This window comes from Aquitalea sp. S1-19 (assembly GCF_024343515.1).
The window spans coordinates 1-42,449 of sequence record NZ_RJTZ01000017.1 but is presented as its reverse complement, the minus strand read 5'-3'; the positions used below and the strand labels follow the sequence as shown (position 1 = coordinate 42,449).

The 42,449-nt window shown below is 58.7% G+C and carries 47 protein-coding genes and 1 tRNA gene; 35 read left to right on the top strand and 13 right to left on the bottom strand.

All coding sequences use genetic code 11. The features are described from left to right. The 3 genes from EGI20_RS04495 to serC form a co-directional block, all read left to right on the top strand. Nucleotides 1-386 (top strand): PaaI family thioesterase (locus tag EGI20_RS04495; protein WP_498629989.1); only part of this gene is annotated, 386 nt, incomplete at its 5' end. Next, the gene (locus tag EGI20_RS04490; RefSeq protein ID WP_124735838.1) at nt 383-826 is read left to right on the top strand and encodes a PaaI family thioesterase; all 444 of its coding nucleotides are present in this window, start codon (nt 383-385) and stop codon (nt 824-826) included. The genes EGI20_RS04495 and EGI20_RS04490, both read left to right, overlap by 4 nt. Before the next feature lie 25 nt (nt 827-851). Beyond that, a complete protein-coding gene (gene serC / locus EGI20_RS04485) occupies nt 852-1,937 on the top strand; it encodes a 3-phosphoserine/phosphohydroxythreonine transaminase (RefSeq protein ID WP_498629987.1) in 1,086 nt (361 codons plus the stop codon). A 143-nt stretch (nt 1,938-2,080) separates the two neighbouring features. Here the strand turns inward: serC and lgt are convergent, their stop codons facing one another. Next, nucleotides 2,081-2,932, bottom strand: coding sequence for a prolipoprotein diacylglyceryl transferase (gene lgt / locus EGI20_RS04480; RefSeq protein ID WP_498629985.1), 852 nt, complete (start codon nt 2,930-2,932; stop codon nt 2,081-2,083). Nucleotides 2,933-3,108: 176 nt separating this feature from the next. On the opposite strand from lgt, the gene ilvD reads away from it, so the two are divergent. From ilvD to rnhB, 20 genes are all read left to right on the top strand, one after another. Further along, nucleotides 3,109-4,965, top strand: coding sequence for a dihydroxy-acid dehydratase (gene ilvD, locus EGI20_RS04475; RefSeq protein WP_498629983.1), 1,857 nt, complete (start codon nt 3,109-3,111; stop codon nt 4,963-4,965). Nucleotides 4,966-5,141: 176 nt separating this feature from the next. After that, nucleotides 5,142-5,816, top strand: coding sequence for a substrate-binding periplasmic protein (locus EGI20_RS04470; RefSeq protein ID WP_498629981.1), 675 nt, complete (start codon nt 5,142-5,144; stop codon nt 5,814-5,816). Between the two features lie 450 nt (nt 5,817-6,266). Then, on the top strand, nt 6,267-7,358 hold the full coding sequence (locus EGI20_RS04465) for a hypothetical protein (RefSeq protein ID WP_498629979.1): 1,092 nt from the start codon (nt 6,267-6,269) through the stop codon (nt 7,356-7,358). Nucleotides 7,359-7,453: 95 nt separating this feature from the next. Beyond that, nucleotides 7,454-8,701: a serine hydroxymethyltransferase gene (gene glyA / locus EGI20_RS04460; RefSeq protein ID WP_498629978.1), complete on the top strand. Its 1,248-nt coding sequence runs from the start codon at nt 7,454-7,456 to the stop codon at nt 8,699-8,701. Between the two features lie 125 nt (nt 8,702-8,826). After that, a complete protein-coding gene (locus tag EGI20_RS04455; RefSeq protein ID WP_124735845.1) occupies nt 8,827-9,021 on the top strand; it encodes a hypothetical protein in 195 nt (64 codons plus the stop codon). A gap of 128 nt (nt 9,022-9,149) precedes the next feature. Continuing rightward, entirely contained in the window at nt 9,150-9,878 is a 729-nt protein-coding gene (gene rpsB, locus EGI20_RS04450; RefSeq protein ID WP_124735846.1) for a 30S ribosomal protein S2, read from the top strand. Nucleotides 9,879-9,954: 76 nt separating this feature from the next. Continuing rightward, entirely contained in the window at nt 9,955-10,821 is an 867-nt protein-coding gene (tsf, locus tag EGI20_RS04445; protein ID WP_124735847.1) for a translation elongation factor Ts, read from the top strand. Between the two features lie 88 nt (nt 10,822-10,909). Further along, complete coding sequence (pyrH, locus tag EGI20_RS04440; RefSeq protein ID WP_124735848.1) at nt 10,910-11,629, top strand: UMP kinase; 720 nt, start codon at nt 10,910-10,912, stop codon at nt 11,627-11,629. Between the two features lie 78 nt (nt 11,630-11,707). Next, the gene (gene frr / locus EGI20_RS04435; protein WP_124735849.1) at nt 11,708-12,265 is read left to right on the top strand and encodes a ribosome recycling factor; all 558 of its coding nucleotides are present in this window, start codon (nt 11,708-11,710) and stop codon (nt 12,263-12,265) included. A 10-nt stretch (nt 12,266-12,275) separates the two neighbouring features. Further along, complete coding sequence (gene uppS / locus EGI20_RS04430) at nt 12,276-13,025, top strand: polyprenyl diphosphate synthase (protein WP_498629974.1); 750 nt, start codon at nt 12,276-12,278, stop codon at nt 13,023-13,025. Between the two features lie 3 nt (nt 13,026-13,028). Further along, nucleotides 13,029-13,835 (top strand): phosphatidate cytidylyltransferase, encoded by an 807-nt coding sequence (locus EGI20_RS04425; RefSeq protein ID WP_498629972.1) that lies wholly within the window; start codon nt 13,029-13,031, stop codon nt 13,833-13,835. Between the two features lie 10 nt (nt 13,836-13,845). Continuing rightward, entirely contained in the window at nt 13,846-15,027 is a 1,182-nt protein-coding gene (ispC, locus tag EGI20_RS04420; RefSeq protein ID WP_498629970.1) for a 1-deoxy-D-xylulose-5-phosphate reductoisomerase, read from the top strand. Continuing rightward, nucleotides 15,027-16,367 carry an RIP metalloprotease RseP gene (gene rseP / locus EGI20_RS04415; RefSeq protein WP_498629968.1) on the top strand — a complete coding sequence of 447 codons (1,341 nt, stop codon included), beginning with the start codon at nt 15,027-15,029 and terminating at the stop codon, nt 16,365-16,367. The genes ispC and rseP overlap by 1 nt, the downstream gene beginning before the upstream one ends. 8 nt (nt 16,368-16,375) lie before the next feature. Beyond that, on the top strand, nt 16,376-18,673 hold the full coding sequence (bamA, locus tag EGI20_RS04410) for an outer membrane protein assembly factor BamA (protein WP_498629966.1): 2,298 nt from the start codon (nt 16,376-16,378) through the stop codon (nt 18,671-18,673). Nucleotides 18,674-18,683: 10 nt separating this feature from the next. Continuing rightward, nucleotides 18,684-19,169 carry an OmpH/Skp family outer membrane protein gene (locus EGI20_RS04405; protein ID WP_498629964.1) on the top strand — a complete coding sequence of 162 codons (486 nt, stop codon included), beginning with the start codon at nt 18,684-18,686 and terminating at the stop codon, nt 19,167-19,169. A gap of 86 nt (nt 19,170-19,255) precedes the next feature. Then, the gene (gene lpxD, locus EGI20_RS04400) at nt 19,256-20,299 is read left to right on the top strand and encodes a UDP-3-O-(3-hydroxymyristoyl)glucosamine N-acyltransferase (RefSeq protein ID WP_498629962.1); all 1,044 of its coding nucleotides are present in this window, start codon (nt 19,256-19,258) and stop codon (nt 20,297-20,299) included. Further along, entirely contained in the window at nt 20,296-20,745 is a 450-nt protein-coding gene (gene fabZ, locus EGI20_RS04395; protein WP_124735857.1) for a 3-hydroxyacyl-ACP dehydratase FabZ, read from the top strand. Before lpxD ends, fabZ begins: the two co-directional genes overlap by 4 nt. A gap of 1 nt (nt 20,746) precedes the next feature. Beyond that, on the top strand, nt 20,747-21,520 hold the full coding sequence (gene lpxA / locus EGI20_RS04390; RefSeq protein WP_498629960.1) for an acyl-ACP--UDP-N-acetylglucosamine O-acyltransferase: 774 nt from the start codon (nt 20,747-20,749) through the stop codon (nt 21,518-21,520). 2 nt (nt 21,521-21,522) lie between these two features. Beyond that, on the top strand, nt 21,523-22,704 hold the full coding sequence (gene lpxB / locus EGI20_RS04385) for a lipid-A-disaccharide synthase (protein ID WP_498629958.1): 1,182 nt from the start codon (nt 21,523-21,525) through the stop codon (nt 22,702-22,704). Next, nucleotides 22,686-23,282 (top strand): ribonuclease HII, encoded by a 597-nt coding sequence (rnhB, locus tag EGI20_RS04380; RefSeq protein ID WP_498629956.1) that lies wholly within the window; start codon nt 22,686-22,688, stop codon nt 23,280-23,282. The genes lpxB and rnhB overlap by 19 nt, the downstream gene beginning before the upstream one ends. Before the next feature lie 261 nt (nt 23,283-23,543). On the opposite strand, the gene arcD is transcribed toward rnhB, so the two are convergent. Further along, nucleotides 23,544-24,956, bottom strand: a complete 1,413-nt coding sequence (gene arcD / locus EGI20_RS04375) for an arginine-ornithine antiporter (RefSeq protein ID WP_498629954.1) — start codon at nt 24,954-24,956, stop codon at nt 23,544-23,546. Nucleotides 24,957-25,334: 378 nt separating this feature from the next. Here arcD and queC point away from each other — a divergent pair, with 378 nt between their 5' ends. The 4 genes from queC to queF are packed head-to-tail and all read left to right on the top strand — an operon-like array spanning nt 25,335 to nt 28,114. Next, a complete protein-coding gene (gene queC / locus EGI20_RS04370; protein ID WP_498629952.1) occupies nt 25,335-26,027 on the top strand; it encodes a 7-cyano-7-deazaguanine synthase QueC in 693 nt (230 codons plus the stop codon). Continuing rightward, nucleotides 26,027-27,010, top strand: coding sequence for a 6-pyruvoyl trahydropterin synthase family protein (locus EGI20_RS04365; RefSeq protein ID WP_498629950.1), 984 nt, complete (start codon nt 26,027-26,029; stop codon nt 27,008-27,010). Before queC ends, EGI20_RS04365 begins: the two co-directional genes overlap by 1 nt. Beyond that, complete coding sequence (gene queE / locus EGI20_RS04360) at nt 26,998-27,624, top strand: 7-carboxy-7-deazaguanine synthase (RefSeq protein ID WP_498629948.1); 627 nt, start codon at nt 26,998-27,000, stop codon at nt 27,622-27,624. The genes EGI20_RS04365 and queE overlap by 13 nt, the downstream gene beginning before the upstream one ends. Nucleotides 27,625-27,679: 55 nt before the next feature. Then, complete coding sequence (gene queF / locus EGI20_RS04355) at nt 27,680-28,114, top strand: preQ(1) synthase (protein ID WP_124735865.1); 435 nt, start codon at nt 27,680-27,682, stop codon at nt 28,112-28,114. Here the strand turns inward: queF and EGI20_RS04350 are convergent. From EGI20_RS04350 to EGI20_RS04335, 4 genes are all read right to left on the bottom strand, one after another. Then, entirely contained in the window at nt 28,111-28,359 is a 249-nt protein-coding gene (locus tag EGI20_RS04350) for a hypothetical protein (RefSeq protein ID WP_498629946.1), read from the bottom strand. The two genes, queF and EGI20_RS04350, sit on opposite strands and share 4 nt — an antisense overlap. Before the next feature lie 60 nt (nt 28,360-28,419). Then, nucleotides 28,420-28,878: a methyltransferase family protein gene (locus tag EGI20_RS04345; RefSeq protein WP_498629944.1), complete on the bottom strand. Its 459-nt coding sequence runs from the start codon at nt 28,876-28,878 to the stop codon at nt 28,420-28,422. A gap of 95 nt (nt 28,879-28,973) precedes the next feature. After that, on the bottom strand, nt 28,974-29,705 hold the full coding sequence (locus EGI20_RS04340; RefSeq protein WP_498629942.1) for a peptidylprolyl isomerase: 732 nt from the start codon (nt 29,703-29,705) through the stop codon (nt 28,974-28,976). 179 nt (nt 29,706-29,884) lie between these two features. After that, nucleotides 29,885-30,100: an alkylphosphonate utilization protein gene (locus EGI20_RS04335; RefSeq protein ID WP_160796273.1), complete on the bottom strand. Its 216-nt coding sequence runs from the start codon at nt 30,098-30,100 to the stop codon at nt 29,885-29,887. 242 nt (nt 30,101-30,342) lie between these two features. Here EGI20_RS04335 and EGI20_RS04330 point away from each other — a divergent pair, with 242 nt between their 5' ends. From EGI20_RS04330 to EGI20_RS04315, 4 genes are all read left to right on the top strand, one after another. Further along, nucleotides 30,343-30,984 (top strand): hypothetical protein, encoded by a 642-nt coding sequence (locus EGI20_RS04330; RefSeq protein WP_498629939.1) that lies wholly within the window; start codon nt 30,343-30,345, stop codon nt 30,982-30,984. After that, a complete protein-coding gene (gene arfB, locus EGI20_RS04325) occupies nt 30,984-31,388 on the top strand; it encodes an alternative ribosome rescue aminoacyl-tRNA hydrolase ArfB (RefSeq protein ID WP_498629937.1) in 405 nt (134 codons plus the stop codon). The genes EGI20_RS04330 and arfB overlap by 1 nt, the downstream gene beginning before the upstream one ends. Nucleotides 31,389-31,488: 100 nt before the next feature. Continuing rightward, a complete protein-coding gene (gene rarD, locus EGI20_RS04320; protein ID WP_498629935.1) occupies nt 31,489-32,409 on the top strand; it encodes an EamA family transporter RarD in 921 nt (306 codons plus the stop codon). 25 nt (nt 32,410-32,434) lie between these two features. Further along, complete coding sequence (locus EGI20_RS04315; RefSeq protein WP_498629933.1) at nt 32,435-33,061, top strand: phosphoribosyltransferase; 627 nt, start codon at nt 32,435-32,437, stop codon at nt 33,059-33,061. Here EGI20_RS04315 and EGI20_RS04310 read toward each other — a convergent pair. From EGI20_RS04310 to EGI20_RS04290, 5 genes are all read right to left on the bottom strand, one after another. Next, nucleotides 33,058-34,023, bottom strand: coding sequence for a YcjF family protein (locus tag EGI20_RS04310; protein WP_498629931.1), 966 nt, complete (start codon nt 34,021-34,023; stop codon nt 33,058-33,060). The two genes, EGI20_RS04315 and EGI20_RS04310, sit on opposite strands and share 4 nt — an antisense overlap. Before the next feature lie 74 nt (nt 34,024-34,097). Next, complete coding sequence (locus tag EGI20_RS04305; RefSeq protein WP_498629929.1) at nt 34,098-34,379, bottom strand: hypothetical protein; 282 nt, start codon at nt 34,377-34,379, stop codon at nt 34,098-34,100. Nucleotides 34,380-34,641: 262 nt separating this feature from the next. Then, nucleotides 34,642-36,420: an ABC transporter transmembrane domain-containing protein gene (locus EGI20_RS04300; RefSeq protein WP_498629928.1), complete on the bottom strand. Its 1,779-nt coding sequence runs from the start codon at nt 36,418-36,420 to the stop codon at nt 34,642-34,644. 99 nt (nt 36,421-36,519) lie between these two features. After that, nucleotides 36,520-36,604, bottom strand: a tRNA-Tyr gene (locus tag EGI20_RS04295). Between the two features lie 79 nt (nt 36,605-36,683). Beyond that, nucleotides 36,684-36,998, bottom strand: coding sequence for a hypothetical protein (locus tag EGI20_RS04290; protein WP_160796287.1), 315 nt, complete (start codon nt 36,996-36,998; stop codon nt 36,684-36,686). 207 nt (nt 36,999-37,205) lie between these two features. Between EGI20_RS04290 and EGI20_RS04285 the strand changes: the two genes are divergently transcribed. Then, on the top strand, nt 37,206-37,601 hold the full coding sequence (locus tag EGI20_RS04285) for a hypothetical protein (RefSeq protein ID WP_498629926.1): 396 nt from the start codon (nt 37,206-37,208) through the stop codon (nt 37,599-37,601). 20 nt (nt 37,602-37,621) lie between these two features. On the opposite strand, the gene EGI20_RS04280 is transcribed toward EGI20_RS04285, so the two are convergent. Then, nucleotides 37,622-38,875, bottom strand: coding sequence for an Hsp70 family protein (locus EGI20_RS04280; protein WP_498629924.1), 1,254 nt, complete (start codon nt 38,873-38,875; stop codon nt 37,622-37,624). 202 nt (nt 38,876-39,077) lie between these two features. On the opposite strand from EGI20_RS04280, the gene EGI20_RS04275 reads away from it, so the two are divergent. Further along, nucleotides 39,078-39,614: a Dps family protein gene (locus EGI20_RS04275; RefSeq protein ID WP_498629922.1), complete on the top strand. Its 537-nt coding sequence runs from the start codon at nt 39,078-39,080 to the stop codon at nt 39,612-39,614. Between the two features lie 65 nt (nt 39,615-39,679). On the opposite strand, the gene EGI20_RS04270 is transcribed toward EGI20_RS04275, so the two are convergent. Beyond that, nucleotides 39,680-40,177, bottom strand: a complete 498-nt coding sequence (locus tag EGI20_RS04270) for a hypothetical protein (RefSeq protein WP_498629920.1) — start codon at nt 40,175-40,177, stop codon at nt 39,680-39,682. Between the two features lie 89 nt (nt 40,178-40,266). On the opposite strand from EGI20_RS04270, the gene sbcD reads away from it, so the two are divergent. Together sbcD and EGI20_RS04260 are read left to right on the top strand one after the other, a co-directional pair. After that, a complete protein-coding gene (gene sbcD, locus EGI20_RS04265; protein WP_498629918.1) occupies nt 40,267-41,481 on the top strand; it encodes an exonuclease subunit SbcD in 1,215 nt (404 codons plus the stop codon). Beyond that, a partial coding sequence (locus EGI20_RS04260) for an AAA family ATPase (protein ID WP_498629916.1) occupies nt 41,478-42,449 on the top strand: 972 nt, incomplete at its 3' end. The genes sbcD and EGI20_RS04260, both read left to right, overlap by 4 nt.

Here is a 42,449-nt window from a genome sequence, read left to right as displayed (position 1 = left end):
TGGAGTGGGTGGGTGTCGAAGGGCGCAAACCCACACTCAGGATAGACTGGCGTGAAGATCTGGTCGGTAATCCGGCCAGTGGCGTGATCCACGGCGGGGTGATTACCTCGCTGGTGGACACCACCAGCGCGATGGCCGTGACCGCCAATCTGTCTGACTATGAAACCATCGCCACGCTGGATCTGCGTATCGACTATCTGACGGCTGCCAAACCTGGGCAGCCTATTTTTTGTTCGGCCGAGTGTTACCGCCTGGCCGGACAGATCGCCTTTACCCGCGCCATCTGTTATCAGGACAGTATCGATCTGCCTATCGCCCACGGTGTGGCGACTTTTATGCGAGGCTCCAGCCGGGTGCCGATGGTGGACGAGGGGGATAAGTCATGAGCGCGTTTATGCAGCGTTTTGCTGCTTTGCGTGATGCCGGCGATTGTGTTGGTGTGATTGATGCCATTCCCTATGCCCGGTTGATGGGGGTTGAGTTCAGCGAGTCTGGCGAAGATGGATTGCTGTTTTCCTTGCCTTTTCATGAACGCAATATCGGTAACACCATGTTGCCGGCCTTGCATGGCGGCTTGATTGGCGGCTTTCTGGAAAATGCGGCGTTGATCCATCTGATGTGGAATCGGGACTCGCTGGAGGCGCCGAAAATCGTCGACTTTTCGCTGGACTATCTGCGCTCGGGGCGGGCGCAGACGCTGTATGCCAGTTGTGAAATTACCAAGCAGGGCAAACGGGTTGCCCATGTACTGATTGAAGCCTGGCAGGAAGACCGGGCCCAACCTGTGGCCGTTGCGCGCGCGCACTTCTTGCTCGCGACCGGCTAAACCGACAAGACAAAGGAAGCGGTTCATGACAAAGCTGTTCAACTTTTCTGCAGGTCCTGCGGTGCTGCCGCATGCGGTACTGGCCGAGGCGCAGGCCGATATGCTGGACTGGCATGGCTCTGGCATGTCGGTGATGGAAATGAGCCATCGCGGACGCGAATTCATGGAAATCATCCATGATGCCGAGCAGGATCTCAGGCAGTTGATGGCGGTGCCGGCGGGTTATAAGGTGCTGTTTTTACAAGGCGGGGCCTCGCAGCAGTTTGCCATGGTGCCGATGAATCTGCTGGCGGGCAAAGCCTCGGCCGATTACGTGAATACCGGGCACTGGTCCAAGCTGGCTATCAAGGAAGCCTCACGTTTTGGTAAGGTCAATGTGGTGGCCAGCGCCGAAGATCGCGGTTTTAGCTATGTGCCGGATCAAAGCATCTGGCAGTGCGACCCCGAGGCGGCTTATCTGCATTACACCTCGAACGAGACCATCGGTGGCGTGCAATTCCCCTTTGTGCCGGATGCCGGCAAGGTGCCGCTGGTGTGTGATATGTCCAGCGATTTCCTGTCGCGCGAGATTGACGTGGCCAAATTCGGCCTGATCTATGCCGGTGCGCAAAAGAACATCGGCCCGTCCGGCCTGGTGGTGGTCATCGTGCGCGAAGACCTGCTGGGGCAGGCGATGCCGGGTACGCCGACCATGCTTGACTATCAGGTGCACGCCAACGCCGACTCGATGTACAACACGCCGCCGACTTATCCTATCTATATCGCGGGTCTGGTATTCAAGTGGCTGAAAGAGCAGGGCGGAGTAAAGGGTATGGCGGCGCGCAATAGCGAGAAGGCCGGGCTTTTGTATCATGCCATCGCGTCCAGCAACGGTTTTTATTCGACCCATGTGGCCGAGGCCGACCGCTCGCAGATGAATGTGGTGTTCCGCCTGAAAGACGAGGCGCTGGACGAGGTGTTTGTTGCCGAGGCTAAAAAACGTGGTCTGGTGCAGCTTAAAGGTCACCGCGTGGTGGGTGGGATGCGCGCCTCCATCTATAACGCCATGCCTATCGAAGGCGTGAAGGCGCTGGTTGGCTTTATGGGCGAATTCGCGCATCAGCATGGTTGAAATGCACTGCACTTGTGTCGGTGCTTTACTAACCCGCCCCGTTTGCGTCAGCAGCAGGGCGGGTTTTTTAATGCGTTCAGCGCGCCAACTGCAAGGTGCTGGTGAGGCTTGGGTTTCAGGGGCACGGCTTTGGGCTGTAAGCCTTAACTCGCTTTGTGCCTTCCTGCCCAGATGTAAACAAGGATGCCTATCGCTATCATCGGCAGGCTCAGCCACTGCCCCATGCTGATGGCGTAGGACTGGCCGAATATGCCGGCGTCCGGCGTGCGGAAAAATTCGGCACAGAAGCGGAATACGCCGTAGCCCATCAGAAAGACGGCCGAGACGCGGCCGCTGGCGCGCGGTTTGGCGGAGTAGAGCCAGAGAATAACAAACAGTGCGATGCCTTCCAGTGCAAACTGGTAAAGCTGCGACATATGGCGTGGCAGGCCACCCAAGGTCAGGTAGGTCTGCAAGAGCTCAGGATGTTGTTGAACCCAGTTCATGTCTTCAATTCGTGCCTGCGGAAACACCATCGCCCATGGCGCATCGGCGCGGGTCACGCGTCCCCACAGTTCGCCATTGATAAAATTGCCTACACGTCCGGCCGCGAGGCCAAGAGGTACCAGTGGTGCGATAAAGTCGGTGATCTGCCAGAAAGTCTGGCCATGGCGGCGGGCGAACAGCCACATGGCAAACAGCACGCCTAGAAAGCCACCGTGAAACGACATGCCGCCTTTCCATACCATCAGGATTTCGGCCGGATGGGCAAGGTAGTAGCCGGGCTGGTAGAACAGCACTTCACCCAGGCGCCCGCCGACGACGACACCGAGTACGCCGTACATTAGTAGGTCATCCAGTAGCTTGGGCGTCATGAAACTGTGGCCGGCTTTGATGCGGACATTGCCCAGCCAGATAAAACACATGAACCCCACTAAGTACATTAAACCGTACCAGTGGATGGCGAGTGGCCCCAGGTGGATAGCCACCGGGTCGAATTGCGGATGAATGAGCATTTGTCAGGTGGTGTGCGAATGGGGTAAAAGGAGAGTGACGAAATTATACGTAAAAGTGTTCCCCCGTGCCTCGCTTCCTACCCCGGAGTGGGCGCGATGCCTCAACGCAAGGTGGTGCCGGTGCACAATGCCGGCCGGAGGAATACCGGACTCAGATCGAACCTCAAGGAAAAAGCATGCCGCAATACCGTTCTCGCACCACCACGGCTGGCCGCAATATGGCCGGCGCCCGCGCCTTGTGGCGCGCCACCGGGATGAAGGATGATGACTTCGAAAAGCCCATCATCGCCATCGCCAACTCGTTTACCCAGTTTGTGCCGGGTCATGTGCATCTGCACAATATGGGCCAACTGGTGGCGCGTGAAATAGAACGCGCCGGCGGTGTGGCTAAAGAATTCAATACCATCGCCGTGGATGACGGCATTGCCATGGGCCATAGCGGCATGCTGTATAGCCTGCCTTCGCGCGAGCTGATTGCCGACTCGGTCGAGTATATGGTGAATGCGCACTGTGCCGATGCGCTGGTGTGTATCTCCAACTGCGACAAGATCACCCCGGGCATGCTGATGGCGGCCATGCGGCTGAATATTCCTGTGGTGTTTGTGTCCGGCGGGCCGATGGAAGCGGGCAAGGTGCAGTGGGGTAATGATATCCGTAAGCTGGATCTGGTGGACGCCATGGTCGAGGCGGCCGACAGCCGCATCTCGGACGAGGATGTGGCCAAGGTTGAACGCTCTGCCTGCCCGACCTGCGGTTCGTGCTCGGGCATGTTTACCGCCAATTCGATGAATTGCCTGACCGAGGCGCTGGGCCTGTCCTTGCCGGGCAACGGCTCGATGCTGGCCACGCATGCCGACCGTAAGGAGTTGTTCCTCAAGGCGGGGCGCACCATCGTTGATCTGGCGCGCCGTTATTATGAAGGCGACGATGCCTCGGTTTTGCCACGTAGCATAGGCTCCAAGCAGGCGTTCGAGAATGCAATGGCGCTGGATGTGGCCATGGGCGGCTCGACCAATACCGTGTTGCACTTGCTGGCGGCAGCCAGTGAAGCCGAGGTCGATTTCAAAATGGCCGATATCGACCGCATTTCGCGTTCGGTGCCGTGTCTGGCCAAGGTGGCGCCGGCAACGCAAAAATATCATATGGAAGACGTGCACCGCGCCGGTGGGGTGATGGCCATTCTGGCCGAGCTGGATCGTGCCGGCATTCTGCATCGCGACCTGCCGACCGTACACAGCCCTAGCATGGAGGAAGCGCTGGCTGCATGGGATGTCTGCGTCAATAGCCCGGACAGCGAGGCGCACCGTTTCTATCGTGCGGCACCCGGTGGCGTACCGACCACCATCGCTTTCTCGCAAAGCATGCGTTACCCCGAGCTGGATCTGGACCGTGCGGATGGTTGTATCCGCGATAAAGCCCATGCTTACTCGCAGGATGGGGGGTTGGCGGTGCTGTACGGCAATATTGCCGAGCGCGGCTGTATCGTGAAAACGGCAGGGGTGGATGACTCCATACTCAAGTTCACTGGTCGTGCGCGCCTGTTCGAGAGTCAGGATGATGCCGTGGCGGAGATTCTGGCCGATCGCATCGTCGAGGGCGATGTGGTGGTGATTCGCTATGAAGGCCCTAAGGGCGGGCCGGGCATGCAGGAAATGTTGTATCCGACCTCTTACCTTAAGTCTAAAGGGCTGGGAAAGGCGTGCGCACTGCTGACTGATGGCCGTTTCTCCGGCGGAACCTCGGGGCTGTCCATCGGTCATGTGTCGCCCGAGGCGGCTGAGGGCGGTGCAATCGGGCTGGTGGAGGAAGGAGACACCATTCTGATCGATATTCCGGCGCGCAGCATTGTCCTGCAAGTGACGGATGAAGAAATGGCGCAGCGTCGTAGTAAGATGGAAGCGCGTGGGGTGGCAGCATGGAAGCCATTGGATCGTAACCGCGTGGTCAGTCCGGCATTGCGTGCTTATGCCGCGATGACGACCAGTGCCGACACCGGTGCGGTACGTGATGTTTCTCAGGTTGAACGGCGCTGAGTGGTTTTGGCCTGTCGTTGTGAACGGGTCGCCATAGCGACCCGTTTTTATTGGTTAAATGGTAAAGGTCGGTTGTGGGTAATACAGAGCAAGGCATGGGACGGCGGGCTTTTTTGGCGAGTGTGCTCTCGGGCGTGTTGACTGCTTGCAATGATAGTCAGTCACCGCTTGCTAGCTTGTTTGGCCGGGTTGCGGTACAGCCTTTGCGTGTCGGCATCAACGCCGCTTATGCACCGTTCGAGTCGCTCAATGTGCGCGGTGAGCCGGTCGGTTTTGATATCGACTTGATGCGTTTGGTCGCTTCGCATATGGGTCGGGAGTTGGTATTTGTGAATCTGCCGTGGCGGCGTCTGTTGCAGTCGCTGGCGCAAAGGCGGCTGGATGTGGTGATTTCGGCGGTTGCTGTCACGCCGGCACGGGCGCGCAACTTTCTCTTTACCAGGCCGTACTACCGTGAGCGCCAGGGTTTGCTGCGCGCTCAGGCGCTGGTTGCGCTGCCGCTGCAGCAAATCCGGCGTATCGGTGTGCTGGAGTACAGTCGTGCCGATGATCATCTGGCGCGTCTTGGCGTTGAGTCGGGGCAAATCAAGGCTTATCCGGATGCTGCACTGATGCAGGCGGCTTATCATGCAGGCGAAGTCGATGTCTTATTCGGCGATGAGCATGTGCTGCGGGTACTGCATGTCGAGGCTACTGATACGCTTAGCTTTGATGCGGCATTCGGTCTGGACGAGTATGCGATTGTTTTGCCTATGGGGGCAGAGGATTTGCAGGCGCAGTTGAATCAGTCGTTACAGGTACTTGAGCATAGCGGGGCGCTGGCCGCATTGGTGCGTCAGCTGGATATGTGAGGCTGAATGTTCGGAATTGTTGTTTTTGCTGCTTCCGGGCTTGGGTCTGGGCTTTAGTGTGTGGTCGCCGGGCTTGCTATGCGCCGCTGTGGTGTGCGACAAGGTGTGTGGCTGAAATCGACTTTGGTAAAAGCCTTTTAAAATCAGCATCTTGTGCTTCTCTGTAAACGACAGGCAAAAAAATGCGCGGGATTTATGAGCCCGCGCCAAGTCTACAAAGGAGAAATAGAGGAGAAACTATCAAGAAGCATCACTGCATCTCAACAAGTTTGAATTATCGGTTTTTAGTGATGTACTGTCAATCAATGTATGTTCTTAAATCGTCAAAATGTAAGAAAACGTCGCAATTTATGACGTTGGGTGTCACTAAACGAAAGTCCTCATCTTGCTAGATACTGAATACGCGTTATATGCCACAATACCCGTTTTACATTGCCGTTTGATGACACCATGCCCAGTCAGCTTCCTGATCCGCGTCAATACCCCGCTTTGCTCGCTTCGAACCGCCTGATACACCACGCCGTTTCTGCGCTTGATGCCAAAACAGATGCCGATGCCGAATCTTGGCGCGAGGGTTTGCGCTTGGCGCTGGGCGATGTGCTTAAACGCGACGATATGCTGACCCTGTCGGTTGCGCTGGCGATGGCGCCATCTGCCGCTGCTTATCGTGAACTATGGCAGGCCTTGCGCGCTGCGGTCGAGCATGCCGAAGGCCGGCATGTGGTACTTTTTGCCATGCCGCTGGTGCTGGTGGCTGCCGCAGACGGTGAAGTTAGCTTGCCGGCTGAAATTGGCGATGCGGGCGGGCTCAATGCCTTGCTGCGCCAGCATGCGGTATTTTCTCCCGGTGCCGAAGTGTGGCTGGGTGGCGCTTTGCTGCATCCGGACTCACTGTCTGAGATTTCGGCTGGCCAGATCTATCGTGCGACGCATGAGGCGGCAAGCATGATGGATGCCTTGCCGGCTAATCTGGCCGGTCGTGCGGTGACCGTGCACAAGGATGGCGTCTTCCTGCGTTACCTCTTGGGGGTTGCCATTCAGGAAGAGGGGCGTCCGTCTGCGCTCAAGCTCGGTGGTGCCGTTGGTGCCTGGGGTTTGCCATTGATGAAATTTTTGGGCGAGCAGCTGAAAACCACAGGGCTTAATCTGTTTCCGATTGCCCGTCCGCCACAAATGCTGATGCAGGCCATGGTGGAAGGCGGCAAGGCGCGGCATGAAGTCGCGCTGCAGGCTTTTGCCAGTAGTCAGATTCGCCGTCTGCGCGATAAATCACTGACGCCGGTTGCGGTCTTGGCCGCCCATCGTGGTGGTGAGTTGCGTTTCACCTTGTCGGCGGTAAGCGGCGAGGGTGCGGATGAGGGATTTGTCTGGACGCTGTCGCCACTGGATTCGGTGCCGGCGATAGAAACCATGGTGCGCGAACTGATGGCCGAGTGTCAGGTCGAGGATGTGCGTGTCATTACGGGCTTGATGGTCGAAGAGCAGCAAGGTGAGCGTCTATTTCTGCATGCGGGCAATACTGCGCCGGCTGCCGCGCACTGATTTACCTGTATGAGCGGGGAAAGCCGCCGTGTATGTGCGGCAAATGATGTAAAATCACGCCTCGTTACTGAACCCTTGATTTGGAAGAGTTGAAGATGTTTGCTACTGACCAGTCGATTGCCCAGTTTGACCCCGAACTTTCCGCTGCCATTGAGGCAGAGTGCCAGCGCCAGGAAGACCATATCGAGCTGATTGCGTCGGAGAACTACACGAGTCCGGCCGTGATGGAGGCGCAAGGCTCCCAGCTGACCAATAAGTATGCCGAAGGCTATCCGGGTAAGCGCTTCTATGGCGGTTGCGAGCATGTGGATGTTGTCGAGCAACTGGCAATCGATCGCGTCAAGCAACTGTTCGGTGCCGAGTACGCCAACGTGCAGCCGCATTCCGGCTCCCAGGCCAACCAGGCAGTGTATTTCTCCATCCTCAAGCCGGGCGATACCGTGATGGGGATGAATCTTGGTCATGGCGGTCACCTGACGCATGGTAGCCCAGCCAACCTGTCGGGCAAGATGTTCAATATCGTTGCTTACGGTCTCAATGAAAATGAAGAGATCGATTACGACGATATGGAGCGCGTGGCCATGGAAACCCGCCCCAAGCTGATTATTGGCGGTGCTTCGGCCTTTGCCTTGCGTTTCGATTTCGAACGCATGGGTCAGATCGCCAAGAAGTGCGGCGCTTATTTTATGGTGGATATGGCGCACTACGCCGGTCTGATTGCCGCCGGTGTTTACCCTAACCCGGTGCCGCATGCCGACTTCGTGACCTCGACCACGCATAAGACCCTGCGCGGCCCGCGTGGCGGCATTATTCTGGCCAAAGCAGAGTACGAGAAGAGCCTGAATTCTTCGGTGTTCCCGACCTTGCAAGGCGGCCCGCTGATGCATGTCATCGCCGGTAAAGCCATCGCCTTCAAAGAAGCACTTAAGCCTGAATTCAAGGTGTATCAGGAACAAGTGCTGAAGAACGCTGATGCAATGGCACGTACCCTGACCGAACGCGGTCTGCGCATCGTGTCCGGGCGTACCGAAAGCCATGTCTTCCTGGTGGATCTGCGTGCCAAGGGCTTGACCGGCAAGGCCGCCGATGCGGCTTTGGGTAAGGCACATATTACCGTCAATAAGAATTCGATTCCGAATGACCCGGAGAGCCCGTTCATTACCTCCGGCATCCGTATCGGCAGCCCGGCGATTACTACCCGTGGCTTCAAGGAAGCAGAGGCCGTGATTGTGGCCAATCTGATCGCTGATGTACTGGATGCGCCGGAAGACGCGGCAGTGCTTGCGCGAGTAGCGGCTGAAGCGACTGCCCTGTGTCATCGTTTCCCGGTATACGCCAAGTAAGCCGTATCTGACCGCTAAAACGCCGCGCTTCCCATAGTTGGGGCGCGGCGTTTTTGTTGTGTCGTTCACGCTTGCCCGCCAGGTTTCAGGCCCGGGTGTAGAAATCAATTCAAAGGTCTTTTGCTATGTATTTGCTGATGGTGGGCTGGGTGTATGTGATCCTGATGTTTTCTCTAGCGCAAGAAAGTGTGCTTGCCGGCGTATTGACCTTTTCCCTGCTTGGCGTGCTGCCCGTGGTTTTATGGGTCTGGATGAAAATACACCGCTTGCGCGCACGGCGCGAGGCGGCAGCATCTGCACAAGATGATGGCAAAGCTTGAGGATAACGCCCTGGCAGTGATAGAATCCCGCGTCCCCGGAATTTAGGGGAACTACGCACGTTCGCGCCAAAGGGTGTCCGCAAGGATTTTTGCGCGAACGGAGCCCATAACCCTTAGGAGTTTATTTAATGAGCACTACCGTTACCATGCGTCAAATGCTGGAGGCCGGCGTTCACTTCGGTCACCAAACCCGCTTCTGGAACCCAAAGATGGCTCAGTACATCTTCGGCAGCCGCAACAAGATCCACATCATCAACCTGGAAAAGACCCTGCCACTGTTTATCAGTGCTCAGGACTATGTTCGCCGCTTGGCCGCGAACAAGGGTACCGTGATGTTTGTCGGCACCAAGCGTCAGGCGCGTGAAATCGTACGTGAAGAAGCTAGCCGTGCAGGCGTTCCTTTCGTTGATCACCGCTGGCTCGGCGGTATGCTGACCAACTACAAGACGGTCAAGCAGTCGATCAAGCGTCTGGAAGAAAAGTCTGCTGCGCTGGCTAACGCGGACGAAAGCGGTTTCAACAAGAAAGAACTGCTGGACATGCAGCGCGAAGTTGAAAAACTCGAGCGTTCGCTGGGCGGTATCAAGGATATGAAGGGCTTGCCAGACGCCATCTTCGTTATCGATACCGGCTACCAGAAGGGCACCATCGTTGAAGCCCAGAAACTGGGTATCCCAGTTATTGGTGTGGTTGATACTAATAACAACCCAGAGGGTATCGATTTCGTGATCCCGGGTAACGACGACTCCAGTCGTGCGATCCGCCTGTACGCTCGTGGTATCGCTGATGCGGTACTCGAAGGTCGCGCACAAGCGATGCAGGAAATCGTAGCTGCCCAACCGGCTGCTGCCGAGTAAGCAGGGAAAACCAAGGGGGCGCAAGCCCCTTTTTTCCGGTCTGGTTACCTGTTTCACATAATCTAGGAGTTTAAACATGGCGGAAATCACCGCGAAAATGGTCGCCGAGTTGCGCGCTGCAACCTCGATGGGCATGATGGAATGCAAAAAAGCACTGGTCGAAGCCGAAGGCGACATGGCCAAGGCTGAAGAAATCCTGCGTATCAAGTCCGGCAACAAGGCTTCCAAGCTGGCCGGCCGTACCGCAGCCGAAGGCGTTATTTCCACTTTCGTTGAAGGTGGTGTGGGCGCCATGGTTGAAGTCAACTGCGAAACCGACTTCGTAGCCAAGGATGCGACTTTCCTCGCCTTCACCCAGGCTGCAGCCGAAGCCGTTGCCAAAGCCAACCCTGCCGATGTTGAAGCGCTGTCCGCCGTTATTGTTAACGGCCAGAGCGTAGAAGACATCCGCAAGGCAGCGATCGCCAAGCTGGGCGAAAACATGACGATTCGTCGTTTTGCCCGCTACGACACGACCGGCAAGATCGCCACTTACCTGCACGGCGCCAAGATCGGTGTGATCGTTGACATCAATGGCGAAGAAGCACTGGGTCGCGACGTGGCCATGCACATTGCTGCATCCAAGCCTATCTGCGTATCCAAGGAGCAGGTTCCTGCCGAGACGCTGGAAACCGAACGCCGCATCTTTACCGAGCAGGCTATTGCCGAAGGCAAGCCGGCCGATATCGCCGCTAAGATGGTTGAAGGCCGTGTACGCAAGTACCTGGCTGAAGTCACCCTGGTGGGTCAGCAGTTCGTCAAGAACCCTGACATCACCGTTGAGAAGTTGCTGTCCGAGCAGGGCGCAACCGTCAATGCATTCGCTATGTTTGTTGTTGGCGAAGGCATTGAGAAAAAAGTAGTTGATTACGCTGCTGAAGTGGCTGCTGCCGCCAAGGTTTAAGCCTTAATCCGGCTACGAAGGACGGCACCTCGTTTCGGGGTGCCGTTTTGCAAATGTACACTATCAAAATCACGAGTCCGAGGACACCATGAGCCAAGCCCCTGCCTATAAACGCATCCTGTTGAAATTGTCCGGTGAGGCCCTGATGGGAGGGGATAGCTACGGGATCAACCGTGCCACCATCGAACAGATCGTATCCCAGGTCAAGGAAGTGGTTGATATGGGTGTCCAGGTCGGTGTCGTGGTCGGTGGCGGCAATATTTTCCGTGGCGTATCCCAGGCTGCATCCGGCATGGATCGTGCTACAGCCGACTATATGGGCATGATGGCCACCGTCATGAATGCCTTGGCGCTGAAAGACGCGATGGAGCGTATCGGTATCGTGGCGCGCGTGCAGTCGGCGCTGACCATGCAGCAGGTGGCCGAGCCTTACGTGCGCGGCAAGGCAATGCAGTATCTGGAAGAAGGCAAAGTGGTGATCTTTGGTGCCGGTACCGGCAACCCGTTTTTCACCACCGACACTGCTGCCGCCTTGCGCGGCATGGAAATGAACGTGGATATCATGCTGAAGGCCACCAATGTGGATGGCGTGTACACCGACGACCCGAAAAAGAATCCGGAAGCGGTACGCTACCAGACGCTGACCTTTGACGAGGCCATCTCGCGCAATCTCAAAGTCATGGATGCGACCGCCTTTGCGCTGTGCCGTGACCAGAACCTGAATATCAAGGTATTCAGCATCTTCCGCAATGGTGCGCTGCGCCGCGTCGTGCTTGGCGAAGATGAAGGCACGCTGGTACACTGCTAAGCATTAGAACACGACAGGCGGAAACGGCGAGTGCGCCGCTTTCCGCCTTGTTTTTCAGAAATACACTGTGGAGTAAACATGATCAACGACGTCAAGAAAACGGCCGAGCTGAAAATGCAGAAGTCGCTGGAAGTCTTCAAGAACGACCTGAACAAGGTGCGTACCGGTCGTGCACACACCGGCATTCTTGATCACGTAATGGTTGATTACTATGGCAGTCCTGTGCCGGTCGCTCAGGTCGCCAGCGTCAACCTGATCGATGCACGCACAATCGGTGTCCAGCCTTGGGAAAAACCGATGCTGGCCAAGATCGAGAAGGCTATTCGCGATTGCGACCTCGGCCTGAATCCGGCTGCGATGGGTGATCTCATCCGTGTACCGATGCCGATGTTGACCGAAGAGCGCCGCCGCGACCTGATCAAGGTGGTACGCAGCGAAGCCGAAGGCGCACGCGTATCGGTGCGTAATATCCGCCGTGATGCCAATAACGAATTGAAGTCGCTGCTGAAAGACAAGGATATTACCGAAGACGACGAGCGTCGCACTCAGGACGATATCCAGAAGCTGACCGACAAGTACATTGCCGAAGTCGACAAGGCGCTGGCCGCCAAAGAAACCGACCTGATGGCGGTATAAGGGGCTCGATTTGCTTGGTAGTTCAACTGTAGCGGTGCCGGACACGCATCCGGTGCCGCGTCATGTGGCGATTATCCTCGATGGTAACGGGCGCTGGGCTAAAAAGCGCCTGTTGCCGCGTGTAGCCGGCCATAAGCGCGGCCTGGATGCTGTGCGGGAAACGGTCAAGGGCTGTGCCGAAATGGGGGTCGAGTACCTGACCCTGTTTGCCTTCTCTACCGAGAACTGGCGCCGTCCGGCTGATGAGGTCTCCTTTTTGATGGGGCTGTTTATCAGTGCGCTGGAGCGTGAAGCCAAGCGTCTGCATGAGCGAAATATCCGTCTCAAAGTGATAGGTTCGCGCGAGCGTTTTGCCCCCGAGTTGCAGGCGCGCATCGTGGCGGCCGAGGCGCTGACCGCGGCGAACACAGGCTTGACGCTGGCGATTGCTGCCGATTACGGCGGGCGCTGGGACATCCTGAATGCGGTCAACCAGCTGATCGCCGAGGGTGCGAGCCATATCAGTGAAGAGGCGCTGTACGGCAGGCTGTCTTTTGGCGATGCGCCAGAGCCTGATCTCTTTATCCGTACCGGTGGCGAGCAACGCATCAGCAATTTCCTGTTGTGGCAGCTGGCCTATAGCGAGTTGTATTTTACCGATCTGCTGTGGCCGGACTTTGACCGGCAGGCACTTGAAGCCGCCATTGCCTCGTACCGGCAGCGCGAACGCCGTTACGGGCGTACCAGCGAACAACTGCCGCCCGATCAACAACGAGGCTGATCCATGCTCAAGACCCGTATTCTGACTGCCTTAGTCTTGCTGCCATTAATGCTGGCGGCATTGTTTGTTTTCCCGTCGCCGCTGTGGGCCGCTTTTTCCTGGTTGATTGTCGGCGTGGCCCTGTGGGAGTTCTCCCGCATGGCGGGTCTGGCAGGTCCCATGCAGTGGGGCTATCTTGCCGTGTCCAGCGCCATCGCCGGCCTTGTCTGGCTGCAGGGCTGGACGCTACCGCTTGTTGCGCAACTCGGTGTACTGGCTTTCTGGCTGGTGCTGGCTCCTTTATGGCTGGCCAAGCGCTGGCATTTGACCCATCAGCCCGCTGCCATGGTGCTGGGCTGGGCCATGTTGTTTCCATGCTGGTTTGCTTTTATTGAACTCAGGCCGACACCGGCTGATGGCTATGCGCTGCTTGCGGTAATGGGTCTGGTGTGGGTTGCCGATGTGGCGGCCTATTTTAGCGGCCGTGCCTTCGGTAAAAGAAAGCTGGCGCCTGCCATTAGCCCGGGTAAAAGCTGGGCTGGCGTCTATGGGGCGTTAGTGGCAGTGGTGGCTTATGCCGTACTGGTCACGCAGCTGGGCTGGATTAATGTGAGCCTGCCGCTGTGGGGTCTGGTGCCGCTGGCGCTGGCTTTGACCATGGTTAGCGTCGAGGGGGATTTGCTCGAATCCTGGTTCAAGCGTGCGGCAGGGGTCAAGGATAGTAGCGCGCTATTGCCAGGGCATGGCGGGGTTTATGACCGTATCGACAGCCTGATTGCAGTGCTGGCGGTGACTAATGCGCTGATGGCGCTGTCCCGCACGTTTATCTAGAGGCCATGACATGTCGCGTTCTTCTTTGGGCATTACGCTGCTGGGTTCAACCGGCAGCATAGGCAAGAGCACGCTGGACGTGCTGGCGCTGCATCCCGAGCGTTTCCATCTGGTGGCGCTGACGGCGTACTCGCAGCTGGATCTGCTGTTCGAGCAGTGCCGCCGCTTCAAGCCCTTGTTTGCCGTCGTTGCCGATGAGGCGGCCGCCCGCGTGCTGCGCCCGCGACTATCGGCTGCCGGTATACGCACCGAGGTATTGCAGGGGGAGGGCGCGCTGGAAACGGTGGCCTCTTTGCCACAAACCGATGCGGTGATGGCGGCAATCGTCGGTGCGGCCGGCTTGCGTCCCGCCATGGCGGCGGCGCGTGCCGGCAAACGCGTGATGCTGGCCAATAAGGAATCTCTGGTGGTGGCCGGTGCGCTGTTTATGCAGGCCGTGCGCGCCAGCGGTGCGACCCTGCTGCCGGTAGACAGTGAACATAATGCGATTTTCCAGTCGCTGCCCTCTGGTTTTAACGGCGATATGGCGGCCAGCGGCGTAGAAAAGCTGGTGCTGACCGCGTCGGGCGGGCCGTTTCGCCGTATGGCAGCGGCTGATCTTGAGCATGTGACCGTGGAGCAAGCGTGCGCCCACCCCAACTGGTCCATGGGGCGCAAGATTTCTGTCGATTCCGCCACCTTGATGAACAAGGGGCTGGAGCTGATCGAGGCACACTGGCTGTTCAATATGCCGGCGGCCGATATCGAGGTGGTGGTGCATCCGCAAAGCGTGATTCACTCCATGGTGCGCTATCGCGATGGCTCGGTGATTGCCCAGTTGGGTGCGCCGGACATGCGTACGCCGATTGCCTATGCCTTATCCTGGCCCGAGCGCATCGAAGCGGGTGTCGAGCGGCTGGACTTTCTTAAACTGAGTAGCCTGACTTTCGAAGCGCCGGATATGGCACGCTTCCCGTGTCTTGCGCTGGCCTATCAGGCCCTGGCCGCGGGTGGGGATGCCTGTTGCGTGCTGAATGCCGCCAATGAAGTTGCCGTGGCGGCTTTTCTAGCCGGAAAAATCGGCTTTGCCGATATTGCGCGCCAGGTTGAAGCCGCGCTTGCGACGCTGGATTTGTCGGCCAGTACTTCGATAGACGGCCTGATGGCGCGCGACGCCGAGGCGCGGCGTTTTGTTGCGACGAGGATAGGCTGATGCTGACAGTACTCGCATTTTTGCTGGCAATCGGCGTGCTGGTAACCTTTCACGAGTATGGTCATTATCAGGTCGCGCGCTGGTGTGGCGTGCGCGTGCTGCGTTTTTCCATCGGCTTTGGCAAGCCGCTATTGAAACGGCAGCGGGGCGACACCGAATGGGTGTTGGCGGCGATTCCTCTGGGCGGCTACGTCAAGATGCTGGACGAGCGCGAAGGGGAAGTCAGGGCGGAGGATCGCCATCTGGCATTCAATAACCAGTCGGTTTACAAACGTATCGCCATTGTTGCAGCCGGACCGCTGGCCAACTTTCTGCTGGCCATCGCGCTGTTCTGGCTGGTGCTGCTGCCTGGCGGCACGGCCGTGCAGCCCCTGATTGGAACCGTGGCGCAGCAAAGTGCGGCAGCGGCGGCCGGAGTGCAGGCAGGTGACCGGCTTGTCGCGATCAACGGTCAGGCGACGCCTAACTGGGAGGCGATCAGTGATGCCGTCAATGAAGGTATCGCCAATGAAGGCCAGCTTGTTTTAAGCGTGGAGCAAGGCGGGACGCGCCGTGAACTACAGGTCGACTTGCCGCGTTTTGGCCTGACGCAGCTGGATGAAAAAAGTCTGAGCAAGCTTGGGATGATGCCTGCGCGCTATTTGCCGAAAATTGCCATGCTGGAGCCCTCGGGTGCGGGTGCGAAGGCCGGACTCAAGGTAGGAGACACCTTGCTGGCCATGGATGGCGTACCGGTCAAAACCTGGGCGGACTGGGTGGATGTGGTGAAAAATCATCCTGGAAAGTCGATGCAGCTTCAAGTTGAACGCGCGGGTAAAACGCTGGAGTTGACTTTGCGTCCGGATACGGTGATGCAGGACGGGCAGGCCAGTGGACGTATCGGTGCGGCCCCCGAAGTTGACCGTGCTTGGAGCCAGTCCTTGCTCTTGCGCGTGGATTACACCCCGTTTGAAGCGCTGGAGGCGGCACTGTCCCGCACCTGGTCCATGTCGGTGACCACGCTAAAAATGATGGGTGGCATGTTGTTTGGTCAGGTGTCGCTGGATGCGGTCAGCGGTCCGTTTACCATTGCCGACTATGCCGGCAAGAGTGCCAATCAGGGTTGGCAAAGTTATCTTGCATTCATGGCTGTCATCAGTATTAGTCTTGGCGTACTCAATCTGTTGCCTGTGCCGGTGCTGGATGGGGGGCACTTGCTGTATTATGTGGCAGAAATTATCAGGGGCCGGCCGTTGAGCGAACAGGTTCAGCAGCTTGGCCAGCGCATCGGTTTTGCCATTATCATGGCACTTATGGTTCTTGCCCTCTTCAATGATTTGGGCCGACTGCTCGGAGGCTGACGCCAAGCATGAAAACAACAACATTAGTCGCTGCACTTGCCATGGCCTTTATGGCCCAGGCTCAGGCTGAAAGCAGCTTTGTCATCAAGGACATCAAGGTAGAAGGGTTGCAGCGTACCGAGCCCGGTACGGTGTTCAGTTATCTGCCGGTCAAGGTGGGCGATACGTTTGACAGCCAGAAGGCTGCCGACGCGATCAAGGCATTGTTTGCCACCGGCTTTTTTAATGATGTCCGGGTCGAGCATGAAGGTGATGTCGTTATCGTTGCCGTGGCCGAACGTCCGGTGGTGGCTCAGCTGACAGTCGAAGGCGCCAAGGAATTCGATAAGGAACAGCTGAAAAAGGCGCTTAAGGAAAATGGTCTGGCCGATGGCCGCATCTTTGATCAGGCTTTGCTGGATCAGGCGGTACAGGAGCTCAAGCGCCAGTATTACAGCCGGGGAAAATACTCGGTAGAGATCCAGCCTACGGTCACGCGGCTGGACCGCAACCGCGTGGCGGTGACGCTGGATATTACCGAAGGCGTGACGGCCAAGATTCGTGACATCAAGATCGTCGGTGCCCAGGATTTTTCGCAGGATGATCTGCTGGAAGAGTTTTCGCTGGCACCGTCCGGCTGGACCAGCTGGCTGGCGCGCGATGACCAGTACTCCAAGCAAAAGCTGTCTGCCGATCTGGAAAAGCTCAAGGCCTTCTATCAGAATCAGGGCTATGTCGAGTTCAATATCGAGTCGACACAGGTTTCCATTAGCGCCGACAAAAAAGACGTTTACCTCACCATTAATGTGACCGAGGGCAAGCCGTTTCGCGTGTCGGAAACACGTCTGGCTGGTGACTTGAAAGTCGCCGAAGCCGAGCTCAAGCCTTTGATTGCGATCAAGGACGGGGCTTTGTTCGAGCGCGAGAAGGTCAATGAAACGGTCAGTGCCATTGCCGACAAGCTGGGCGCCGAAGGCTACGCCTTTGCCAACGTCAATGTGGTGCCCGAACTGGACAAGGAAAAGCAGACCGTCAAGCTGACCTTCTTTGTCGATCCGGGCCGCAAGACCTATGTGCGCCGCGTATCCATTGCCGGCAATACCCGCACCCGTGACGAAGTGATCCGGCGCGAACTGCGCCAGCTGGAAGCCTCTACCTATAGCGGTGAGGCGATCAAGCGTTCCAAAGAACGTCTGGAACTGCTGGGCTATTTCGAAACAGTCAATATTGAAACGCCACCGGTGACCGAAACGCCGGATCAGGTTGATATGGCGATCTCGGTCAAGGAGCGCGCCACCGGCAGCATACAGGCCGGTGTCGGTTTCGTGCAGGGCGAGGGTTTGCAGCTGTCGGCCTCGGTGTCGCAAAGCAATGTGCTGGGTTCGGGCAAATCGATTGCGCTGGCCTTCTCTAACGGCAAGGCTAACAAGCAGGCGTCGGTATCATTTACCGATCCTTATTTCACCGCCGATGGCGTGAGCCTTGGTTACGATGCTTACTACCGCGTGTATGACCCGGATGCAGTCGACCAGAGCCGCTATAAGAGCACAACGGTTGGCGGTGGTTTGCGCATGGGCGTACCGATCACCGAGTACGACCGTGTCAACCTGGGGCTGGGCGCAGAAAACACCGACCTGACACTGTTCCCCGAGAGCCCGGATCGATATAAAGACTTTGTCGACGAGTATGGTCCCAAGAATACCACCTTGCTGGGAAGTGCCAGCTGGGGACGCGATACGCGCGACAGCGCCTTGTGGCCGACGCGTGGCGGCACCATGGGTTTGCGTCTGGAAGCGGGCTTGCCTGGCGGCGATATCCAGTACTGGCGCTTTACGCCTAGCGTGACCTGGTTCTTCCCGCTGTCCAAGACCTTCACTCTGGCTACCAGCGGCGAGGCGGGCATCGTCAAGGGCTATGGCCGAACCAAGGATGTGCCGTTCTTCCAGAACTTCTATATGGGCGGCATAGGCTCGGTGCGTGGCTTCGACAATGGCAGTATGGGGCCCAAGGAGACGGATCAATTTGGGGATGAAGACTATCTGGGCGGCACGCACAAGCTGCAGACCAGCATCGAGCTGCTGTTCCCCTTCCCTGGCATGAAGGATAACCGCTCGCTGCGTACCAGCCTGTTCTTCGATGCCGGTACCTTGTGGGACCCTAAGGTTGCGGGCAGCGATATGTCCAGCGAACTGCGTTACTCGGCCGGTGCTGCGCTGGCCTGGCTGTCGCCGGTCGGGCCGATGAAGTTCAGCTATGCCGTGCCGTTGAAGAAGGAAGAAAGCGACAAGATCCAGCGCTTCCAGTTCACCTTGGGCACGGTCTTCTAAGGGAGGTTTTGTGAAAGCGATCAATACACTGTGTCTGGCGCTGGGCCTTGTTTTTGCCGGCCCGGCATCGGCGGCCGATTTCAAGTTCGGCTATATCAAGATCGAGCGCATTTACAGCGAATCCGCGCCGGCACAAGCCGCGCAGAAGAAACTGGAGAGGGAGTTTGCGCCGCGCGAAGCCGAGCTTAAGCGTCTGGGTGCCAAGGCCAAGGATTTGCAGGCTCAACTGGCGAAAAAGCCGGATGACGGGACACGCCGTACCATAGAGCGCGAGATGGGGTCGCTGGAGCGCGAGTATCAGGCCAAACTCAGGGATTTTCGCGATGATCTGAATCAGCGCCGCAATGAAGAATTTGCTGCGGTGCAGGAGCGGGCTAACCGTCTGGTGCGCCAGATTGCCGAAAAAGAGCAGTATGATCTGGTGCTGCAGGATGCGGTCTACGTCAATCCCAAGTTCGACATCACGCCGCGCGTGTTGAAAGAAATGGAAAAATAAGCCCGGACACGGTCCGGTTTATGCTGCGCGGGCGCTGATGCGTCCGCGCCATTGCCAGCCGACGTCAAGTCGGCTTTATTACTGCCATGAAACTATCCGAAATTATCCGTCACCTCGGTGGCGAACTGATTGGTGAAGACTGCGAAATCGTCAAGCTGGCTCCGCTTAGCAGCGCGCAGGCCGGCGAGATTACTTTCCTTGCCAACCCGAAGTACCGGCGCGAGCTGGCCTTGTGCTCTGCCGCCTGCGTGATTGTGCGCGCCGATATGCTTGACGAGGCCACGGCAGCCGGGCGCAGCCTGATTGTGACCGCTGATCCTTATCTGTATTTTGCCCGCGTAGCGACTTTGCTTAATCCCGCGCCTGCCCTGCGGCCGGGTCTAGATGCGCGCGCGGTGGTCGACGCCAGCGCAGAAGTTGCGGACAGCTGCGAAATCGGCCCCTTGGTGTCGGTTGGGCGTGGCGTGGTGATCGGCGAGCGTTGCCGCCTCTATCCGGGCGTGGTGCTGGGGGATGGTGTGGTACTGGGCGACGATGTGACCTTGTACCCGAATGTGACCATCTATCACGGCTGCCATATTGGCCATCGTGTGGCTATCCATTCGGGTACGGTCATTGGTGCCGATGGTTTTGGTCTGGCCTGGGACAAGGATCACTGGTTCAAGATCCCGCAAACCGGCCGCGTCGTGATTGAGGACGATGTCGAAGTCGGTGCGAATACCACGATTGATCGCGGTGCGCTGTCGGATACGGTGATCCGCGCCGGCGCCAAAATAGATAATCTGGTGCAGATCGCGCACAACTGCGAGATCGGTGAACACACGGCGATTGCCGGCTGCACCGGCATTGCCGGCAGCAGCAAGATAGGGGCGCGCTGCACGCTGGGCGGGGCTGTGATGATGGTCGGCCATATCGAAATTGCTGACCGTACCCATATCGGCGGCGGCACCCTGGTGTCCAAGTCGATCAAAAAAGCAGACAACTACGCCTCCAGCTATCCGATGTCGACTGCCAAGGACTGGATGGCCAATGCCGTGCATTTGCGCCATCTGGATCGTCTGGTTGACCGGGTCAAACTGCTGGAAAAAGAACTCTTACAGATCAAAAACAAAGAAGGACAAGCCGAATGAGCGAAGAAGTAACGATCGATGTGCGTGAAATCATGCGCCACCTGCCGCACCGCTACCCGTTTTTGCTGGTGGACCGCGTCACCGAATTCGAATCGGGCAAGCGCATCAAGGCACTGAAAAACGTCACCATCAACGAGCCGTTTTTTGTCGGTCATTTCGGCGACTATCCGGTGATGCCGGGCGTGCTGATTATCGAGGCGCTGGCGCAGGCCGCCGGCGTGCTGTCGATCAAGAGCGCGGGCGAGCGCAAGGATAACGAACTTTACTTCTTTGTCGGTATCGACAATGCCCGCTTCAAGCGTCAGGTGGTGCCGGGCGACCAGCTGGTGCTGGAAGTCGAGCAGATTGCCGCCAAACGCGGCATCGCCAAATACACGGCGCGCGCGCTGGTCGATGGCCAGGTGGCGTGCGAGGCTGAAATCATGTGTGCCAAACGCGAGGTCTGATATGGCTATCCATCCAACGGCAATTGTCGATGCGAATGCCAAAGTCGCCGCCGATGTCGAAATCGGCGCCTACTCCATCATCGGCCCGCATGTCGAGATAGGTGAGGGCTGCTGGATAGGCCCACATGTGGTGATTGAAGGCCATACTCGTCTGGGACGCAATAACCGCGTGTTTCAGTTCTGTTCGCTGGGTGCTGCCCCGCAGGACAAGAAATACGCCGGCGAGCCGACCCGTCTGGAAATTGGCGACAACAACACCATACGCGAATTCTGCACCTTCAATCTGGGTACAGCCCAGGATGTGGGCGTGACCCGTGTCGGCAACGATAACTGGATCATGGCCTATGTCCATCTGGCGCATGATTGCCAGGTCGGCAACCATACCATCTTCGCCAATAACGCGACCCTGGCCGGCCATGTGCATATTGGCGACTGGGTGATTCTGGGCGGCTTTACCAGCGTGCACCAGTTTACCGTGATCGGCGACCATGCCATGACGGCTTTCTCCAGCGCGGTGACGCAGGATGTGCCGCCCTTTATCATGGCTGCGGGTAACCGCGCCGTGCCGGCGGGCATCAATAGCGAGGGTCTCAAGCGCCGCGGCTTTAGTGCCGAGGCGATACGGGCGGTGAAAAATGCCTATAAGGCGCTGTACCGTCAGGGCCTGCCGCTGGACGAAGCCAAGGCGGCAGTTGCCGGCCTGGTGACGGCCCAGCCCGAGCTTGAGCCCTTTACCCGCTTCTTTGCCCAATCGGCGCGAGGGATTATCCGCTGACCATGGGGGAATCTTTATTCCGCAAGCCGGGCGCGCTCAAGGTGGCCATGGTCGCCGGAGAGGCGTCCGGCGATTTGTTGGGTGCCTATCTGATTGATGCCATCAAGGCGCGTCACCCCGAGGTGGAGTTTGCCGGCATAGGCGGGCCGCGCATGCTGGCGCGCGGCTTTCATAGCATGGTGCCGCAGGAGCGCCTGGCTGTGCGCGGCTATCTGGAAGTACTGTCGCGCCTGCCCGAACTGCTGGGGATACGGCGTCGTCTGAAAAACACCTTGCTGCTTGAACGCCCCGATGTGTTTATCGGTGTGGATGCGCCCGACTTCAATCTGGGGTTGGAAAAGTCACTCAAGTCCGGTGGGCTGGCAACCGTGCATTATGTCAGCCCTTCGGTCTGGGCCTGGCGGCCCGAGCGGGTGGCCAAAATCGGCGAATCGGTGTCACGCATGCTGTGCCTGTTTCCGATGGAGCCGCCGCTATATGAAAAATATGGTGTGCCGGTGTCCTTTGTCGGTCACCCCTTGGCCAGCGAAATTGCGATCGTGCCGGACAAGGCCGCAATGCGGCGCGAACTGGGCTTGGCACAAGCGGTGCCGGTGTTTGCCTTGCTGCCGGGTTCGCGCGTAAGCGAGCTGGACTTCATGATGCCGGTGTATCTGGCAGCGGCGCGTTTATTGCTTCAGACCTATCCGGATGCACAGTTTCTGGTGCCGCTGGCGACGCGCGCAACGATGGACAGGTTCGATGCCTTGCTGACCGAACACAAGGCATGGGATCTGCCGCTGCGCAAGCTGATCGGTCATGCGCAGATGGCGATGATAGCCAGTGATGTGGTGCTGGTGACCAGTGGTACTGCCACGCTGGAAGTGGCGCTGACCAAGCGTCCCATGGTGATCAGCTACAAGCTCTCGGCGTTCACCTACTGGCTGGTCAAGCGCAAGATCAAGCTGCCTTGGGTCGGTTTGCCCAATATTCTTGCCGGGCGCGCGGTGGTGCCCGAGTTGTTGCAAGGCGAGGCAACGCCGCAAAAACTGGCGGCTGAACTGATCCGCATCTATCAGGATGCGGCTTATCAAGCCGAGGTGGTGGCGGAGTTTACCCGCCTGCATCTGGCTTTGAAGCAGGACACGGCGAGTCTGGCGGCAGACGCGGTACTGGAGGTGGCAGGATGCAGCAAATCAGTCTGATCGCCGGCGTGGATGAGGCGGGCAGGGGTCCCTTGGCCGGTGAAGTTTATGCGGCCGCTGTGATACTCGATCCGGCGCGGCCGATCGCGGGCCTGGCCGACTCGAAAAAACTGTCCGAGGCCAAGCGTGACGCACTGGCGCTGGAAATACGCGAAAAGGCCTTGTGCTGGTGCATTGCCCGCGCCAGTGTTGCGGAAATTGACACGCTGAATATCCTGCACGCGACCATGCTGGCCATGCGCCGCGCGCTGGAGGGGCTGGATAGTCAACCTGTCGAGGCCATCATCGATGGCAACCGCGTGCCCACCGGTCTGCTGATGCCAGCACGGGCCATCGTCAAGGGCGATGCGACCGAACCTGCCATTTCGGCAGCCTCTATTCTGGCTAAAACGGCACGCGATGCGTCCTTGCTCGAATTGGATGCGCGTCATCCCGAATACGGCTTTGCCAGGCACAAGGGTTATCCGACCGCCGAGCATATGGCGGCCATCGCCGCGCATGGCGTGCTGGCTGAACATCGCAAGAGTTTCGGCCCAGTCAAAAAATGGCTGGAGGCGCATCAGGGCGAGCTGTTCTAAGGGTGTGTTCACGATCTCGCGAGCTAGCGCGAGACAAGGCAAAAATGGCTAAGAAAGCGGAGTGTACATACGGTACATGAGCATTTCGAAGTCGTTTTTAACGCCGTATCGCCAACGCACAGCAGATCGTGAGCAGACTCTAAAGGACTTGATGGCTCGCAGCGTTGGTGAAGCTACTGAAGGTAAAAACAGGGCGCTCCTTAAATCGGGAGACGCCCTGTTTTTTTGTGGCCGGCTGACGTGTGCCGTTGCGGATGGGGCTTACAGTTTCAGCGTGCCTACTGCCAAGCCGTAAGCGGCATAGACACCCAGTGCCACAATCAGGATGGCAAGAATGGTTTCACCGCCGTTAAATGGTTTTTGAGCTTTTTCTTTGCGTGCCCAGACATAGAACAGCAGGCCTGGGGCGTAGAGCACCATGGAGAGCAGCAGGTATTGCAAGCCGGCTGCGTATAGCAACCATACGCCGTAAACGGTGGCGAGCACCGCTACCAGCATATCCTTGCCGGTCGACTCTCCGCTCTTATAACCTTCGCCGCGCTGAACTACCATCCACGAGTAAATGGCGCAGAACAGATAGGGCAGCAGAATCATCGAGGTGGCCAGTTGCACCAGGCTCAGATACACCGCGCCATTGAAGTAGGTGATGACAAGAAACAGCTGGATCATGCCGTTGGTCAGCCATAGCGACGGTTCGGGCGAACCGTTGGCATTGGTCTTGCTGAATACGGCAGGCATCATGCCGTCCTTGGCGGCGAGGTAAGGCGTCTCCCCGCATAGCAGTGTCCAAGCCAGCAAGGCGCCGCCGACCGAAATCACCAGACCTGCATTCATCAGGTTAGCGCCCCAAGGGCCAACAGCGGCTTGCAACACATAGGCGGTAGACGGGTTCTTCAGCGCAGCCAGTTCACCCTGGGTCAGAATACCCATGGACAGAACCGATACCGCAATCAGCAAGGCTATGGTGAGCAAAAAGCCGATTACGGTGGCTTTGCCTACGTCGGCCATGCTTTGGGCGCGGCTGGAGAACATCGAGGCGCCTTCAATGCCGATAAACACCCATACGGTCACCAGCATGGTGCTTTTCACCTGGTCGACAATGGAGCCCAGTTCGGGTTTGCCCCAGAAGTCGAGATTGAAAGTGTCGATCTTGAAGGCGAACAGTACGATCAGGATAAACAGCGCCAGTGGAACCAGCTTGGCGATGGTGGTGATGGTGTTGATCATCGCCGCACCCTGCACGCCGCGCAGTACCAGAAAGTGCAGCGCCCACAACAAGAGTGAGGAGCAAATAATGGCGGCGCCGGTATTACCCTCGCCAAACATCGGGAACCAGAACGACAGGGCGGAGAACATCACCACAAAGTAGGCGACGTTGCCTATCCAGGCCGAGATCCAGTAGCCCCAGGCCGAGTTGAAACCGACATAGTCACCTAGTGCGGCGCGAGCATAGCCGTAGACGCCGCCAGTGACTTCGGGTTTTCGGGTGGCCAGTTGCTGGAAAACAAAAGCCAGTGCCAGCATGCCGACAAAGGTAATAGCCCAACCTATGATAATGGCGCCGGCTCCTGCTCCGGCCGCCATGTTCTGAGGTAGCGAGAAAATGCCGCCACCTATCATTGAGCCGACCACCAGTGCGGTGAGGGCACCCAGTTTCAGTCTGTTGTCAGACATGACTTCCTCCAGAAAAATTGATGTGCTGCAAGCTGGATGCTTGCCGCGGCATCGGCGTCAAAATGCGAAATAGCGTGCTGCGGTGTAGCTGAACCCTTTAGCCGGGATGCAAACCCTGTGTGCTTTCGGTTTGGCATGGCTGGTATATGACCAATCGGTAGTACGGCAACTGCTCTGTGTTATAGACGGCGCATCGGGTTTTGCAGCGTCTTGTCGGGTGTTTGCCGACTTTTTGCATGCAACAGCCCCTGCATGGCTTTTTGGCTCGTGCAAGACTTTGTGCTTGGCAGTAGTAGTCGCTTGCCTTTAGAATGCGCCCCGCGCCGCGAGACCGAGCGGCAGCTTTCCGATTCACTTCGACTGTTCTCGAAGGACAATATGAGCCATACCCCGCTGGAACCCGACCGCGCCCTTGTTGTGCTGTCCGGAGGACAAGACTCGACCACCTGTTTGTACTGGGCCCGGTCGCGCTTTGCCCATGTAGAGACCGTGACTTTCGATTACGGCCAGCGCCACCGTGTGGAGCTGGATGCCGCCCGCACCATCGCGGCCATGGCTGGCGTCCGCCATACCATCCTTCCGATTGATACCTTTGCAGCCATGGGCGGCAATGCGCTGACCGATGCGGCTATCGCTCCCGAAGACGGCGTGCGCAGCGACGGTGCGCTGCCCAACACTTTTGTGCCCGGGCGCAACCTGATCTTTCTGACCTTTGCCGCAGCCCATGCTTGGCAGTGCGGCATCGCCAATGTCGTGACCGGTGTGGCGCAAACCGACTACTCGGGCTATCCCGATTGCCGCGAGAGCACGCTCAAGGCGCTGGAGCTGGCGATCAATCTGGGCATGGATAGCCGCATCACCTTGTATGCGCCGCTGATGTTTATGAGCAAGGCACAAACCGTGCATCTGGCCGAAGAGGTCGGTGCGCTGGCTGCACTGGCTTACAGTCACACCTGTTATCAGGGCGCTGTGCCGCCCTGTGGCGAGTGTGCATCCTGCCTGTTGCGTGCCAAGGGCTTTGCCGAGGCCGGTGTGGCTGACCCGCTGGTTGTGCGCGTGGGAGGCTGCTGATGCACACTCTACATATTGCCAAGGCAGGCTTCGAGGCAGCCCGTAGCCTATCCGCCATTCCCCATGGCCACAGTTTTTCCGTAACAGCCAAGGCCGATCTGCCTTTGGCCGATTTGCGCGCGCGACTTGGCGCCATATGCGCTGGGCTGGACTACTGCGATCTGAATACCCGTTTTTCCTGTCCTGATGATTTGACCCTGATCCGTCATCTGGCTAGCGATCTGGCCGTGCCTGCCGCCTTGTCGCTGCGTAGCGCACCCGATCGCGGGGTGGAACTGGATGCCGAGGGTCAAGCGCGGGTTTGGCTGAAAACCGGTTTTGAAGCGGCGCACTGGCTGCCGCATGTGCCGGAAGGGCATCAGTGCGGGCGGCTGCATGGCCATGGTTTTGGCGTGCGCCTGCTGGCCGATGCTGGCCTGGCGGATTATGCGGCGCTGGAAAAAGCGTGGCAGCCGCTGCATGCCTTGTTGCAACACGGCACTTTGAACCGGATTGCTGGCCTGGAAAACCCGACCAGCGAAGTGCTTGCGTGCTGGCTGTTTGATGCGTTGTCGGCGCGCTTGCCGGCCATGGCGGCGGTGGAAGTGTTCGAGACTGCCACGGCCGGTAGCCGCTTTGATGATCAGGGCCTGCGCATCTGGAAGGAGCAGCGCTTCGAAGCGGCGGTGCCGTTTGATGATCAGGGCCGCTACACCGGACACAGCTATCTGGTGCGCCTGCATCTGGCTGGTGATATCGACCCGCAGCAGGGCTGGGTACGCGACTTCGGCGAGGTCAAGGCCCTATTCAAGCCGCTGTATGCCCGGCTGGACCACCATGCGCTGGATCAGTTGCCGGGCATTGATGCGACTGACTGCGCCGGCATCGCCCGCTATCTGGCGACGCATTTTGCGCTGCCGCAACTGGTGCGTATCGACCTGTTGGAAAACGAAACCGACGGCGCGCTGCTGTGGCTGGACGGGGAGCGTGCATGTACACGGTAAAAGAGATTTTCTATACGCTGCAGGGCGAGGGCGTACATGCCGGCCGTGCGGCGGTGTTCTGCCGCTTTAGTGGCTGCAACTTGTGGAGCGGGCGCGAGGTGGACCGCGCCAAGTCGATTTGCCGCTTCTGTGATACCGATTTTGTCGGAGTCGGGCCCGATGGCGGACGTTTCGCCTGTTCGGAGGTGCTGGCCGACCATATCTGCCGCCAGTGGCAAGGGCAGGGCGGTACGCCCTATGTGGTGTTTACCGGCGGCGAGCCGCTATTGCAACTGGACGAGGCGCTGATAGCAGCGCTGCACGAGCGTGGCTTTGAAGTCGGGGTGGAAACCAACGGCACGCTGGCTGCGCCGGCCGGCATCGACTGGCTGTGCGTCAGCCCCAAGGCGGGTGCCGACTGGGTGCAGCGCAGCGGCGATGAAATCAAGCTGGTGTATCCGCAAACCGGCTTGTTGCCGCACGATGTCGATACCACCGGCTTTGCCCACGCATGGCTGCAGCCTATGGATGACAGCGCCCGCGCCGGCAATACCGCCGCCGCCATTGACTACTGCATGCGTGCGCCGCATTGGCGTTTGTCGCTGCAGGGGCACAAGCTGGTCGGCATCCGCTAGCGGTCCCCGTACCCATTATTCCCCATTTCCTAATTTTCGCATCCGGAGCCATATCATGGACCTGCATACCGATCTGCAATCGCTGGGTAACAAGAAAACCGACTACCGTTACGACGAGCCGGATGCCAGCTTGCTGGAGCGCTTTCCCAACCCCTATGCCCAAAGCGCGATCAACCCCAATGGCGTGACCGGCAGTCTGAATATCACTTGTCCCGAGTTCACCAGCCTGTGCCCGGTCACCGGCCAGCCCGATTTCGCCACCATCGTCATCGACATGGTGCCGGGAGACTGGTGCGTCGAGTCCAAGTCGCTCAAGCTGTATCTGGGTTCGTTCCGCATGCATGGCGAGTTTCACGAGTCCTGCATCTGCCGCATCTGCAATGATCTCGTCAATCTGCTTAAGCCGCGCCATATCGTGGTCGAAGGGCGTTTTACTCCGCGCGGCGGCATTCCCCTGTGGCCCAAGGCCGAGTGGAAGAGTCCGGCTTAAGGCTTGAGCATGGCACTGGTGACGGTAAAGTCGTTGCCATAGCGGCGTACCAGTCTGGCCAGTAGCGGGGCAAGTGTCGGCCAGTTTTCGCTCAGGCAGGCCGGCAGGTCGGGGATGCTGTCTACACCCAGATAATCGGCCAGCGCGACCGGCTCGATATGGAAGTAGGCGGGGTAACCATCAAGGCGGGTATTGACCAGCAGCATCTGGCTACGGTCTATGCGGCAGGCAAGCAGGGTCAGCAAGGGCGGTTCTCCGGAAAAAGGGCTGCAGTCTGCCTGCGCCAGGCGGCGCAGGCAAGTGCTTCATAGCCAGCGTCGAACGCGCCGGCAATAGTCGTGGTAGGCGGCACCGAAATGCCGGCCTAGCGCGCGCTCTTCCGGCCGGATCTGGAAGCGGTTCATGTAGAGTACAAACACCGGTAGCAGGATAAGCGTCAGCGCATTGCCCAGATAAAACGCCCATGCGCCCAAAAGCAACAAGTCGCCCAGATACATGGGGTTGCGGCTCAGGCGGTAGATGCCGCTGCTGACCAGCGCCGATGCGCCATCGGGTTTACGCGGGTCTACGCTGGTGCGTGCCCGGATAAAGGCGGCGACACCGGCAAGCAGCAACAGGCTGCCGGACAAGGCTAGCGCCGCCACCGGATAAAAGCCGGCCTCTATCCCGCGCATATCGGGTGTGGCGCGGGACAATAGCCACATCAGTCCCGCCAAAAGCAAAAATAGCAGCGGTGGCGGGATTTTGAGCTCGAGTCTATCCATATCGCAGGCTCCCTGATGGTATGGGCAGATTATTTGCCCCAGACCAAAAAAACCGGGCACGCGGCCCGGTTGTTGTGTGTGCTTGTGCGTCAGCCTTACAGGCCTGGCATGGCAAAGCCTTCGATCTTGGCATTGCCGACCAGCTTGGCCAGGTATTCGTGCATCACTTTGCGGCCGGCCATTTCGTTCAGGTACTGCTGCAACTGCTCTTTCACTTCTTCAAAGCTGACCTTGCCGCCGGTTTGGCGCTCGTTCACCTGGATGATGTGGTGGCCGAACTGGGTTGCAACCAGTTCCGGTGCGATCTGGCCTGCTTCGGTGTTGAATACGACCTGCTCGAACTCGGGCACCATCTGGCCACGGCCGAACTGGCCGAGGCTGCCGCCTTGCTGGCCGGACGGGCAGCTGGAGTGTTCGCGTGCCAGATCGGCAAAGCGTTCAGGATGGGCGATGAGATCGGCCAGCACGCCTTCGGCTTTGGCACGGGTCAGGCTGTTGGCCAGCTCGTCGCCGGCCAGCGGGAACAGGATGTGGCTGGCAACAGCACTTTCGCCTTGCTGGAAACGCTCGGGGTAGGTGTTGTAGAACTCGAGGCAGGCCACTTCGTCGACCGGGCTGAACTGCAAGGTCTTGTCCAGCAGCGCGCCGATGGCTTCGCCATCATTGGCGGTGTCGATACCGTTTTCACGGGCTTCTTGCAGTAGCAGTTCGTGCAGAATCAGTTGCTGAACGGCCGCGTCGCGCGGGCTTGGCGTATCGGCGTGGTTTTCCTGCTCGGCTGCAATCATGGATTCGGTAATTTCAACGCCGTTTACGGTGATAGCCATCAGAGGCTCCTGTTCTTGTCTTGAGGGTGGGTGCAGCCATGGTGCTTGCTGCGGATTATTTTCGATAATGGGGTCGTTTGTGCAGATCTCAATACACGCGTCTTGCAAATCGTGTGCTTTCTTGCAGGCAGACAAAAAGCGCGCCGAGTGCGCGCTTTTTGTCTGCCTGCAAGCCAGGATCAGGCTTTTTTCAGGAAGCAGGTCTTGAGCATCAGGCCCTTGATCTTGTCGTTGCGGCATTCGACATGCTCATCGTCGTCTTCATCGACGCGAATATTCTTGAATACGGTGCCGCGCTTGATCACGGTGGAGGAACCCTTGACCTTGAGATCCTTGATAACCGATACGGTATCGCCGCTGGCAAGCAAAGTGCCGTTGCTGTCTCTTACGTCCATGATGTGATTTCCTTGATGGGGCCGGTTTTCAATCGGCCATTATAGTCTTTGGTGCGGTGTTCACCAAGGCGTTGCTATTAATGGTTATAACGCGCCACTTTGTCTGCCCGGATGACGCTTTGCCAGTGTAGACGCCAGCGCTGGCGTTTTGCCGGCGGGCGCGGTCGCCGCACTGGCGGATTGCCGGTATCATGCGGGTTTTCGCCCGTCAGGGCGGCGCAAGGATTTGAGGGATGGGTAGCATGAGTCAACAGCAGAACAATGCCAACGAGGTGTGGCGCAAGGTCAAGGCGCTGGAGCAGGTATTGAATACCCAGCTGTCGGAAGCGATCGCGACCGCCAAGCTTGGCAAGCCGGGCAAGATGTTGAGCGAAGTGCAGAAAACGGCGGGCGAGCGTAGTGCGCTGGCTTTGAGTTTTCCGATTTTGCAGCGCGAAAACCGCAAGGATGTCGAGGTGGCGTGGATCAATATCCAGATCAGCCTGTCCGGCAACGGCGTGCCGCAGCGCGTGGAAGGGGGGGCGGACGAGCCCTTTGGCGCGGTGCTGCATGTGGCGCACTGGGCATGCGAGTTCAGCTTTGATTACGACGCCTATATCGGCTTTCCGGCTGATGGCTGGCAGCCGTGGCGCAACCGGGAAGGGCGCTTGTTGAGCTGGGACGAGTCCGAGTCGCCGTTCGGTGATGAGTGGCTGTACTCGTTGCAACTGGATGCCGTCGATAACGAGGCGCGTCTGGCCGAGTGTGTGGTAGCGCCGGCCATCGCCCTGCTGCAGGGCAAGGCGCTGGATGAGGCTTTGCCGGCTACTTTGCCCGGTTTGTTGCGTTATCAGGATATTGACCTGGTTGACGGCGCACGCGACTTGCGTATCGCGCACGCGTGATGCAGCACTACCTGCTGCTGGAAACCGAGGTCGAGTTTTCGGCCATGCGTGCGCAAGGCGCAGGTGGACAGAATGTCAACAAGGTTTCCAGTGCGGTGCAGCTGCGTTTTGATGTAATGGCTTCCAGTCTGCCCGAAGACATCAAGCTGCGCCTGCTGGCGCGGGCCGATTCGCGCTTGAGCCGCGAGGGCGTATTGGTGATCAAGGCGCAGCAGCATCGCAGTCAGCCACTGAACCGCGCCGATGCGCTGGCGCGCTTGCAGGCGCTGATCGATGAAGCGGCCCATGTGCCCAAGCTGCGTCATGCGACGCGGCCGACGCTGGGTTCGCGCAAGCGGCGCCTGAAGGGCAAGGCCAAGCGCGGTGCCGTCAAGGCGCTGCGCGGCAAGGTCGCCGGCGAGTAAGTTCTGTTGTGCCCTGAGTTGCGCTTGCTGTGTGCTGTTTTTTCTCGTGATAGCGGTGTCTGCCTGGCTTGCGGCGCTTGTCTTTTCTCAGAGTTTTTCCATGAATCCTCCTATTGGTCTGTCCGGTAGCGGCGTAGCCCTTTCGGTGCTGGCCTCGCTGCTGTTTGCCGTGTTGTCCGGCTATACCACCTTGCTGTCACCCTTGTCCGGCGAGGCCGTTTTTGCCTGGCGCATCATCTGGACTTTGCCGGGCGTCTTTCTGCTGCTGGTTTTGCGCCGGCAATGGCCGGCGTTTTGCCACTTGCTGCAGCGCTTGCGCAGCGAGCCGCGCCTGCTGCTGGCCATGCCCTTGCTGGCCGGCTTGTTTGGCGTGCAGCAGTGGCTGTTTATGTGGGCACCTATCAATGGCGAGGCCATGTCAGTGGCGATGGGCTATTTCTTGCTACCCCTGACCATGGTGTTGTTCGGGCGCTGGCTGTATGGCGAGCATCTGTACCGCATGCAGTGGCTGGCGGTGGGTTTTGCCTTGCTCGGGGTGCTGCATGAATTGTGGCTGACCCGTGCCATTGCCTGGCCCACCGTGCTGGTCGCGCTGGGTTATCCGCCTTATTTCGTGTTGCGGCGCTGGGCACGGCTGGAGGCGCTGACCGGTTTTGCGCTGGAGATGGCGTTCTTGTTTCCGGTCGCTATCCTGATGTTGTGCTATCTGGGTCCGGCAAGTTACGGTGTGCTGGACGAGGCGCGCTTCTGGCTGCTCTTGCCGGGTCTGGGCTTGATCAGTACCGTTGCCTTGCTGTGCTATCTGGCATCCAGCCGCCTGTTGCCTCTGGGGATGATGGGCTTGCTGGGTTATGTGGAGCCGGTATTGCTGTTTTTGCTGGCTATCACGCTGTTGGGCGAGCCTTTGAGTGCCAATCGCCTGCTCACTTACGGGCCGATCTGGCTGGCCGTCATTTTGACGGGCTTGAATATTGCGATCCGTCAGTTCGGCCTGCGCCTGCCGTGGCGGGGGCGCAGATAAGCAAGACCATTTAGCGGGAGGGTGTATGCGCTTTGATGACAGGCTGGATGCCGCCCGGCAGTTGGCGCAGGCCTTGCTGGTTTACCGTGGCCAGCATCCGTTGATATTGGCCATTCCGCGTGGCGCGGTGCCGATGGGGCGCGAGCTGGCAGACTTGCTGCAAGGCGATCTGGATGTGGTGCTGGTGCGCAAGCTGCATGCGCCGGGAGATGCCGAGTTCGCCATCGGTGCGCTAAGTGAAACAGGGCAGGTGGTGTTGATGCCCTGGGCCGGGCAGGCGGGTGCCGATGCGCAGTGGATCGAGCAGCAGCGTGAGCTTGAGTCGGCCAAAATACGGGCGCGGCGCGCGCGTTATACGCCGCTGCGCCCATCTTTGCCGGTTGCTGGGTGCATCGTGATTGTGGTGGACGATGGCTTGGCGACCGGTGCCACCATGCTGGCAGCACTGGATGCGCTGCGCTTGCAAGGTCCGGCACGGCTGGTGTGCGCCGTGCCGGTGGCGTCGCCGGATGCTTGTGCGCGGGTACGTGCGCATTGCGACGAACTGGTGTGTTTGAGTGCGCCCGCCCAGTTCGCCTCGGTCGGGCAGTTTTACCGCGACTTCACCCAGGTGGAAGACACCGAGGTCGAGCGCGTACTGGCTGCGTCTTAGCGCCCCTTTACCAGATTCATGATTTCAGCTGCATCCAGCGTGCCGGCGCGCTGGCGAATTTGCGGCAGGTACTGGCTTTGCATCTCTTTGGCCGGGCCTAACATGCCCTGAAAACTCTGCTGCAGTAGCGCCGTGCTCATCTGGCGGCCGCCAGCGTAATAGCGCTTGGCGATCTGGCCTAGTGCATAGGTGCTGGCAAAAGAAAATGCCATGCCGGTGCCTGCGCCGCCCAGCGTTGTCCCCCATTTCCCTGCCGCTTTGCCAAATAGCCCGCCTATCAGCTTGCGCCCGAATTGTTCCAGATATTGCGACGTCAGTCCGATACCGATCGTGGATAAAAATTCGCGGATATGGCCCTGATCCAGCTCATAGCCATAGCGTTTGCCTATGCCGTACACCATCTTGATCTGCAGCGGAATAATGGCGACCGAGGCCCAGGATTGCGGCAGCAATTCCAGTGCGCCATTCAGAATGGCGTAGTTGAGGATGGAGCGGTCAAGCTCGGCTTCGTCTTGCGCATTGCTGCTGGCAATTGGTGCGGCTTGCTGTTTTGCAGCGGCAGCGGCTGGCGGTGCCGCATACTGGCCGGCATCGGCAATGGCATCGGCCTCCTGCTGGAAGGCTAGGCTGTCTGCATCCGCCAACTGCAGGCGGGCTTTCAAGTCCGCCAGAAAGGCGCGTTCGGCCTCGCTGGTACGCCCGTCGGCATCGCAAACGCACACCGCCATCTCGAAGGCAAATTGGCGCGCAGCCTGATCGTCCAGGTTTGAGCAGGCATCCGCGAGCGTGATCCGCTTGAATAACACGTCCTGATACAAGCGGGTGAGGTCCATGCCCGAGCCTTGCCCCATGGATTCGGCTAGCGCGCGTATATGTTCGCGCTCGCGTTCGTCGTTATTGCCGTCGGCAAAGGCGGCGAGCAGGGCGATGCTCAGGATGGCTTGTTGTTGTGCGCTGTTCATGGAATGTTCGGCCTGATAAGTTGATATCGCTTTGGCAAGTGAATACGGCAGCAGTTCCCGATTGGCTTAATTGTTTAGCCTTGTGTGCGGCCATGCCAAGCCCAGAAGTCTTTGACCCGGTGCTGCATAAAGTCTTGTGCGGCGCTTAAGTCGGCGCTGTCTGTCTCGTCGGTGATGCGGTATACATCGGGGGTTTGATTGCCGTTTTCGACCTCCAGCGTAATGCCGGACATTTCGGCCTGTTCGGCCAGATAGCTCAGGTAGTCATTGATGGCCTGAACAAATTCGTCGCCGCGTGCCTGTCCGTCCAGCAGGGATTTAACGAAATTGTGGCCGTTGATGATGATTTTGCTCATGGCTTGCTCCTGGAGTGGCGTGCGTTTTTGCTGTGCCGGATGTCCTGATGCTAGCAGCCGGGTTTTGTGTTGTGCTGACGGATTCCGATATGGGAAAGGGTGCATCAGGGCTTGACCTGCCGGCTTGAATCTGCCTGCTTGATGTGCTGTGCAAATTTTAATCGCCACTTGCGGGTGCATTGATTTATATGGATTTTCTTCTGGCTTTGCCCCGCTATACGGCTGCTTTTCCACAGAATCTGTGGAAAATTCCGCAGTGTGTTTAGGCCGGTTCGTCGGCCTGTGCACCGAATTGCAGGGCAGCCAGCCGCGCATACAGGGGCGAACTTTGCAGCAAGGTGCGATGCGTGCCTTCGGCGATGATGCGCCCCTGATCCATGACCAGAATTCGGTCGGCCTGGCGCACGGTGGCCAGACGATGGGCGATGACCAGCGTGGTGCGTTTGGCGGCAGCGCGTTCCAGCGCTTGCTGCACCAGTTGTTCGGACTCGGCATCCAGTGCGCTGGTGGCTTCATCTAAAAGCAGGATGGGCGGGTTTTTCAGAATGGCGCGGGCGATGGCGATGCGCTGGCGCTGGCCGCCGGACAGGCGCACGCCGCGTTCGCCCAGATGGCTGGCGTAACCTTGCGGCAGACGCTGGATAAACTCGTCTGCTGCCGCTTCGCGTGCGGCAGCAAAGACTTCCTGATCGCTGGCTTCGGGTTTGCCGTAGCGTATATTTTCCAGTGCGCTCGCGGCAAAAATAACCGTGTCCTGTAAGACCACGCCCAGATGCTGGCGCAAGTCATTCAGGGCCAGAGTGCGCAAGTTGACGCCTTGCAGCTTGATCTGGCCTTGATCCGGGTCGTAAAAGCGTAGCAGTAGCTGGAACAGGGTGGTTTTGCCCGCGCCGGAGGGGCCGACCAGCGCGACGCGCTCGCCCGGGTGGATGTGCAGGTTTAGCTGGTGTAGTGCCGGCGTGTCCGGGCGGGACGGATAGGCGAAACTGACGTTTTCCAGCCGGATGCCGTCGCCTGTTGCCGCGAGCGCGTGCGGCCGCTCGGGCGTCTGCACCGGGCTGTCCAGTGCCAGCAGCTCCATCAGCCTTTCGGTGGCACCGGCCGCGCGCTGGATGTCGCCCCACACTTCGGCGATGGCACCGATGGCACCGGCGGTGACCACCGCATAGAGGACGAACTGCCCCAGTTCGCCCGGTGTCAGACTGCCGTCTATCACCGCATGTGCGCCCAGCCACAGTACAAACACAATGGCGCCGAAAATCAGCAGGATGACGACGGCAGTGAGTAGCGAGCGCGCGCGTATGCGGGCGAGTGCACTGTCGAATGCATGTTCTACCGCACCATCAAAGCGTTGCGCCTCGCGCGCTTGCTGATTGAAAGCCTGTACGGTCGGGATGGCATTGAGGATTTCGCCGGCCATGGCGCTGGCGTCTGCGATGCGGTCCTGGCTTGCGCGCGAGAGCTGGCGCACGCGCCGGCCGAACAGCATGATGGGCAGGATGACGAATACCAGTGTGGCCAGGATGTAGCCGGTGAGGCTGCTGCTGGTAATAAACAGCATGATGAGGCCGCCGGCCATCAATAGCAGGTTGCGTAAGCCCATGGACAGGCTGGTGCCGATGACGGTTTGCACCAGTGAGGTGTCGGTGGTCAGGCGTGACAGTACTTCGCCGGTCTGTGTGGTCTCGAAGTAAGCCGGGCTCATCCGGACTACATGGCGATAGATGGCGCTGCGCAAATCGCTGGTGACGCGCTCGCCCAGCCAGGAAACCAGATAAAAGCGTGCGGCCGTAGCGGTGGCAAGGACGGCGGAAACCGCGAACAGGGCGATAAAAACCGAGTTGATATGCCCTGCGCTCGCCGCGCTAAAGCCGCGGTCTATCATGTAGCGAAAAGCGACAGGCAATGCCAGTGTCGCACTGGCTGCAACCGTGAGTGCCAGCAGGGCGAGTATGGCGCGCAGGCGATAAGGACGCAAAAAGGGCAGTAGCGCCAATAAGGGGCTGATGCGAACGAGAGTGGGTTTGGACGATTCTGGCATGGCGCTACTTTAACGGTGAACGCATGGGCGTGCTGTTAATTTGTAGCGAGGTGTTGTGAAACGGGTGGAGCTAAAGATGCCGTGGCGGCAGGGTGGAACTGGTGGGGGGAGAAGGATTCGAACCTTCGAAGGCTGAGCCGTCAGATTTACAGTCTGATCCCTTTGACCGCTCGGGAATCCCCCCACAAGAGGACGCGAATAATAAATGGGTTTATATCAAACGTCAAGCGAATGTCGGCGATTCATGCCGAAGTGCTGCACACTCAGCCCAGTGACGCGGGCAGGCGGCGAATATCGGCGACGCGGATGCGCTTGAGTTGTTCGACGGTAATCAGATGCAGCAGGATTTTGACCACTTTTTGCTGCTTGTTGCCGGTAATGGCGCGGTGCAGGCGGGCTTCCAGTTCTTTGGCGTCTTCGCGCTTGCTCACCGCTTCGGGCAGCAGCAGGCGGATGGCATCGTCGTCAATGGCGCGTGCGCCCATCGGGCTGGCCGCGGCATCGTTCGAGGCAAGGAAAATCATGTACTTGCCTTTTTGTGTCAGGGCAGCGCCCAGCAGTTTTACCGTTTGATCCATCGTGTTGGTCTTTCAAGTCAAATTTTGGAGCGCTAGGGTACACCGGCAGCGCCGTGCATGAAACCTTTAGTTTAGCGGGTGTTAAGGCAGGTTCCTGGCGACAGGAATCGGCAGTGCCTGCTAAAACGAAGCAGCTCCGCAGTTTTAGCATTCAGGCAAAAACCGGCAGGAGCGTGCAAGTTGGCACCCGTGCAGGAGGTGGCTGCCATGAAAAAGCTGGTGTGGATAGTATTTGTCAGCGCCTGGTACCATGCCGAAGCGGCACCGCGCTGGGTCTTACTGGGTGAGACTGCAAGCGGTAACCAGATTACCTTTGATCTGGAGACCTTCAGAAGTGGTGCCCTTCCCGAATTGTGGCTGCAGGTTGATCAGGCCAGCTGCCCGCCTAAAGGCCGGCGTCAGGATTGCCTGTTACAGCAGAAAATCAAGGTCAACTGCAATAGTCAGGAGTTTGCCGTTGTCCACACCCGGGTACGCAATCATCAGGGTAGCTTGCGCCATGATAGCGGCTTGGTGGGAGCCAAGTTTGAATCGGCCCCGCAAGGTTCGATTGCCGCATCGGTGGTGGCGCTGGCCTGTCACGTCGAGGGCTTAGCCGGCTAAGTCTTCGCTTTTAGTCAGGCTTACGCGAAGCGGCGTGCCGCATCCAGTGCCAAACCGCTGCCTATGCTGCCGTGCAGATCGCCTTCCACGGCTTTGGCCTGCGGCAAAAGGGCGGCGATACGCTGTCTGAGCAGGGGTACACCACTGGCGCCACCCGTGAAAAAGACAGTGTCTACCGCATCTGGTGCGACCTGTGCTTGTGAGAGCACCTGCTTGACGGTGTGTTCTATGCTGTCGATCTGGCGGGTAATCGACTCGTCGAACTGGGCGCGGCTCAAACTCAGGTTCAGGCCTTTCTCTATTTCATCCAGCTGCAAAAGCGTCTGCTCCTGGCTGGAGAGTGCAATCTTGGCGTCCTCCACCTGCATGGCCAGCCAGTGACCGGCGCGTTTGGCAATCAGGGTAAACAGTCGGTCAAGCTTGTCCTGCTCCAGCGCTTCGGAGTACACGCTTTGCAAGGAAGACAGCGCCTTGCGTGTATAGGCAAAGTTGATAGTGTGCCAGGTCGACAGATTGAAGTAGGCGCTGGATGGCATCTCGGCCTGGCTTTTGAGCTTGCTGCGCAGGCCCAGCAGCGGCATGGCCGTGGCCAGACTCAGCTGTTTGTCGAAATCGGTGCCGCCGATATGGACGCCGCAATTGGCCAGAATGTCATCTTGACGATCCAGCTTTAAGGCGGATTGTGGAGACAAGCGGATCAGGGTGAAGTCGGAGGTGCCGCCACCGATGTCCACGACCAGTACCAGTTCTTCACGACTGATGCGGCTCTCGTAGTCGAAAGCGGCCGCAATCGGCTCGAACTGGAACTCGATATCGCTAAACCCGGCCTGGCGTGCAATCTGCGCCAGCGTGTCTTGTGCCAGTGCATCGGCGCGTGCATCGTCGTCGACAAAATACACCGGCCGGCCAAACACAGCCTGGTGCAAAGGGCGGCCGGCGGAGCATTCGGCACGCTGCTTGAGCTGGTCGATATACATCTGCAGCAAATCCATAAAGCGCAGCGTACGTCCATGTACCTCGGTCTGGCCATCCATCAAGCTGGTGCCAAGCAGGCTCTTGAGCGAGCGCATCAGCCGGCCCTCGTAGCCTTCCAGATATTCGGCAATGCCGGCGCGCCCGACCGCGACCGATTCTTCTTCGGTATTGAAAAACACCACTGAAGGGAGGGTGGTCTTGCCGTCTTCCAGTGCCAGCAAGGCGGGGATGCCGGGGCGGTGCCAGCCGACGGTCGAGTTGGACGTGCCAAAATCCACGCCACAAGCATTGGTCATCATGTATATCGGTGCAAAATTTCGAGGCGCGCGAGTATAGCCCAATTCAGCGTCAAGGTCTGGCAGCGGCAAACCATTTGCACAGCTGCTATACCTTAAGACATGCATTTTTATGCGATTAAACGCAAAAGATTGCATCTGGACTTGCTGTGCGGATCTTTTGATGCACATGGCGCGTGAAGATTTTTACGAAGAGAGGTAAGCGATGTCAGTAGCCAAGGGACAGGGCGAGCGCGCACGAGTGGCGCCAATTTCCACACCAACCGATCTGGGCAGTGACGCGACGCGTGATATCAGCGCAGCGATGAACCTGATTCTGGCTGATGTTTTTGCTTTGTATCTGAAAACCAAGAATTTTCACTGGCATGTCAGCGGGCCGCATTTTCGCGACTATCACCTGATGCTGGATGAACAGGGCGACGAGCTATACGGCATGACCGATCCGATAGCCGAGCGTGTGCGCAAGGTCGGCGGTCGCACCATGACCTCTATCGGCCATATCGCCCGCACTCAGCGGGTGCTGGATAATGATGCCGATTATGTGCAGCCGCTGGATATGCTGGCCGAACTGTGCGACGACAGCAAAAGTCTGGCTGCCCGCTTGCGCGAGGCCCATAGCGTATGCGACAAATACAACGATACGGCAACGGCAAGCCTGATCGAAAACTGGATAGATGCCGCCGAGCGGCGCACCTGGTTCTTGTTTGAAGCCAGCCGCCGCGGTGACGGTACCGGCCACTAAGCAGTGTACGGGTTTGGCCAAAAGCGATAGCGGATTGATTCCGCTATCGCTTTTTTATTGTGTACTCAAGGCGGTGGAACCTTATCCAGCAACAGTAGTGCCGCGCGTTGCCAAGCACCGGCGTGCTCTTCTTTACCGTCTACGGTTTGCTCTGCCTGCCATGGTGCTTGTGTGCTGCCGCTCTTGCTTACGCTTAGTGTCAGGGTGTTGAGCGTGCGCTCTGCATAGCTTGTGTAAGGTTGTTGCGGCCAGTCCCAGCCTGCCATGCCGCCCCAGCCTCCGCCGTAGTGGCCATAGCCCACGCCGATGCCGCTCTGCCACTGCGTTTGCGGTGCCAGTACGGTGCGGGAGCTGGCGCGAAAGCAGAATAGCCACTGCCCGCCTTGCGCAATCGGCGTATAGCCGCGTAGCGACAGCAGCAATTCCAAGCGCGCCTTGGCATCAAAGCCCAGTTGCGCCGGTGCGGGGCAGGACAAAGAGGCGGTGGCAACCGGAGTCTGCGGCATGGTGTCGGCCCGCCCCCATAAGGGGATCAAACATGGCAACAGAGCAAGGTATTTCATGGCGGGGTTCTTTATTGGTTTGTGTGCCCTGCAAGCATAGTGCCGATCCGGCCGTATAATCGATCCGACTATGAGTAAACGGGCGCGTAATGAAAATACTGCATACCTCGGACTGGCATCTGGGCCAGCATTTTATCGGCAAGACACGTCAGGCTGAGCATCAGGCGTTTCTTGTCTGGTTGCTGGAGCAAGTCAAGCTTTGCGCTGTCGATGTCGTGCTGGTCGCTGGCGATGTGTTTGATACCGGCGCGCCCCCTAGCTATGCGCGCGAGCTGTACAACGAATTCGTTGTTGGCCTGCATGCCAGTGGCGCCACGCTGGTGGTGCTGGGTGGCAACCACGACTCGGTGGCTACACTGGGCGAGAGCAGATCGCTGTTGGCGCATCTGTCCACGCGGGTGGTGGCGGCTGTGGATATCGAGCGGCAGGTGCTGGTGTTAAACGGGCGTAATGGCCAGCCCGGCGCGGTTTTATGTGCCATTCCGTTTATCCGTGCGCGCGATGTATTGCAAAGTCTGCCCGGGCAAAGTGCAGCGGACAAGCAGTTGTCCTTGCAGCAGGCGATACAGCAGCATTATCAGGCCGTGTATGCGCTGGCCGTGGCGCAGCGCCAAGCGCTGGGGCTGGATCTGCCTGTTATCGCCAGCGGCCATCTGACTACGGTGGGTGCGAGCGCCAGCGAGTCGGTGCGTGAAATCTATGTGGGCGCGCTGGAGGCATTTCCGACCAGTGCTTTTCCGTCAGCCGATTATATTGCGCTAGGCCATATCCACCGCCCGCAAAAAGTGGGTGGTTTCGAGCATATCCGCTATTGCGGCTCCCCCATTGCCCTGAGTTTTGACGAGGCGCACCAGCAAAAAGAAGTGCTGCTGGTTGAGCTGGATGCCAAGGGCTTGCAGTCGGTGACGCCTTTGGCTGTGCCGTGTTTTCAAGCTTTGTGTGTCGTTGCGGGGTCGCTGGAGAGTTTGCCTCACCAGATTGCCGCTGCCGCAACAAAGGCTGCAGAAGGACAGACGGTGTGGCTGGAGGTCATGGTGCGTAGCGATGACTATCTGGCTGATTTGCATGGCCGTATCCAGAGCATGTGCGAAGGCTTGCCGGTCGAAGTGTTGCGTATCCGGCGCGAGCGTGGCCAGAGCGCTTTAGCCTTGCAGCAGCAAGCGCGGGAGACGCTGGACGAACTCAGCCCGTCCGAGGTGTTCGAGCGGCGTCTGGCGCAGGAAGACTTGCCGGATGCGCTCAAGGCCAGCTTGCAGGCGCGCGATGCGCTGCTTCTGGCCGAACTGGCAGGGGAAGACGCATGAAGATACTTACCTTGCGCCTGAAAAACCTTAATTCGCTGAAGGGGGAATGGAAGGTCGACTTTAACGCGCCCCCTTTCAAGGGTAGCAGCCTGTTTGCCATTACCGGCCCGACCGGCGCCGGCAAAACCACCTTGCTGGATGCGATCTGTCTGGCGCTGTATCACGAAACGCCGCGTCTTAAGACGCTGTCGGCCAGTGCCAACGAGCTGATGACGCGCCACACGGGCGATTGTCTGGCCGAGGTCGAGTTTGAAGTGCAGGGCGAGGGGTATCGGGCATTCTGGAGTCAGCGCCGCGCGCGCGACAAGGCCAGTGGCGCGCTGCAGGCGCCCAGGGTCGAGCTTGCACGCGCCGACGGCACGATCTTGTCTACCCAGGTGGGTGACAAACTCCGGCAGATCGTGGCTATCACCGGGCTGGATTTTGCCCGTTTTACCCGCTCCATGCTGCTGGCGCAGGGCGGTTTTGCCGCCTTTCTCAATGCCAGTGCCAACGAGCGTGCCGAACTGCTGGAAGAGCTGACCGGCAGCGAAATTTACGGACGCATTTCCGAGCGCGCATTTGCGCGCGCCCGCGATGCCAGGCTGGCTTTGGAGCAGTTAAAGCGCGATGCGGGTGCTGCCGACTTGCTGGATGAGAATGCGCGCAGTGTGCTGGAAGCCGAGGCCACGGCGCTGGCGCAGGAAGAAACGGCGCTAGCGGCGGAGGCGGCCAGGCTGGATGCACAGCGCCAATGGCGCTTGCGTGTGACTCAGGCCGAGGCGGAAGAAGCCAGCGCCTTGCAGGGCTTGGACGCGGCGGATATGCAGGCAAGGCTTGCCGCGCCGGCGCTTGAGCGCCTGAGCCTGGGCGAGCCGGCCGAGGCGCTACGCCCAACGTATATTGCTTTGACTCAGGCGCAAGCCTCCTGGCAGGCATTGGCCGGCATGCAGGCGCAACTGGGCGAGCAGCAGCTTGCGGCGCGTGAC

Coding starts and splice junctions, on each gene's coding strand:
- EGI20_RS04455 (WP_124735845.1), top strand. CDS start 8,827: ATGTATTTGCTGATGGTGGGCTGGGTGTATGTGATCCTGATGTTTTCT.
- lpxD (WP_498629962.1), top strand. CDS start 19,256: ATGAAACTATCCGAAATTATCCGTCACCTCGGTGGCGAACTGATTGGT.
- arcD (WP_498629954.1), bottom strand. CDS start 24,956: ATGTCTGACAACAGACTGAAACTGGGTGCCCTCACCGCACTGGTGGTC.
- sbcD (WP_498629918.1), top strand. CDS start 40,267: ATGAAAATACTGCATACCTCGGACTGGCATCTGGGCCAGCATTTTATC.
- EGI20_RS04275 (WP_498629922.1), top strand. CDS start 39,078: ATGTCAGTAGCCAAGGGACAGGGCGAGCGCGCACGAGTGGCGCCAATT.
- EGI20_RS04315 (WP_498629933.1), top strand. CDS start 32,435: ATGCGCTTTGATGACAGGCTGGATGCCGCCCGGCAGTTGGCGCAGGCC.
- EGI20_RS04270 (WP_498629920.1), bottom strand. CDS start 40,177: ATGAAATACCTTGCTCTGTTGCCATGTTTGATCCCCTTATGGGGGCGG.
- rseP (WP_498629968.1), top strand. CDS start 15,027: ATGCTGACAGTACTCGCATTTTTGCTGGCAATCGGCGTGCTGGTAACC.
- pyrH (WP_124735848.1), top strand. CDS start 10,910: ATGAGCCAAGCCCCTGCCTATAAACGCATCCTGTTGAAATTGTCCGGT.
- EGI20_RS04280 (WP_498629924.1), bottom strand. CDS start 38,875: ATGATGACCAATGCTTGTGGCGTGGATTTTGGCACGTCCAACTCGACC.
- queF (WP_124735865.1), top strand. CDS start 27,680: ATGGACCTGCATACCGATCTGCAATCGCTGGGTAACAAGAAAACCGAC.
- EGI20_RS04285 (WP_498629926.1), top strand. CDS start 37,206: ATGAAAAAGCTGGTGTGGATAGTATTTGTCAGCGCCTGGTACCATGCC.
- EGI20_RS04345 (WP_498629944.1), bottom strand. CDS start 28,878: ATGGATAGACTCGAGCTCAAAATCCCGCCACCGCTGCTATTTTTGCTT.
- arfB (WP_498629937.1), top strand. CDS start 30,984: ATGCAGCACTACCTGCTGCTGGAAACCGAGGTCGAGTTTTCGGCCATG.
- ispC (WP_498629970.1), top strand. CDS start 13,846: ATGTCGCGTTCTTCTTTGGGCATTACGCTGCTGGGTTCAACCGGCAGC.
- EGI20_RS04290 (WP_160796287.1), bottom strand. CDS start 36,998: ATGGATCAAACGGTAAAACTGCTGGGCGCTGCCCTGACACAAAAAGGC.
- glyA (WP_498629978.1), top strand. CDS start 7,454: ATGTTTGCTACTGACCAGTCGATTGCCCAGTTTGACCCCGAACTTTCC.
- rpsB (WP_124735846.1), top strand. CDS start 9,150: ATGAGCACTACCGTTACCATGCGTCAAATGCTGGAGGCCGGCGTTCAC.
- rarD (WP_498629935.1), top strand. CDS start 31,489: ATGAATCCTCCTATTGGTCTGTCCGGTAGCGGCGTAGCCCTTTCGGTG.
- frr (WP_124735849.1), top strand. CDS start 11,708: ATGATCAACGACGTCAAGAAAACGGCCGAGCTGAAAATGCAGAAGTCG.
- EGI20_RS04305 (WP_498629929.1), bottom strand. CDS start 34,379: ATGAGCAAAATCATCATCAACGGCCACAATTTCGTTAAATCCCTGCTG.
- lpxA (WP_498629960.1), top strand. CDS start 20,747: ATGGCTATCCATCCAACGGCAATTGTCGATGCGAATGCCAAAGTCGCC.
- serC (WP_498629987.1), top strand. CDS start 852: ATGACAAAGCTGTTCAACTTTTCTGCAGGTCCTGCGGTGCTGCCGCAT.
- bamA (WP_498629966.1), top strand. CDS start 16,376: ATGAAAACAACAACATTAGTCGCTGCACTTGCCATGGCCTTTATGGCC.
- tsf (WP_124735847.1), top strand. CDS start 9,955: ATGGCGGAAATCACCGCGAAAATGGTCGCCGAGTTGCGCGCTGCAACC.
- EGI20_RS04365 (WP_498629950.1), top strand. CDS start 26,027: ATGCACACTCTACATATTGCCAAGGCAGGCTTCGAGGCAGCCCGTAGC.
- EGI20_RS04300 (WP_498629928.1), bottom strand. CDS start 36,420: ATGCCAGAATCGTCCAAACCCACTCTCGTTCGCATCAGCCCCTTATTG.
- lpxB (WP_498629958.1), top strand. CDS start 21,523: ATGGGGGAATCTTTATTCCGCAAGCCGGGCGCGCTCAAGGTGGCCATG.
- queE (WP_498629948.1), top strand. CDS start 26,998: ATGTACACGGTAAAAGAGATTTTCTATACGCTGCAGGGCGAGGGCGTA.
- EGI20_RS04310 (WP_498629931.1), bottom strand. CDS start 34,023: ATGAACAGCGCACAACAACAAGCCATCCTGAGCATCGCCCTGCTCGCC.
- EGI20_RS04330 (WP_498629939.1), top strand. CDS start 30,343: ATGAGTCAACAGCAGAACAATGCCAACGAGGTGTGGCGCAAGGTCAAG.
- fabZ (WP_124735857.1), top strand. CDS start 20,296: ATGAGCGAAGAAGTAACGATCGATGTGCGTGAAATCATGCGCCACCTG.
- EGI20_RS04335 (WP_160796273.1), bottom strand. CDS start 30,100: ATGGACGTAAGAGACAGCAACGGCACTTTGCTTGCCAGCGGCGATACC.
- queC (WP_498629952.1), top strand. CDS start 25,335: ATGAGCCATACCCCGCTGGAACCCGACCGCGCCCTTGTTGTGCTGTCC.
- EGI20_RS04465 (WP_498629979.1), top strand. CDS start 6,267: ATGCCCAGTCAGCTTCCTGATCCGCGTCAATACCCCGCTTTGCTCGCT.
- EGI20_RS04340 (WP_498629942.1), bottom strand. CDS start 29,705: ATGGCTATCACCGTAAACGGCGTTGAAATTACCGAATCCATGATTGCA.
- EGI20_RS04425 (WP_498629972.1), top strand. CDS start 13,029: ATGCTCAAGACCCGTATTCTGACTGCCTTAGTCTTGCTGCCATTAATG.
- rnhB (WP_498629956.1), top strand. CDS start 22,686: ATGCAGCAAATCAGTCTGATCGCCGGCGTGGATGAGGCGGGCAGGGGT.
- lgt (WP_498629985.1), bottom strand. CDS start 2,932: ATGCTCATTCATCCGCAATTCGACCCGGTGGCTATCCACCTGGGGCCA.
- EGI20_RS04490 (WP_124735838.1), top strand. CDS start 383: ATGAGCGCGTTTATGCAGCGTTTTGCTGCTTTGCGTGATGCCGGCGAT.
- ilvD (WP_498629983.1), top strand. CDS start 3,109: ATGCCGCAATACCGTTCTCGCACCACCACGGCTGGCCGCAATATGGCC.